The organism is Bradyrhizobium sp. USDA 10063, from assembly GCF_054063735.1.
Map to the genome: position 1 here is coordinate 7,504,066 of NZ_JBSSGP010000002.1, position 57,671 is coordinate 7,561,736.

The 57,671-nt window shown below is 62.8% G+C and carries 42 protein-coding genes and 1 pseudogene (2 of these 43 only partly in view); 20 read left to right on the forward strand and 23 right to left on the reverse strand.

Annotated features, from left to right (window positions below; all coding sequences use genetic code 11):
* The 3 genes in view from ACVJGD_RS37335 to ACVJGD_RS37345 are tightly spaced (at most 21 nt apart) and all read right to left on the reverse strand, a layout consistent with a single transcriptional unit that may run on beyond the window.
* Positions 1-49, reverse strand: the beginning of a protein-coding gene (locus ACVJGD_RS37335; RefSeq protein WP_456638883.1) for a polysaccharide deacetylase family protein. Its footprint begins 845 nt before the window's first position; only the first 49 of its 894 coding nucleotides appear in the window; its start codon is at positions 47-49; the stop codon falls past the left edge of the window.
* A gap of 2 nt (positions 50-51) precedes the next feature.
* Positions 52-759, reverse strand: a complete 708-nt coding sequence (locus ACVJGD_RS37340) for a fumarylacetoacetate hydrolase family protein (RefSeq protein WP_456638884.1) — start codon at positions 757-759, stop codon at positions 52-54.
* Between the two features lie 21 nt (positions 760-780).
* The gene (locus tag ACVJGD_RS37345; protein WP_456638885.1) at positions 781-1,434 is read right to left on the reverse strand and encodes a cysteine hydrolase family protein; all 654 of its coding nucleotides are present in this window, start codon (positions 1,432-1,434) and stop codon (positions 781-783) included.
* 285 nt (positions 1,435-1,719) lie between these two features.
* On the opposite strand from ACVJGD_RS37345, the gene ACVJGD_RS37350 reads away from it, so the two are divergent.
* The 6 genes and pseudogenes from ACVJGD_RS37350 (at position 1,720) to ACVJGD_RS37375 (ending at position 16,994) form a co-directional block, all read left to right on the forward strand.
* Positions 1,720-2,448 carry a GntR family transcriptional regulator gene (locus tag ACVJGD_RS37350; RefSeq protein WP_456638886.1) on the forward strand — a complete coding sequence of 243 codons (729 nt, stop codon included), beginning with the start codon at positions 1,720-1,722 and terminating at the stop codon, positions 2,446-2,448.
* 214 nt (positions 2,449-2,662) lie between these two features.
* Positions 2,663-3,415 carry a secretin and TonB N-terminal domain-containing protein gene (locus tag ACVJGD_RS37355; protein ID WP_456638887.1) on the forward strand — a complete coding sequence of 251 codons (753 nt, stop codon included), beginning with the start codon at positions 2,663-2,665 and terminating at the stop codon, positions 3,413-3,415.
* A 298-nt stretch (positions 3,416-3,713) separates the two neighbouring features.
* Entirely contained in the window at positions 3,714-4,319 is a 606-nt protein-coding gene (locus ACVJGD_RS37360) for an RNA polymerase sigma factor (protein WP_456638888.1), read from the forward strand.
* 20 nt (positions 4,320-4,339) lie between these two features.
* Positions 4,340-4,492: pseudogene (locus ACVJGD_RS37365) on the forward strand (FecR/PupR family sigma factor regulator); the annotation flags it as partial.
* A gap of 18 nt (positions 4,493-4,510) precedes the next feature.
* Positions 4,511-5,314 carry a FecR family protein gene (locus tag ACVJGD_RS37370; RefSeq protein WP_456640496.1) on the forward strand — a complete coding sequence of 268 codons (804 nt, stop codon included), beginning with the start codon at positions 4,511-4,513 and terminating at the stop codon, positions 5,312-5,314.
* A 181-nt stretch (positions 5,315-5,495) separates the two neighbouring features.
* Positions 5,496-16,994, forward strand: coding sequence for a filamentous haemagglutinin family protein (locus ACVJGD_RS37375; RefSeq protein ID WP_456638889.1), 11,499 nt, complete (start codon positions 5,496-5,498; stop codon positions 16,992-16,994).
* Between the two features lie 195 nt (positions 16,995-17,189).
* Here ACVJGD_RS37375 and ACVJGD_RS37380 read toward each other — a convergent pair whose 3' ends face one another.
* From ACVJGD_RS37380 to ACVJGD_RS37400, 5 genes are all read right to left on the reverse strand, one after another.
* Complete coding sequence (locus tag ACVJGD_RS37380) at positions 17,190-18,383, reverse strand: ABC transporter substrate-binding protein (protein WP_456638890.1); 1,194 nt, start codon at positions 18,381-18,383, stop codon at positions 17,190-17,192.
* A 118-nt stretch (positions 18,384-18,501) separates the two neighbouring features.
* The gene (locus ACVJGD_RS37385) at positions 18,502-19,344 is read right to left on the reverse strand and encodes a carbohydrate ABC transporter permease (RefSeq protein WP_456638891.1); all 843 of its coding nucleotides are present in this window, start codon (positions 19,342-19,344) and stop codon (positions 18,502-18,504) included.
* Positions 19,341-20,270 (reverse strand): carbohydrate ABC transporter permease, encoded by a 930-nt coding sequence (locus tag ACVJGD_RS37390; protein ID WP_456638892.1) that lies wholly within the window; start codon positions 20,268-20,270, stop codon positions 19,341-19,343. Before ACVJGD_RS37390 ends, ACVJGD_RS37385 begins: the two co-directional genes overlap by 4 nt.
* Positions 20,261-21,382, reverse strand: coding sequence for an ABC transporter ATP-binding protein (locus ACVJGD_RS37395; protein WP_456638893.1), 1,122 nt, complete (start codon positions 21,380-21,382; stop codon positions 20,261-20,263). The genes ACVJGD_RS37390 and ACVJGD_RS37395 overlap by 10 nt, the downstream gene beginning before the upstream one ends.
* Positions 21,375-22,649 carry an alkaline phosphatase family protein gene (locus tag ACVJGD_RS37400; RefSeq protein ID WP_456638894.1) on the reverse strand — a complete coding sequence of 425 codons (1,275 nt, stop codon included), beginning with the start codon at positions 22,647-22,649 and terminating at the stop codon, positions 21,375-21,377. Before ACVJGD_RS37400 ends, ACVJGD_RS37395 begins: the two co-directional genes overlap by 8 nt.
* A gap of 300 nt (positions 22,650-22,949) precedes the next feature.
* On the opposite strand from ACVJGD_RS37400, the gene ACVJGD_RS37405 reads away from it, so the two are divergent.
* The gene (locus ACVJGD_RS37405) at positions 22,950-23,912 is read left to right on the forward strand and encodes a sugar-binding transcriptional regulator (protein ID WP_456638895.1); all 963 of its coding nucleotides are present in this window, start codon (positions 22,950-22,952) and stop codon (positions 23,910-23,912) included.
* A gap of 788 nt (positions 23,913-24,700) precedes the next feature.
* Positions 24,701-25,783, forward strand: a complete 1,083-nt coding sequence (locus ACVJGD_RS37410) for a SphA family protein (protein WP_456638896.1) — start codon at positions 24,701-24,703, stop codon at positions 25,781-25,783.
* Positions 25,784-25,848: 65 nt separating this feature from the next.
* On the opposite strand, the gene ACVJGD_RS37415 is transcribed toward ACVJGD_RS37410, so the two are convergent.
* On the reverse strand, positions 25,849-28,233 hold the full coding sequence (locus tag ACVJGD_RS37415; protein ID WP_456638897.1) for a tetratricopeptide repeat protein: 2,385 nt from the start codon (positions 28,231-28,233) through the stop codon (positions 25,849-25,851).
* Between the two features lie 390 nt (positions 28,234-28,623).
* Here ACVJGD_RS37415 and ACVJGD_RS37420 point away from each other — a divergent pair, with 390 nt between their 5' ends.
* Positions 28,624-28,851, forward strand: coding sequence for a hypothetical protein (locus ACVJGD_RS37420; protein ID WP_456638898.1), 228 nt, complete (start codon positions 28,624-28,626; stop codon positions 28,849-28,851).
* A gap of 24 nt (positions 28,852-28,875) precedes the next feature.
* Here ACVJGD_RS37420 and ACVJGD_RS37425 read toward each other — a convergent pair whose 3' ends face one another.
* The 4 genes from ACVJGD_RS37425 to ACVJGD_RS37440 all read right to left on the reverse strand — a co-directional run bounded on the left by ACVJGD_RS37425 (position 28,876) and on the right by ACVJGD_RS37440 (position 33,524).
* Positions 28,876-29,433 (reverse strand): hypothetical protein, encoded by a 558-nt coding sequence (locus ACVJGD_RS37425; protein ID WP_456638899.1) that lies wholly within the window; start codon positions 29,431-29,433, stop codon positions 28,876-28,878.
* Between the two features lie 51 nt (positions 29,434-29,484).
* Positions 29,485-30,543, reverse strand: coding sequence for an HAD family hydrolase (locus ACVJGD_RS37430; RefSeq protein ID WP_456638900.1), 1,059 nt, complete (start codon positions 30,541-30,543; stop codon positions 29,485-29,487).
* A gap of 146 nt (positions 30,544-30,689) precedes the next feature.
* Positions 30,690-32,399: an arylsulfatase gene (locus tag ACVJGD_RS37435; RefSeq protein ID WP_456640497.1), complete on the reverse strand. Its 1,710-nt coding sequence runs from the start codon at positions 32,397-32,399 to the stop codon at positions 30,690-30,692.
* Positions 32,400-32,576: 177 nt separating this feature from the next.
* A complete protein-coding gene (locus tag ACVJGD_RS37440; protein ID WP_456638901.1) occupies positions 32,577-33,524 on the reverse strand; it encodes an AraC family transcriptional regulator in 948 nt (315 codons plus the stop codon).
* 706 nt (positions 33,525-34,230) lie between these two features.
* Between ACVJGD_RS37440 and ACVJGD_RS37445 the strand changes: the two genes are divergently transcribed.
* The gene (locus ACVJGD_RS37445) at positions 34,231-34,893 is read left to right on the forward strand and encodes a S1 family peptidase (protein ID WP_456638902.1); all 663 of its coding nucleotides are present in this window, start codon (positions 34,231-34,233) and stop codon (positions 34,891-34,893) included.
* Here ACVJGD_RS37445 and ACVJGD_RS37450 read toward each other — a convergent pair.
* From ACVJGD_RS37450 to ACVJGD_RS37470, 5 genes are all read right to left on the reverse strand, one after another.
* The gene (locus ACVJGD_RS37450) at positions 34,862-35,854 is read right to left on the reverse strand and encodes a helix-turn-helix domain-containing protein (protein ID WP_456638903.1); all 993 of its coding nucleotides are present in this window, start codon (positions 35,852-35,854) and stop codon (positions 34,862-34,864) included. The genes ACVJGD_RS37445 and ACVJGD_RS37450 overlap by 32 nt on opposite strands.
* Before the next feature lie 25 nt (positions 35,855-35,879).
* Positions 35,880-36,887, reverse strand: a complete 1,008-nt coding sequence (locus ACVJGD_RS37455) for a helix-turn-helix domain-containing protein (protein ID WP_456638904.1) — start codon at positions 36,885-36,887, stop codon at positions 35,880-35,882.
* A 341-nt stretch (positions 36,888-37,228) separates the two neighbouring features.
* Positions 37,229-39,937, reverse strand: coding sequence for a cache domain-containing protein (locus ACVJGD_RS37460; protein WP_456638905.1), 2,709 nt, complete (start codon positions 39,935-39,937; stop codon positions 37,229-37,231).
* A 268-nt stretch (positions 39,938-40,205) separates the two neighbouring features.
* Positions 40,206-40,514: a hypothetical protein gene (locus tag ACVJGD_RS37465; RefSeq protein WP_456638906.1), complete on the reverse strand. Its 309-nt coding sequence runs from the start codon at positions 40,512-40,514 to the stop codon at positions 40,206-40,208.
* A gap of 296 nt (positions 40,515-40,810) precedes the next feature.
* Positions 40,811-42,289, reverse strand: a complete 1,479-nt coding sequence (locus ACVJGD_RS37470; protein ID WP_456640498.1) for an AMP nucleosidase — start codon at positions 42,287-42,289, stop codon at positions 40,811-40,813.
* A 253-nt stretch (positions 42,290-42,542) separates the two neighbouring features.
* On the opposite strand from ACVJGD_RS37470, the gene ACVJGD_RS37475 reads away from it, so the two are divergent.
* Positions 42,543-44,105, forward strand: a complete 1,563-nt coding sequence (locus ACVJGD_RS37475) for a class I adenylate-forming enzyme family protein (RefSeq protein ID WP_456638907.1) — start codon at positions 42,543-42,545, stop codon at positions 44,103-44,105.
* 89 nt (positions 44,106-44,194) lie between these two features.
* Here the strand turns inward: ACVJGD_RS37475 and ACVJGD_RS37480 are convergent, their stop codons facing one another.
* Both ACVJGD_RS37480 and ACVJGD_RS37485 read right to left on the reverse strand, forming a co-directional pair.
* Entirely contained in the window at positions 44,195-44,455 is a 261-nt protein-coding gene (locus ACVJGD_RS37480; RefSeq protein WP_456638908.1) for a hypothetical protein, read from the reverse strand.
* Complete coding sequence (locus ACVJGD_RS37485; protein WP_456640499.1) at positions 44,452-44,838, reverse strand: BlaI/MecI/CopY family transcriptional regulator; 387 nt, start codon at positions 44,836-44,838, stop codon at positions 44,452-44,454. Before ACVJGD_RS37485 ends, ACVJGD_RS37480 begins: the two co-directional genes overlap by 4 nt.
* A gap of 144 nt (positions 44,839-44,982) precedes the next feature.
* On the opposite strand from ACVJGD_RS37485, the gene ACVJGD_RS37490 reads away from it, so the two are divergent.
* Entirely contained in the window at positions 44,983-45,420 is a 438-nt protein-coding gene (locus ACVJGD_RS37490) for an acyl-CoA thioesterase (RefSeq protein WP_456638909.1), read from the forward strand.
* A 355-nt stretch (positions 45,421-45,775) separates the two neighbouring features.
* Complete coding sequence (locus tag ACVJGD_RS37495) at positions 45,776-46,135, forward strand: hypothetical protein (protein WP_456638910.1); 360 nt, start codon at positions 45,776-45,778, stop codon at positions 46,133-46,135.
* 113 nt (positions 46,136-46,248) lie between these two features.
* Here the strand turns inward: ACVJGD_RS37495 and ACVJGD_RS37500 are convergent, their stop codons facing one another.
* Positions 46,249-46,461, reverse strand: coding sequence for a hypothetical protein (locus ACVJGD_RS37500; RefSeq protein ID WP_456638911.1), 213 nt, complete (start codon positions 46,459-46,461; stop codon positions 46,249-46,251).
* A 367-nt stretch (positions 46,462-46,828) separates the two neighbouring features.
* Here ACVJGD_RS37500 and glsA point away from each other — a divergent pair, with 367 nt between their 5' ends.
* The 6 genes from glsA to ACVJGD_RS37530 all read left to right on the forward strand — a co-directional run bounded on the left by glsA (position 46,829) and on the right by ACVJGD_RS37530 (position 53,811).
* Entirely contained in the window at positions 46,829-47,821 is a 993-nt protein-coding gene (glsA, locus tag ACVJGD_RS37505; RefSeq protein ID WP_456638912.1) for a glutaminase A, read from the forward strand.
* 73 nt (positions 47,822-47,894) lie between these two features.
* Positions 47,895-49,547, forward strand: coding sequence for an MFS transporter (locus tag ACVJGD_RS37510; RefSeq protein WP_456638913.1), 1,653 nt, complete (start codon positions 47,895-47,897; stop codon positions 49,545-49,547).
* Positions 49,548-49,589: 42 nt separating this feature from the next.
* The gene (locus tag ACVJGD_RS37515; RefSeq protein ID WP_456638914.1) at positions 49,590-50,153 is read left to right on the forward strand and encodes an HdeD family acid-resistance protein; all 564 of its coding nucleotides are present in this window, start codon (positions 49,590-49,592) and stop codon (positions 50,151-50,153) included.
* Between the two features lie 184 nt (positions 50,154-50,337).
* On the forward strand, positions 50,338-51,648 hold the full coding sequence (locus ACVJGD_RS37520) for an amidohydrolase family protein (RefSeq protein WP_456638915.1): 1,311 nt from the start codon (positions 50,338-50,340) through the stop codon (positions 51,646-51,648).
* A gap of 282 nt (positions 51,649-51,930) precedes the next feature.
* Positions 51,931-52,947, forward strand: a complete 1,017-nt coding sequence (locus tag ACVJGD_RS37525; RefSeq protein WP_456638916.1) for a peptidylprolyl isomerase — start codon at positions 51,931-51,933, stop codon at positions 52,945-52,947.
* A 66-nt stretch (positions 52,948-53,013) separates the two neighbouring features.
* Entirely contained in the window at positions 53,014-53,811 is a 798-nt protein-coding gene (locus ACVJGD_RS37530) for a lytic transglycosylase domain-containing protein (protein WP_456638917.1), read from the forward strand.
* 17 nt (positions 53,812-53,828) lie between these two features.
* Here the strand turns inward: ACVJGD_RS37530 and ACVJGD_RS37535 are convergent, their stop codons facing one another.
* Together ACVJGD_RS37535 and ACVJGD_RS37540 are read right to left on the reverse strand one after the other, a co-directional pair.
* Entirely contained in the window at positions 53,829-55,076 is a 1,248-nt protein-coding gene (locus ACVJGD_RS37535) for a multidrug effflux MFS transporter (protein ID WP_456638918.1), read from the reverse strand.
* A 286-nt stretch (positions 55,077-55,362) separates the two neighbouring features.
* On the reverse strand, positions 55,363-57,099 hold the full coding sequence (locus ACVJGD_RS37540) for an ABC transporter permease (RefSeq protein WP_456638919.1): 1,737 nt from the start codon (positions 57,097-57,099) through the stop codon (positions 55,363-55,365).
* Between the two features lie 336 nt (positions 57,100-57,435).
* Here ACVJGD_RS37540 and ACVJGD_RS37545 point away from each other — a divergent pair, with 336 nt between their 5' ends.
* Positions 57,436-57,671 carry the 5' portion of a helix-turn-helix domain-containing protein gene (locus tag ACVJGD_RS37545; RefSeq protein ID WP_456638920.1) on the forward strand. Its footprint extends 688 nt past the window's final position, so the window shows 236 of its 924 coding nt (coding positions 1-236); the start codon lies at positions 57,436-57,438; its stop codon lies beyond the right edge, outside the window.

Below are 57,671 nucleotides of genomic sequence, written 5' to 3' on the forward strand. Positions count from 1 at the left end.
TGGGCCGTTCGGAGATGGCGGAATAGGTGAGCCGCTCGGTGGGCAACATGGTCAGTTCTCCCGCTGGCCGATGGTGATGAGGATCTCGCCGACACCCTCGATCGCGCCGCGGATGCGGTCGCCGGGGAATACCGGGCCGACGCCGGCCGGCGTTCCCGTCATGATGAGATCGCCGGGGGCAAGCCGATAGGATGTCGAGAGATTGGCGATGATTTCGGGCACATTCCAGATCATCTGGGCCAGGTCGCCGCGCTGGCGCTGGGTCGAGCCGACATGCAGCGTGATCGCTCCGCGCGCGGGATGGCCGATCTCGGCGGCGCGACGGATCAGGCCGCAGGGCGCCGAGGCATCGAAGGCTTTGCCGCGCTCCCAGGGCAGCATTTTTGCCCGCATGTCGCGCTGCCGGTCGCGCCGCGTCAGGTCGATCCCGACGGCATAGCCAAACACGCTGTCGAGCGCGTTGGCGGGAGCCAGGTTGCGCCCTCCGGCGCCGAGTGCGACCACCAGTTCGACCTCGAACTGGAAATCCTCGGTGTCGGGCGGGTAGGGGATCGCCGCGCCGTTCTCGACCACGGCGTCCGATGGCTTCTGGAAAAAGAACGGCGGATCGCGCTCGTCGCCTTCTTTCATCTCGCGGATATGATCGAGGTAGTTGCGTCCGACGCAATAGATCCGTCGCACCGCAAAGCGATCGTCGGTACCGGCGATCGGCAGGGTGGTGGGACAGAGTGTCGGGATCGGGAGAGCGAAGGAGGCCAAGGCAGAATTTCCGTACCGAGTTCAGGCTGCGGTTTTGTTCGGCTGAACGAAGGCACCGAGCTTCCGGATCTCATCGGTCGTGAGGACGAAGCCGAAGGCGGTGCGGATGCAGAGCAGTCCGGCCTCGTGCAGGGCTGGGCCGTCCATTGTCTCCACGCAGTCGCTGACCACGATCACGGCGTAGTCGCGCACATTGGCTGCGGTCGTTGTCGCCAGCACGCAGGAATTGGTGTTCACGCCGGTGATCAGAAGGGTGTTGATGCCGTGGGCGCGCAGCGTGAAGTCGAGGTCGGTGCCGAGGAAACAGTCATATCGCTTCTTGGTGTCGACGACGAGGTCGCGCTCGGAATCGTAAAGCTCCGGGATGATCGCGACACCCGGCATGCCCGACAGATTGTGGCGCAGCACGTTCTTGCGTGTCGCGCTGGGATCCTCCGCGCGTGTGCGCCAGAACGGATTTGAGGCGATCTCCGGCACGTCGCGATATTGCGTCAGCAGGTGGATGACGGGGATGCCGACGCTTCGGCACCAATCGAACAGCTTTCTGTTGGCGGCGATCACCTGCCTGGCGACTTCGGGCGATGTCGGCATGGTCGCGACGTCCATGTCGAGATGACCGCGGTGCAGGTCGATGGCGATCACGGCAGCTTTCGGTCCGTCAACACCGAGGTTCATAGGGCACTCCCTGGAGCAATTGACACCATCGGGTGCCGCCGCATCGGCCACGGCTGAGCGCCCATCATGTCCTGGCGCAAGGGTGCAATACAAAAGCTGGCGCCGTCAAAGAAAATGTATACATTTTTGATGATGGATTGGGCAGGCAGTGGATAATTCATGGCCTTAGTGCCTATAGTGTTGGCTAAATTTGGCTATTCTTGCTCAGCCCGATTTTTTCGCTTGGCTAAGCGAGCCGAATAGATGAGAGATATTGTATACAAATTGACTGGAACCCCGATCGCCATGAGCCGCCAACAAGCCGAGGAGTCATCATCAACGCGCTACGAAGCCGTCGTTGAGAAATTGCGCGCTGCCGTGCTCGCCGGCGAATTCTCAGCCGGCGAGCGTCTGCATGAGATGCGTCTCACCGACCGCCTCGGGGTCTCGCGTACCCCGGTGCGGGCGGCGCTGCAGAAGCTCGCTTCGGAGGGATTGCTCGATTACACGCCGAACCGCGGCTACACGATGCGCGAGTTCAGCGTCGGTGAGGTCGTCAGCGCCTATGAGGTGCGCGCGGTGCTCGAGGGGCTGGCGGCGAGGCTGACGGCAGAACGTGGCCTCAGCGAAGACGATCGGGCGGTGATGGTGCAAGCGCTGCACGACGGCGACGAGCTGCTGCGGCGCTGGCAGTTCTCGGACGAGCACCGTTCGGCCTATGGCGGCATGAATGCCCGCTTTCACGAGACCATTCATGCAGCGGCCGGATCCCGTATGCTCACCGATATGGTTTTCCTGTGTCAACAGGTGCCGGTGTCGTCGCCCCGCAATGTCGTCGCGTTCGAGGAGAAGGATGTCCGGCGCCGGCATGACGACCACCATCGCATCTTCGAAGCGATCATCGGGCGAGAGCCATGGCGCGCGGAGGTTCTGATGCGCGACCATGTGACGAGCGTGAAGTCGTCGCTGGTGCGTTCGCTTTCTTCGCCCGATGCCATGCGGCGATCATTGGATCGCGCGCAGGCGCGATCATGATCAGACACTGCCGCCGCTGCTCTTGGCGTGAGGTTGATTCGATCGATTATCGGGCGCTAACCGAACAGAAGATCTTGTCGACCACGGGCTTGCTGCGATTAGCTGTGACCGCGTCGACCGGCGCAGGTGAGAGTATTTTCTGTCGTCAATCCAACATGCGGATGAGTGATTATTTGTCAGCGCGCTCTGTTTCGTCGGCGAGCTCTCGGGAATTATGACGACAAACGCTATCCACCTCCGAACATGCACCGAGCACGGGCAGGCAACAGATTCTCATGCACGCAAGTGGAAGAGGTTAGCTCGATCCTTGTTGGCCCTTGGTCTCGCCAGGATTCTTCTGCCGCTAGTGCTGGCGTGCGGCACGTTCCCCGCGCTCGCCCAGAGCCAGGGTGGGCCTGCGCCGGCGAGCCGCGAAATAGTTTTTGACATTCCCTCGCAAGATCTTCCGGCGGCGTTGAGCGCTTACGCTGTGAAAAGCGGAACTCAGGTGCTTTACGAGGCGTCTCTTGCGGCGGGCCGAACCTCAATGGCAATCGAAGGCAAATTCACGCCAGAAGCAGCATTGCAGGCTCTCCTGGCGGGAACGGGTCTTGTTGGTCGTCGAACGGATGTGGATGCGATTACGATCACTCCCGAGCCTCGTCTTGCCAAGCTCCCCACCGTCGCGCCGGATGCACGATTTCTTGGCGTGTTGCAGGGTGGCATTCTCGATGCTCTTTGCCAAAATGCTGAGACCCGACCGGGCGACTATCGAATGGCGCTGCAGCTCTGGATCACAACCGTCGGCGCGCTTCAACGCGTCTCCTTGCTGAGCTCCACAGGGGATAGGCGGCGTGATTCGGCTCTGATTGAGAAACTGCGCGGCTTGTCGATACGCGCGCTCCCCCCGCCGGGGTTGACCCAGCCGATCACGCTGGTGATCGAGCCCCGCTCGCCTCTGCAGGGTCCTGAATGCGGCGGCCGTTAGGGGCGCGGGATTTCGAGCATGATCCGGAAAAGTGGAGGCCGGTTTTCCCTCGCGACAAACGCGAAGCGTTTGCGCGGAGATCATGCTCCAACAAAGAGATGAGATCATGACGGCTGGGCTGCGGATGCTGCAATGTCGGTTGTAGTTTGTTTGTTACATTGACTTGTTACCGAACTCACTTGTGCTCTACGGAAAGACGTCCGGTTTCAAGCCGGGTGCTTGAGTCCGTGGTGGTTTCGAATATCGGCCGACCTCGGATTGGGTCTTGCCAAGTGCGTTCCTGAGATTCGGTCGGTCAATGGCAACAACAACCTGGGCGGCATTACGGGATCTGCTTGCCGATCGATATGATGAGCTTAGGGCGCGCCTGGCGCGACGGCTTGGCTCCGAGGAGCTCGCCAGTGAAAGCCTGAATGAGGCCTGGCTGCGGCTCCATCGTCAGGATGATGCTGGCGCGATGCAGAGTCCCATTGGTTATGTGCTGCGCATGGCAGTCAATATCGCGACCGATCATCGCCGCGCGGAGAGCAGGCGTGCACGCCGATCAGAAGTGCGGGCTGCGCTTGAAATTCCCGACACGGCGCCGGACCCAGCGCGTGAGGTCGAAGGGCGGCTTCAATTGGAAGCGCTGCAGCAGGCGATCGAAACCCTGCCGGAACGCTCTCGCGAAATCCTGATCGCGGCGCGACTTCATGGCTTGCCGCAGCAGGACATCGCCGATCGCTTCGGTATCACCACACGCATGGTCAGGATGGAGTTGAGACGCGCGCTCGACCATTGTGAAGCCTGTCTTGAAAAGAAGAAGGCGAATTATTTCCTGTCGGGCTCGTCTCAGTCGTCTAAGGATGAAACACAATGCTTGCCGCCCGTGCCGCCACGCTCAAAGCGGGATGACACGGCATGAATGGACAACCTACGATGACGATGGACGATCCATCTGGCCCAGACGATGCGCTACGGCGCCAGGCCAAGGATTGGGTCGTGCATGTCGCTACCGGTGAGGCGACGCAGGCCGATTTGAGAGCGCTCGAACGGTGGCGCGAGCAAAGTCCACGCCATGACGAGGCTTATGTGCAAGCCTGTCAATTGTGGGCCATGCTCGGGACGCCGCTGCACGCCGCGGCCCGTTCCAGAGGGCGAACGACAGCCTCGCCGATTCCTGTCCTGAACCGACCGGTTGGACGCCGGGTGCTTCTGGGCGGAACGCTCGCCGCGTCGGCGGCCGTCGCCGCCGGCATGATGGTTGTTCGCCCGCCGCTCGAATTGTGGCCTTCGTTCAGCGAGTACGCAGCGGACTACCGCACCGGCGTGGGCGAACAGCGCAGTATCGCGCTGACCGATCGCACCTCAATTGATATGAACACGCGCACGAGCCTCAACATTCGTGAGATCACGGGTGCGGACAGTATCGAACTTATCGCAGGCGAGGCCGCGATTTCGACCGGGCCGCGAGCGGTCATCGTGCAGGCGGCCGCAGGCAGGATCACGGCCGCCAATGCGACATTCACCGTGAGATGCGATGATCCTGAGGTGCGGGTGGCATGCCTTACCGGCCTAATTGAGGTTAGCCATCAGGGGCGTGTGGCAACCGTTCGGCCGCGCGAGCAGGTCGCCTATGCCGCTGGTGATCTCGGTCAGGTCACGGCGGTCAACCCTGAAATCGTTGCGGGATGGCGCGATGGGGTTCTGGTCTTCCAGGACGAGCCATTGGTTCGCGTGATTGAGGAGGTCAATCGCTATCGCGCCGGCCGGATCGTCCTGATGAATGCGGGACTCGGACAACGTAGAATCACGGCGCGCTTCAAGATCGCGCGGCTGGACGCGGTGCTGACCCAGTTCCAGGAAGTGTTCGGCGCGAAAGTCACGTCGCTCGGCGGCGGCTTCGTCCTGCTGACCTGACGAGAAGGCGCCGAGCCTGTCGATCAGACGCGAAATATCCGGAGCACTCGCGCGCGGAAAATTTTTATCGATTTCATTTCCTCTCGGGGAGGCAGGAATCGTCCTTAGGCGGTCGGGATATCCGACGACCGGGCGGCGCCGGAGGGATGCCGCTCGATCCAGTTTCATAGAGAGCCTGCATATGCCCCGCCGCGCCGCCATTGCCCACTCGATCCCGATCCACCGAAACGTCCGCTATGCCACTTTGTTCGCGGGCGTCAGCGTGGTGGCGCTTTTCATAGCGAACCCCGAGGTTGTGGCGCGCCCGCTGGGTAGCTCGGCACCGTCGCCCTCCGCTGCGGCCGTAGCATCGGCACAAACGGCCGCGCAGGACGCAGCAAAAGCAGCGCGACAGGCGCAGGATTCACTGACGCGTGCAACGCAAGCGATCCAGGCCATGCAGGCGGCGCAGACCGCTGCGCGCAGCGCGGCCCAGCAGGCCTCGGGCAGCATCCCCGATGGACTGACGGCGGGCGGGCTGCAGGTCGCGCCGGGCGCCGTGCCCGGCTCCAGTCTGTGGCAGGGCGCACAATTGCCGACGCAAGCCCAGGTGAATGGCCGCACCCAGGTCGATATCCGGCAGACCCAGCAGAAGGCGCTCCTCAATTGGCAGACCTTCAATGTCGGTCGGGAGACCACGGTCAATTTCGATCAGCAGGGCAATGCGTCGTGGGTCACGCTCAACCGCGTGCTTGATCCCACGGCAAGCCCCTCGCGCATCGCGGGCCAGATCAAGGCCGATGGGCAGGTCTACATCATCAATCGCAACGGCATCATCTTCACCGGCACGAGCCAGGTGAATGTCGCGAGCCTGACGGCCAGCGCGCTCGACACGCCGGATGCGAAATTCCTGAGCGGCATCGTGACGCCACGCTGGGAGATCGAGGCGAGCTTCGCCGCAGCTCCGGGCGTCACGGCAGGCGCGGTCAAGGTGGAGGCTGGTGCGCGCATCGAGGCGGGCACCCAGGGGCAAGTGCTGCTGCTCGGCGGCACGGTCGAGAACGCCGGCACGATCCGTACGCCGGACGGCCAGACGCTCTTGGCCGCGGGCGATGCCGTGCATCTCAAGGCCAGCACCGATGCCGCGCTGCGCGGCTATCTCGTCGAGGTGGATGGCGAGGGCGCTGCGGTCAATCGCGGCGACATCCTCGCCGAGCATGGCAATGTGACGCTTGCCGCCAAGGATGTCTTCGCCGGCGGCCGGCTCGGCGCCACAACCAGCGTGTTGGCGAACGGCTCGATCACCCTGCAGGCGCGCTCCGACACCGCTTACGATCCGGTGGCTCCCGGCAACCCGGAACCGCGCCGGCCGTTCCAGCACAGCGGCACGCTGACGATCGGCGAGGGCGCCCTGATCGATGTCATGCCGGATCTCGCCGATGCGACCACGGTGGCCGGGCGCTCGCTGCTCAACCCGTCGACAGTGTCGCTCTATGGCAACCTCATCGACATCCAGAGCGGCGCCACGGTGCTCGCCTCCGGCGGCGAAGTCAGTGCTACCGCGCGAGAGAATCCGAACGATGTCGTGCTCGCCAACAGGCCGGACCGGAGCCGGATCTATATCGACGCCGAGGCCGTGATCGACGTCTCGGGCACGCGCGGCGTCATGATCCCGGTCGAGCGCAATTTCATCGAGGTGGAGCTGCGTGGCCACGAGCTGCGCGACAATCCGCTGCTGCGCCACTCGCCGCTGTACGGTCAGAAGGTCTGGATCGACGTCCGCAAGACCGGCCGCTTCAGCGATCCGCTGATGCAGGACGTCGAGTGGTTCGCCGGCGAGCCGGGGGTCTGGTACGGCTCGCCGCTGTTCGACGCCTCCGGCTATATCGGCCTGGTGCGCCGTGGCATTGGCGAGCTGACCTCGCGCGGTGGCGCCATCACCCTGGCGGGCCACGGCGACATCGTGGTGCGGGACGGCGCCACCCTTAACGTCAGTGGCGGCACGCTGGATTACAGCGCGGGATACGGGCGGGTCTCCAGCCTGCTGTCGAACGGCCGGCGCGTCAGCATCGGCGATGCGCAATGGGGGCAGACCTATGATGGCCTGGCCGGCCAGTTCATTCGCGACCATGCGCGCTGGAATGCGCGCGAGATCTGGACCTCGCCGCTGCTGTCGGGAGGACATTGGGAGACCGCCGCGACCGAGGGGCAGGCGGCCGGCACGGTCAGTCTGAACGCCCCGCGGGTGGTGCTCGACGGCATGGTCGCCGCCTATGTCGACCCCGGCACACGGCCCAAGGCCGGCGAACCGGCGCCGGTCGGCGGCAAGCTTGTGCTCGGCGACGCAGGCGCCGTTGAGGACAATAATCGACTTACCAATTACCGCCTGGCCGGTGCGATCCTGCAGAACGAGATCGCGAGGCTGACAGAAGGCTTCAACGTCGGCACGGAGCTTGCGGACGATTTCGTGACCACCGTGTCGGCGGATCGTCTCAAGGAGGGCGGCGTCGGTCGGCTTGAGGTCTACGCCAACGACAAGGTGACGGTGGCGGCCGATACCGACATCGAGCTCAGAGATGGCGGCGGTGTGAAAGTCACCGCTGGCGCCATCGACGTGAATGGCCGCATCGCGATAGCCGGCGGCAGCATCACGCTTGCCACCGCCTACACCTACACCTCGCTTGGCGCGGCGGATCAGCAGACCATCCGGTTGAGCCGCGAGGCTATTCTCGACACGGCGGGACGCTGGACCAACGACTTCCGCTTGCCTTTCGCGACTGCCGCAGCCCGCAACGGCGGCAGCATTTCGCTTGTTGCCGGCGAACCGGAAGAGACCGGTGTGCGCACCGTGCAGGGATCGATAGAGCTCGAAACCGGCAGCGTGATCGACGTCTCCGGCGGCGGCTATCTCGACGCGAAGGGCAAGCTCACCCTCGGCGATGGCGGCACGATCACCATTGCCACCGACAGGCTGACATTCGGCGCCGAGCTGCGCGGCCACGCGCTGGCGACGGAGACCATCGCAGGCCGGGGCGGCACCTTAAGCGTCACCTCCAACGACATCTACATCAGCAATGCACCGCTGTTGCCCGATGGCACGCTGGGCGCGGGCATGTCTGCGCCGAAGGAACTGCGGCTGAGATCCGATGTCGCATTCAGGGCCGGTTCGCGCGTTCCATTGCCGTTCGCATACACGGCATCGCTCGCATCATCGGGAGAAACGGTCCTTGCGCTTGCCTATCCGAGATTATCGGATGCCGAACCGCTGCTGGTGCATGCGGATTGGAAGGTGCCGAATGGCGTGTCCTATGTGAGGGCAGGCGGCCAGTATTTCTATAGTGGCAGTACGGTTCCAGCCGGGACACGGCTCACGTACTGGGCCTATTCCATTCCAGCAGGATTTGTCGTTGCGGCCGATGCCTTTCCTAATGGCATTCCGCTGACATCGCCGGTCTTGCTGCAGGCGCTTCCCGGCAGTGTTGCGCCCAACGACGTGGTCGTATCGGCCGGAACGATCGTTCCCAAAGGAACGGTCTTCGAACAGGCCATAGCCGTCATGCCGCCCGTGAACCTGGCGCCGAACTTCTTCGCGGAGGGCGGGTTTACGCGGTACGCGCTCAATGGCCTGACGCAACTGACGATCGAGGCCGGCACGAGTCTTGCGCCGGTCGCATCGACGCGGCTGATCACTGGCGACCCGCGCTCGTTCGCCATGTCCACGGCGCTCGCCGATCTTGGCCACATCGTCGTTCAGCCGGCGGAGGTCAGACACGCCGTCAGCCTCGATCTCGAAGCCAGCCAGGCGCTTCTTACGGTCGGCCTTTATGCAATCACCAAAACGGGCGCGATCGGTACGCTCCTGATGGGCACCGACAGCGAGATCGCGGTCGATGCCGGCGGCTCGGTATCGCTCAGCGCCGCTGGCCGCGTCGAGGTCGGCGGCACGATCATCGCGCCTGGCGGCACGATTCGTCTCGCCATATCCGAGACCGCGGCCGCTGCCCCCGGCCTAGTGTTCGCGCCCGACCGCGCGGTGTGGCTGACCTCCGACGCGCGTCTGCTGGCGCAAGGCACGACGGCGTTGAACCCGAATGCCTTCGGCCTGCGTACCGGCGCGGTGCTCGACGGCGGCTCCGTCGTGCTCGACGCGTCATGGAACGGCTATGTGGTGACCGAGGCTGGCTCGCTGATCGACGTGTCGGGCGCATCCGGGGTTCTCGACCTTCCAGTGACATCAGGAGCCGGCGTCAACCTCCTTCGCACGGCGCGCTTCGGCACGACGCCGACTGCGGTCTGGAGCAATGCGGGCAGCATCACGATCTCTGCCCATGATGGCGGCTATCTGGAAGGCTCGTATCGCGCGGAGCGGTCGCATTCGCTTGCCGCCGGCGGTTCGATCTCGGTTGTCAGCAATTTCAAGAATCCCGCTGGTCCGGCTGACTCGCTGTCGACTGAAATCGTCCTGCGGCAGTCCGGAACGCGGCTGCCGGCCAATCTAGCGCCGGGCGCCGTGCCTGGTACATCGCTTGCCAAGCTCTATGTCGCGGCCGATGCGCTCAGTGAAGCAGACTTCGATCGCATCACCGTGTCCGCGGACGCTGCCATCAACTTCGATGGAGATGTGACACTCGGCGCGCGGCGTGCGCTGACGATCGACTCGCGCATCATGCGCGCGGTTGCCACCGCTGAGGCTCCGGAGCCGGTTGTGCGGCTGAGCGCACCCTATCTCACCGTCGGCAATCTGGGGATCAGCCGCCAGGGCAACATGGCGGCAGCGTCGGGCGGCACCGGCGCGTTCGAGCTGTCAGGCGCTTTGATTGATCTTGCCGGCAATCTGCATCTGCAGGGCTTCGGCAGAGCAAGCGTTCAAAGCAGCGGCGATCTGCGTCTCGCGGGCGTCGCGACATACCAGGCACCGCTCTTCGACGAGAACGGCCAGCCGGTCATGGTCGAAGTCAGCGGACGGCTCCAACAGGCCACCGGAACACTTCCCACCGGTGCGCTGCGCATCGTCGGTGAGCTCGATCTTTCGGCCACGCAAATCTATCCCACGATGGCGGCGCGATATGCGCTTGAAGCAAGCGGACCGGACGGATCGATTCGCTTCAGCCGCGCCAACGCGGCCGCCGAGCCTGCGCTGCCGTTCTCGGCCGGTGGCGTGCTGACGGTCAAGGCGGCCCAGATCGAACAGGCGGGCGTACTGCGTGCGCCGTTCGGCCAGATCACGCTCGACGCCGGCGCGGCAGGCACCGTGACGCTCGCGGCGGGCAGCGTCACTTCGGTCTCCGGCGATGGCTTGCTGCTGCCTTACGGCATCGTCGAGAACGGCGAGACCTGGAAGTTTTTCGCGGGACAGGGGCTGCCTTTCCAGCTGAGCGACAATTCGATCGTCGCGCCGCCGGCCAAGCGGCTGACGCTGAGCGGCGCCAAGGTTGATTTTGCCGCGGGCGCACAGATCGATGTTTCTGGTGGCGGCGATCTCGTCGGTACCGAGTTCATTCCGGGCAACGGTGGCTCGCACAACATCCTGGAAAGCCTCCCGGGTGCGCCGGTCTTCGCGGTGTTGCCGGGCTATCGCGGCGTCGCTGCGCCGGTTGACCCGGACGCGGGACGAAACGTACCGCTCGCGGCTGGCGATAGCGTCTGGCTTGCCGGTGTGCCGGGCCTTGCTGATGGCTATTACACGCTGCTGCCGGGCGCCTATGCCATGCTCCCCGGTGCCTTCCGCGTCACCCTTCAGAACACGACGAGCGATGTGCGCCTCGGCGCTTACGCCATGCCTGACGGTTCCTACCTCGCCGGCGGCTATCGTGCCGGCGATGGAGGTGCAACCCGCGATGCGCGTACCTCGCTCTTCCGTGTGATGCCGGGCGAGACCGTGCGGAGCTACAGTCAATACGTCGAACACAGGGCGACCACGTTCTTTGCCGCTGCGGCCGCGAAGGTGGGCGGGCTGGCGCCGCGGCTGCCGACCGATGCCGGGCATGTGGTGTTCAACGCGTCGTCGTCGCTGGTGCTCGACGGCACGGCGCGCTTCGACGCCGCGACGGGTGGGCGCGGTGGCCTTGCCGATATCGTCGCTCAATCGATTGCAGTCGTGCGGGCCGGGCAAGGTCCAGTGGACGGGTATGCGCTGACGATCGATGGTACCTCGCTCTCGCGTCTCGGTGCCGACAGCCTCTTGCTCGGCGGCACACGGCTCACGCAGACCAGCAAGACCACCATCGATGCGCGCTCCGGACGCGTGTTGATCGCCAACGACGACGCTTCGGCGATCGTCGGGCCGGAGGTGCTGGTCGTCGCCAGGGGAAGCGTCGGCGATCCGGCCGGCGGCGAGATCGTGGTGGCTTCGGGCGCCGTTATTCGCGCCGAGGGTGCGGTTACCGGCGATGCTTCGGACCGGATCGTCATCGGCATGCAGCCGACAGCGGGCGGGCCGACTGGCAGCGGCGATGGTGCGGCGCTCATCGTCTCTAACGCGCCAGGCACCCGGCTCGATCGTGCCGACCGGCTCGCCGGCGCTGATGGCATCGAGCCGGGACGGGTGACGGTCGGCGATGGCGCGGTGCTCGAAGCCGGCAGCACGCTCGTGATCGATGCGACCGCCGATACCGTGATCGGTGCGGGCGCTCGTCTGGATACGCCGTCGCTCGAGATCGCCTCGAGCCGGATCGGTTTCGGCGCCGTACCGGTCGGCACTGGCGGCCTCGTCCTCGACAATGCGGCGCTTTCTCGTCTTGGCGACGCCAGGCGTCTCATCCTGCGCAGTTACAGCACCATCAACTTCCATGGCGCACCGACGGTCGGCAGGACCGACGGCGCTGGCCGACCATTGCTCGGCGATCTCGTGCTCGATGGCGTGCTGATGCATCGCGGGACCGGCAATGCGACCGTGCAGGCGAAACTTCTGACGCTACGCAACAGCAACGGCATCGTCGTCGGCGACGATCCGTCGGCAAGCGGCGAGTTGACCATCAGGGGCGGCTCGATTGTCGTCGACCACGGCGCAAACCACATTCGTGGCTTCAGCACGGTCACCTTCGCCGCCAAACGCGATCTGACCTTCGCCGGCACGGGCGAACTGACGGTCGGAACTGCCGGCGCCGCGAGCAACGTGGTGCTCGCCGTCGGATGGATCAAGGGCAGCAGCGGCGCCACCCAGCGCCTGACCGCGACGGGTGACCTCTCCATGTTCGCGAGTGCAGGGACGGTGGTGCCGAACAGCGGCGACTTCGGCGCCTCGCTGACGCTCGCCGGACGCAATCTCGATATCGGAGGCGTTGTCGATCTGCCGTCTGGCGAGCTCACGCTCGATGCGACGAACTCGCTGATCATCGGCGGCACCGCGCGCCTGGTGACGGCGGGTCGTGCCAGCACCTTCTTTGATCAGACGCGCGTGGTTCCCGCCGGCGATGTGACGTTGGTCGCCCGCACCGGCAATATTGACGTGCATGCCGGTGCCATGATCGACCTTTCCGCTGGTGTCGCCGGCGGCGAGGCGGGCACGCTCGGCGTGCAGGTACCGAGCGGCGTCCTGAACCTGGCCGGCAGCATCGCCGGTGGCAGCTTCGCGCTTGATGCAAGTACCGTCCCGAACTTTGGCGCGCTCAACGCCACGCTTAATACCGGCGGCTTTGCCGACAGCCGCACATTCCGTGTCCGATCGGGCGACCTCATGCTCGATGGCACAACACGCAGCGGTGCTCTCAGCGTCACGGCCGACGCCGGCAGCATCATCATCGCACCGGGCACAGTGATCGATGCGAGCGGCGCAAAGGGCGGCATCGTCCGGCTCGTCGCAGCGCAAAGCCTGGTGATGCGTGAAGGCGCAACTATCATCGCCCGCGGCAGCGAGGGACGCGGGGGCCGTGTCGACTTCGTCGCTGGCTCCGGCACGCTGGCGCTGAATGCCGGGGGGATCATCGACGTCACCGGAGCGACGCGGGAGGGCCGCATTCATCTGCGCGCCGGGCGCGACAGCGCGACTTCCGGCTTCCGTCTGGCCGAAGCGTCTGCGACCTTCATCGGCGCCGAGCGCGTCGATGCCGAGGCGGTTTGGACCTATGACGGCGTGAGTCGGCTCGACGCAGCGAGGCTCAACGCCGCGCTCGCCGACGCCGAGGCTTTCATGGGTGCCGAGAAGAGCGCCATCCTGGCCCGTCTCGGCCGCAGCGGCGACAGCGGCTTCCATCTTGTCTCCGGAATCGAGATGCGTTCCTCGGGCGACATGACAGTTGCCGAGGATCTCGACCTTGCAGGCAAGCGCCCGGGTGGCGAGGTGGGCGCACTGACGCTGCGCGCTGCCGGTGACCTTAAGATTGACAAGACCATCAACGACGGCTTCGATGGCTTCGGCTGGGTGCCCGGCGGCGTTATCAACGGGGTGGTTTCGGACTATCAGCCGACTATCCGCGGCACGCTCAGGGCGGACGACAGCTGGTCCTATCGGCTTGTTGGCGGCGCCGATACCAGTTCGGCCGATCCCTTGGCCTTGCGATCGTCGTTCGACCTGCCGGCCAATTCCGGCAACGTGGTGCTCGCGACCGACGTGATCATCCGCACCGGCACCGGCGACATCGATATCGCCGCAGGTCGAGACATCGTCTTCACCTCCGGCAAGAAGATGCTGATCTACAACGGGACGGATACCTCAAGGAGCATCGAGCTCGACAAAGCCATTGATTTCGTCACCGGCCGGCTCCGACCCGAATATACCGGCTGGAAGGTTCTCGGCAATTTCACCGACTATAATCGCCCCGCCGCCGTGATTTACACCGCCGGCAGGGTCGCTGGCCCAGGTGCGGTTTATTTCTCGACCGACACGCTCGCGTCCGGGAAGCAAAATTATAAGCCGCTGGTGACCTACGCAGAGGGGGGTGGCGACGCGCGCCTGACCGCTGGCGAAGACGTCGCGGGCGTCTCGCGTGTCGTCACCTGGCAGTGTAACGGCCGCAATGGCGCGTGCTCGTCAGTCGGACGCGCGACCGGAAGCCAGTTCATCGCCGATTGGCTGATGCGCCAAGGGCAGATGGCCGCGGATGGGGTGAATTTCGCCGTAGCCGGTTCGGGGGCGTCGCGGCCGGGCCAGGTCCTCAATACGGCCTGGGCGGTCGACTACGGCAAGTTCAAGCAGGGCGTCGGCGCATTGGGCGGTGGCGACCTCAGCGTGACAGCCGGTGGCCGCATGGACAACATGACGCTCGCCGTGCCGCACAGCGGCTGGCTCGCAGCCGGCAATGGGGCGACGCTGGCGCCCGCCACAACGCCCATCAATGCAACCCTGCTCACCTACGGCGGCGGCGATCTCAACGTCAGCACCGGCAGCGACGTCACCGCCGGCATCTTCTATGTCGGCCGTGGCGTCGGGACGCTCGATGTCGGAGGCGCAATGGGATCGGTCACCCTGCCGAGCGGCGCGCATTTCGACAATGTGCTGGCGCTGGCCGACGCCAAGATTGCGATCACGGCCCGCGGCGACATCAATATCGGCGCCGTCTTCAACCCGACGCTGCTCGGCACGACGAACGGTGCGAGCTCAAGTTATGATCTGCCGGAAGGTATCTATTTTTCGACCTACACCGAGAGAAGCGCGGTCGCGATCACGTCCAATGCCGGCAATATCCGCCTGTCGACCATGCAGGAGATGGATGCCAACATGAAGGATACGCTGGTCGGGCTGGGCGATCCGAGCCAGGGCAGAAAGGATCCCGCGAATACCGCCAATCACAAGCTTTATTGGGGCCTTGCCTTCACCCTCTATCCCGGCACGCTCGATGCGATCGCCTTCGACGGCAGCATCTCGGTGGGCGCGCCGTGGGACTACGGACTGACGCAGGTCGAAGGCGGCGGTCTGACCCTGATGCCGACGCGCAACGGTAACCTCACGCTGCTCGCGGCCGAGACCGTCGACCTGCAACGCGTGAAAAACAACTTCAGTGTTTCCGACGCCGATCCCAATCTTGTCGCAAACCCGTTCAGGCCAGGCTCGATCTTCTATCGCGACGTGCTGTTCTACACGACGCAACTGCTGAATCCGCGCCAGGGGATCCCCGGATCCGACCTTTCGCTGACGCATGACCGCAATCTCTTCCGTGCCGATGACACGGACCCTGTTCGCATCTATGCCCGCGACGGCAGCATCCTGTTCGGGCCGACCTTCTTTTCGGCGAAACCGGCCTCGATCCAGGCCGGACTCGACATCGTCGATCTGAGCTTCGTCGGCCAGAACCTGCGGTCCGATCAGGTGACGACGATCAGGGCTGGCCGCGACATCGGTCGCCGTGCCGAGGTCACCACCGGCGGAGTCCTGGTCGATGCGACCGCAGGTCACAATGCAGGCACCATGATCAAGCTTGGCGGACCGGGCTTGCTCGACGTCATCGCGGGACGCGATCTCAACCTGTTCTCGGCCGACGGCATAGAAACGGTCGGCAACCAGCTCAATCCACATCTGCCGGCCGATCAAGGCGCAAGTGTTGTGCTGACCATCGGCGCGGGCCAGCAAGGACCGGACTACAAGGCGTTCGCGGCCGCCTATCTGGATCCGGCGTCCCGCGGAGTCCCTGTGCGCCATTACGCCGATAGACTGGTCGCGTACATGCGCGACGAGTCCGGCCATGCCGATCTCACCGAGGCGGATGCCTGGACAGCCTTCCAGGCTTTGCCGGAAAGCCGACGCAGCGCTTTCATCCGCACCATGTTCTATGAGGAGCTCGCCACCGTCGGCGCGGAGGGCGCCATCTCGAAAAACTATAACGCCGGCTACGATGCGATCGCTGCCATGTTCCCGGCTGCCAAAGGCAGCTATGCCGGCGACCTGTCGATGATCTACAGCCAGGTGAAGACCATGCAGGGCGGCGGCATCGACATTCTTGCGCCGGGTGGGCGCATCGATGCCGGACAGGCGGTGCCGTCGCGACAGAGCCTGCTCGACGGGTTGGGCAGGGTGATCCAGCCGAAGACGCCCGATCGGCTCGGCATCACCAGTGTGCGCGGCGGTGACATCAGGATCTTCCTCGAAGGCAGCATGACGGTGAACTCGTCGCGCGTCTTCACGCTCGGCGGCGGCGATATCCTGATCTGGTCGTCGAACGGCGATATCGATGCCGGCAAGGGCGCCAAGACGGCGCTGCTCGCGCCGCCGCCACGCATCATCTTCGATCCCGCAAGCGGAACCTTCAGGACCGAATTCACGGGCGAAGCCACCGGCAGCGGCATCGGCACGCTGATCACAAGCGCCGCTCAGGAGCGGGGCGACGTCAGTCTGGTCGCCCCGCGCGGCCGGGTGGATGCAGGCGATGCCGGCATTCGCGTCTCGGGCAATCTCGTGATTGCGGCGCTCGAAATCCGTGGCACCGACAACATCCAGGTGAGCGGCACGTCGATCGGGGTGCCGACCAACACGACCGACACCGGTGCGCTGACGGCAGCTTCCAACACGGCGGCGGCAACGCAACAATCCGGTTTGCCGGCGCAAGCCGCGAACTCGGACCAGTCCTCGATCATCGTCGTCGAGTTTCTCGGCTTTGGGGGCGGTACCGGAGAAACCCCGGACAACGTCGAAGAAGACCGGAGGAGAAGCCAGAGTCAGAGAAGTTACGATCCGACCAGTTCGGTGCAGTATGTCGGGGTCGGCCAACTCACCAGCGAGCAATTGCGAAAGCTTACGCCGGACGAACAGCGTAAGCTGGCCGTGCAATGAGTCTCTCGCCTCGGACGGCCACGACCGGCGAATGTCCGGTATCGGTGGTTGCGCCTCCGCGATTTGCCGGGCACATTTAGATCATGATCCGATTGGACGGGATCGGATCATGATCTGATCTCTTTGTTTGAGCATGATCTCCGCGCAAACGCTTCGCGTTAGGGAAAACCGGTTTCCACTTTTCCGGATCATGCTCTAGCTCTTACCATCGCATTTGGGCATGAAGCCATTCACATCCCGCACCAGATCAGGCATCACCTCCTCGGCGGAACGTTTGCCCGTCACCAGGCTTTCGGTGTGGTTCTTGATCACCTCGATGATCTTCAGGGAGTTTTCACCCGGAAATGATGTCCAATCCGTCAGCACCGGTAATTGTTGAATGCTGGTCATGTGGTTGGGGTTCTTGGCATAGAACGGGCCGAGGAGATCGGGCGACTTCACGGCGATCTCGTTGCCGGGCATGTAACCGGTATAGTTCACCATGAGCGTCTGACCGATCGGGCCGGTGACGAACTTCACATACTCCCACGCTGCTTTCTGCCGCTCCGCATCTTTGGCGAAGACCATGGCGACATTGCCGCCCGCCGGCAGCTTGCCCTCCGGTGCTGACAACGGAAACGCGACAGTCCTGAAAGCAAAGCGGTTGCCGATCTGGCGGTCCGCCGCAGCCACATAGGACGTGGAGTCGACGAGGATGGCGACGCTGCCGGCCACGAATGACTGACGCGCCTGGCTGATACCGAAGTTGGGCATTCCTGACTTGCCAAAAGACTCCAAGGTCTTCAGCGCCCACATGCCGGCATCGTCACCGAACGCTATTGTGCAGCCGTCGGCCTTCAGCATGTGCCCAGCGCGGCTGGTGACGAGTGACTGCAGCAGCCAGTTTCCGGTTTGGTCCCATTGGTAGTAAAATCCGGTCACGCCAGCTCCCGCACTTGCCTGAATTTTCTGACCTGCGGCGATGAGTTCGGGCCAGACCTTGGGCAGGGCAGCCGGATCGAGACCGGCCTTCTTCACGAGGTCGGCGTTCACATAGAGCACCGGCGTTGAGACCGCGAAAGGCAGACCGTAGAGCTTGCCTTTCCATTGGCCGAGCGCTGCGAGCGTGGCGTAGTAGCCAAGTTTGTCGAAGCCACCATCCGACGCGACGAAGGCATCAAGCGGTACGCCGAGGCCGCGATCAACGAACAAGCCGATCTGGTTGATGCCGTTGAATGCGACATCCGGCAGGCGGCCGGTGATCTGGTCGCGCAGGATCTGCTGTGCTGCCTCTTCGTATCCGGCCGCCGGATTGCGAAACTTCACCTTGATGTCGGGATGGGTCTCGGTGAAGCGCTTGGCCAGCTCCTGCTGAAGAGCATTGAAGGTCCCCGGCGTGGTGTAGAGCACGTCGAGCGTCACCTCCGCATGGGCGGGGGCGACCGCCAGCGCGGTCAGGAATGCGGCGCCCGCGACCCTCAAGACGGAACGTGCCAGCAATCTGTCGAGCATGATAATCTCCCTTTGGTCACTTCATGGCAGTGGTTGTCAGCCCGTCGATGAAGCGGCGCTGGGCGAAGAGGAAAGCGAGCAGCAGTGGGGCGACGATGATCGTGGCGCCAGCCATGAGCGGGCCGAGGAATTGGCCGGCCTCGTCATCGCGGAACAGGAGGATGCCGAGCGCTGGTGTCGAGATCTCCTCGCTTCGCACGGCAATCAGCGGCCAGAACAAGTCGTTCCAGTGGGCGACCACCGAGAAGATGCCGAATGCGGCGAGCGCGGGGGCACTCATGGGGATCATCATGCGCCAGATGATCTCGAACTCACCGAGCCCATCGAGCCGGGCGGCGTGGATGATTTCGTCGGGGATGGATCGGAAGAACTGGCGCAGCAGGAAGATGCCGAAGGCCGAGATGATCCAGGGAAGAATGAGAGCCGCGTAGGTGTCGAGCAGCCCGAAGACGTAGAGCAGGACAAAATGAGGAATGGCCAGTGCCTGCGGTGGCACGAGAAGGGCCACCAGCACCGCGGAAAACAAAGTGTCACGCCCACGGAAGCGCAGCTTGGCGAGCGCGTAGGCGCATGGCACGCAGATCACGAGCTGCAGCGTGAAGATGACCCCGCAGACGAAGACGCCATTGAGCAGGAAGCGGCGCATCGGCGCCGCGGTCAGCGCAACGCGATAGTTCTCGACGCCGTGGAAGGTTTTTGGCCAGAGATGGAAGTCGGGTTGAAAAATCTCGTCCGGTGGCTTCAACGACAGGCTGACCATCCACACGAAAGGAAGCAATGCAAATGCCGCGGAAGCGACGAGCAGAGCGTGGCGTGCGATGCGTCCTGCGAGCCGGTAGCGAGGGCGATGCGCGTTCATGAATAGTGCACCCGGCGTTCGATGAGCCGCGCCTGGGCGAGCGTGAGAGCGACCACGATCGCAAGGTAGACCACCGTGAGGGCTGCGCCGTAGCCGGTGCGCAGATAGTCGAAGCTCTCGGAATAGAGCCGGTTCAGCAGGACCTCGGAGGCGTAGTTCGGGCCGCCCTGGGTGAGCACGCGCACACTGTCGAACACCTCGAAGGCGCGGCTTGCGGTGAGGATGACGACGAACATGGTGACCGGCCCCAACATGGGGAGAGTCACGATCCGCAGCCGGTCAAAGGGGCCATCCGCGCCGTCGATCGCGGCCGCATCGTAGAGCTGCTGGGGCACTGCTTTCAGGCCTGAGACAAAGAGCACCATGGCGAAGCCAAAGCCCTGCCAAATGCCGATAAGGGCCAGGGCGAGGAGTGCCGTGTGCTCGTCCCGCAGCCAATTGATTCCGGTCACGCCGAACGTGGCGAGCGCCCGGTTGACCAGGCCGATGCTGGGATGAAGCATGGTGCCCCACACCACGGCCATGGCCGACATGGTGGACATGACCGGCAGGAAGTGCACCGCGCGATAGAAGCTGCGCAAGCCGGCGCTAGCCTCGATGAGCAGAGCGACGACAAGACCAAGCCCCACCGTCCCCGGCACCACGATCGCCACATAGACGCAGGTGTTGATCAGGGCCTTCCAGAACGGCGGGTCCGCCCACAACGCAGCAAAATTCCTGGTACCGATGAAATGGAAGGTGGTGGCGCCCAATTGCCAGTCGGTGAACGAGAACAGGATCACCGCCGCGGCTGGGCCAAAGAGCAGGCAGATGAGCAGGATCAAGGCCGGGGAAACGGCGAGCCAGCCGACAGCGGCCTCGGTCGCCTGATGCCGATGACGGGCGACCGGACGGCTGCGGCACTGGATCGAGGCCGTCACGTCCATGCCGGCACCCGCTCGACATTGCTGCAGCGTCTGCCGCTGTCGTCGAACTGCATCAGCCGCGCGGCATCGACCTTGAGCGCCACCGCGCTGCCCAGGGACAAGCGCGGTTCGTCGGGGGCAGTGCGGATCACCACGGTTTCGGGGCCGCCAAGGAGCGCCACATGCACGAAGATGTCGGAGCCGAGATTTTCAAGATTCGTCACCGTGCCACCGGGCAGCCCATCGGTTGGGGTGGTCAGGACCGCCGCTTCGGGACGAAATGCGAGGTGTTTCGTCTGCGGCGCAAGTGCTGCCGATAGGTTCGGTCGGTCATCCGCCCAATGATCGCGAACGACCACGTTGATCTTGGGGCTGCCGATCATCTCGGCCACTCTGAGATCCCGCGGGTCGCGATAGAGCTCTTCCGGAGGGCCGACCTGGAGCAGTTCGCCGCCCATCATCACGGCCACGCGGTCCGCCATCGTCATGGCCTCCGACTGGTCGTGCGTGACATAGACGAAGGTCACGCCGAGCCGGCGGTGGAGCGCGGTGATTTCTGTCCGCATCTGCACTCGGAGCCTGGCGTCGAGATTGGACAGCGGCTCATCCATCAGAAAAACGGTGGGGTGCCGCACCATGGCGCGGCCGAGGGCGACGCGCTGGCGTTGCCCGCCGGAAAGCTGGCCGGGCTTGCGGTGAAGCAGATGGGCCACGTCGAGCATGGCGGCGGTCCGCTCCACCTCCGTGTGGATGCTCCTTTCGATGCCGGTGCGTCCCGGCAGGAGCCGCCCCAGGAACGGCAGGCGCTGTGCGAAGGAGAGCCGCCGCGTGCGCAAGGGCAGGGCGATGTTGTCGAATACAGTGAGGTGGGGATACAGGGCGTAGGATTGAAACACCATGGCGACATCCCGGTCCTTTGGACGGGCTCCATCCACGGACCGGCCGCCGACGCTCACTTCGCCCGCATCCTGGTCCTCAAGCCCCGCGATGATGCGCAGCATGGTGGACTTGCCGCAGCCGGACGGCCCCACCAGGGTCAGGAATTCACCGTCCCGGATCTTCAGGGAGACTCCCTTGAGGACCGACACCTCCCCGTAGCGCTTCTCGATGCCGCGCAGCTCGATCTCAGCCACGGCCGCCTCGCTGCAGCGCATTGCCATCCATGCCGGAGCCGCGCAGCCCCAGATGAGCAAGGACGGTGGGTGCGATATCGATGACCGAGGCTGCTTCGGAGCGCACCGCTCCGGCCAAGAAGCCCGGACCCGAGATCATCAGGAAGGGGGACTGCTCGGCCGTGCCGAGCCCACCGTGCTGACCCGCGCCGATGATGTCTTCCTTGCCTTCCGAACGCTTCGCGGCGAAGCTTGTCCCGACAACACCGAAAGCGTTGGGAGCTTCGGTCGCGCGCATGGCGACGGCGCAGGCGAGTCCGTTGTCGACGGACTGGCCAACACGGTGCAGCTCGGCCTTGCGCAGGACGGTGCCAGCCCAGTCCTGGCCGGACAGGAAGCTCGCGATCCCCGCCTCGCGCTCAGCGGCGCGCGGGTGAAGATAGATCAGTGCCGAAGTGCCGTTGGAGGCCACCACCACGTCGTCGGAATCGAGACTTTCCTTGAGGCCCGCGGCGACCAGCTCCGCCTCGATGTGGACGACGCCGCTTACTGTCTGATGACCATGGTCGGATCCAAGCAGAAAGAGCACATCCTCGCCGTGCGGCAATCGCGCCACGGCGTCCATGACGTGCTTTGCGTTACGGTCGGCTTCCTTGAGAATGGCCAAATGTTCGGGAGAGCCCAGCGGCAGCGCGTGCTGAGACGAGTCGGGTTCGCCGAGCCACATCAAGGCGAGGGCGGGAGGACTCGGGGCCAGTACGGCCTCCGCAATGAAGCGCTCGGTCATGGCCCGATCGCCAGCCGCGTCCAGCGTCACGCGAAGCTGCTCGGCCTCGGATAACGCGATGCGGTCTCGGCCGAACGAGCCGGCGCGATGATAGATGCGTCCGTGGCCGTCGGGATCGTGCGCATAAGCCGCACCAGGCGACACGTTGCTGAAGATCACCGCGCCACCGTGGTCACGCAGACGTTCGGCCAGCGTCGGAGCGGCGAGGCTGCGTCCGCTGACACGCCGCTTGTGCTGGAGAAAATCCGGCCGGCCGGCATCGTGGCGCACGAGGTGGCCGTCCTCGACGAGAGCCATGGTGTTGCCCTGGAGTCCGTGGCGTGCGGGCAGGCAGCCGGTGGCGAGACTTGCCGAAACGACACGCGTGCACGACGGAAAGACCGTGCCGTAAGCCGAGAACTGTTCGGCGCGCGCGGCGAAGGCGGAGAGATGTGGCGTCGTCTCGGGGCCGACGAGGTCCCGGCGCAGGCCGTCAAGGATGACAAGGATTGCGCGGCGCATGTTCACGCCTCGATGTCGTTGAGCGGGACGGGGAAGATGTCGTCGTTGCGCGGCGGGGCGCCGGTGCGACCAGCTTTCAGCCGCCCTGGCCACCCGCAGAACTCTCCGTTCACGTCCGAAGAGACGGCGATAGGCGCCCGTTCACCACTTTGCATGTCGTTCCACCGTTCGAGCTCATGGGAGAGCTGTGCACTTTGGTCGAGCTTCTATCGAGGACTGAAGACACTTTTGTGACTTGCTCGGCACATTTGTTCCAGCGCATGAATTGCGATATGGATCGGTGCAGCAGGGAGGCCGGATGTGCTGGACCAAGCAAACAAGGACGAGAACGAGCGCGCGGATTCTGCGCTCATGGCACGAATCTGCTGGCACTATTTCAAGGAGGGGCAAACCCAGGATGCGATTGCCCAGCACCTCCAGATCACGCGCAAGCGCGTCAACCGTATCCTTGCCGAGGCTCGCGACACCGGCTTCGTGCAGATCACCATCAACAGTGCGGTCAGCGCGTTCGGCGCGCTGGAAAGCGGCGTAGCGGAGAGATTTGGCCTGCGCCGGGCGATCGTGGTGCCATCGCCCATCGACGGTGGGGACGCTCGGCCCATCGTGGGCGCGGCCGCCGGCCACTATGTCTCGGAGCACTTGCCGGCGCCCGGCACGCTCGGCATCAACTGGGGCGGCACCATCAACGCAGCGGCACAGAATTTGCGGCGCCGGACCGGCGGTGGTAACCGCGTCGTACTCTTATGCGGCGGCCTCGCCGAGAGCACCCGCATCAACCCCTACGATAACGCTGCGATGATGGCACGGGCGCTGGACGCGGTGTGCTATTACGTTACTGCGCCGATGTTCGCCGACACCGCCGCGCTAAAGAACGCACTTGTCAGTAGCGAGCCTGTGCGCTCGGTGCTGGCGATGGTGCGCCATCTCAACATGGCGCTGCTCGCGGCCGTCGATTTGTCCGAGACGTCGAAAGCGCTGGAATATGGTCTTATCGATCGGAAGGTCTGGCGATCACTTCTGAAGGCGGGCGCAGTAGGCGACATCTGCGGGCACTATCTCGATCCGGAAGGCCGATTGATTGCTCACGATCTGGCCGCGCGCGTCGTCAATCCGCCGCTCAAAGAGCTCCTCAAGATCCCTCAGATCGTGCTTGCGGCCGGTGGCCTGCAGAAGCTGGCCATCATCCGCGCCGGCATCCGTGCCGGACTCTGCCACGTCCTCATTACTGATGAGCAGGTCGCTCGTGCGCTGCTGGAAACATGAATGCTGGCTTCCGATTGAGCGCGCGACTTGTCGCGTCCTCCGCACTCGTCGTGGCGAGCAGTTGAGGTGTGACTCCGACTAGTCTTTCACGACCACCAAGATGCAGTCGTGTTCTGCGAGCCAGGATCACTTCCAATTCGACATTTGAAGGCACGTCAGGAGACTGACATAACTGGGCGTGCCGCCGATGCTCTCCTGCGATGCGCAACTCGTCCGCATCGCCGGAGGAAATGTCGACCATTGGCTCTGCAACTGCTGGCGCGCGTTCTGCTCATCGCGCACGCAGCTCTTATACTGCTGGCCGCTATCTCGTCCGAATGCGGCGGCTAAATCGAGTCTACACGTCTGGGCTACATCGAAGTTGGGCGGGCGATCGGCCGCTAGCATGACGAGCTGCGATGTAAGCGCGATAATCGGTGATGAGAGCGGCATCCTGGCCTCCTCAAATGAGCAATCAAATGATGTGGCCTGAGCTGCGCCCGTGCCGAGCCGTGTTCGCTCATAGCCATCACGACGTCGCAGGCCAATGGATCCAACGCATGAAAGCCACTGCGTTGGATTTTGCGAGAATCGATCTATGCGGCTATGCGAAATCGGCAAAACCGCAGATGTAGCTTCGGGAAATTGTGGCATGGAAAGCACAGTCTCTCGCTAAGGATGCACAGATACGGAAAGTGCCCATCACGTGTAGACGCGCCGTGGTAGTATCTCCTCATCACCCGGCCCCTCGCACGCCGGATCGTTCTTCGGCTGTGACGAGAGCCGTGGAAGAGAGGGGGATTTGGCAGATGAAGGGCAGGAAATCGGTATCGACGACCGGTCTTGTCTGGCGATTCGGCGCTGCAGCAATTGCGGCCTTACTCGTGCTCCCCGACCAGGCAGCACACGCCGATGAAGGGGGCATCAGCTTTTGGATACCGGGGTTCTTTGGCAGCCTTGCGGCTACCCCCCAACAGCCGGGTTGGTCGATAACTTCGATTTACTATCGCACCCAGGTTTCCGCCAGCGGAGACGTGGCGCGGGCACGGGAAATCACGATCGGTCGCATACCCGCAAATCTGACGGCCAGCTTGGACGCCAGGGTCAATGCAACCGCCAATCTGGGCATCCTGGCCCCTACTTACGTTTTTGAGACACCTGTGCTGGGTGCGCAGGCCTCCGCCACCCTGTTAGGACTTTACGGCAACAACTCGACATCACTGGCGGGACAGCTCACAGGAACGCTGACGACGCCAGGCGGCGTGTTTCCGTTCTCGCGGTTCGATAGCATCGATAGCTCGCTCACCGCATTTGGCGATCTGATCCCGATTTTCCAGTTGAAGTGGAACGCCGGCGTTCACAACTACATGGCCTACATCACCGGGGACGTCCCGGTCGGGGCCTACGAGTCATCCCGCCTTGCAAATCTGGGGCTCGGGCACTGGGCGATCGACGCCGGCGGCGGCTACACCTATTTCGATCCAAAGACCGGGCATGAAGCTTCGGCGGTGCTCGGATTCACCTACAACTTCATAAACCCTGCTACCCAATATCAGAGTGGCGTCGACATGCACCTCGACTGGGGCGTGTCGCAATTCCTGACCAAGCAGTGGCAGGTCGGCCTCGTGGGTTACCTCTACCAGCAACTCGGCTGCGACAGCGGCTCCGGCGATCGCGTCGGCTGCTTCCAGTCGCGGGTGGTCGGCGTCGGACCGCAGGTCGGCTACATTTTCCCGGTCGGAGACATGCAGGGATATCTGAACCTGAAAGCCTATGGCGAATTTGCCAACGAAAATCGGCCGGCGGGCTGGAACCTCTGGCTGACCTTCAACCTCTCCCCGGCAGCGCCAACGCCGCCTACGTCCCCAAGGCCGATAGTCAGGAAATACTAACGCCGGTCCCCGCCCTTCGCCGGCGCGCCGTCAGCCAGCGATCGCCACGGTCTTCGTCAGCGACGTCACTTCAGACGCGCGCGAAGATCGTCGGTAAGGCGGGTCAATTCACGGTCGTTCGGGAAGAGGCGAGAGAGACGCTCGGCATATTCGAGGGCGGCAGCAATGTTGCCGGAATCGCGGCTGAACGAAACGAGGGCAGACAGGGACTCGCGATCGTCCGGATGCCGGGCCAGATTCGCCTTCAAGACTTCAATCGATTCACCGATGCGGCCCGACGAGTGCAGCGCCACCGCGTAGACATAGGCGTAGCGCGACCGGTCAGGCTCGAGCTCGCTGGCTGCGCGGAATTCGTTGAGCGCATCGTCCGGCCGCTTCTGTCGCGTCAAACTGAGGCCGAGGGCATGGTGGAGACCGGCGTCCTGGCTTGACGACGCAATCGCCGTTCTCAGAACGCTTTCCCCGTCGCCATCCCGGCCAAGCTGCCGATAAAGGTCGGCGAGATTGATCGCCGCAGGGGCAAATTGCGGGCTGAGCCGCAGGGCTGTCTTGTATTCATCCTCTGCATCGGCTGTCAGCCCGCGCCGCGCATAGAAGTTTCCAAGGGTCGAGCGGGCTTCGGGTCGGTCTGCGTTGAGACGTTGCGCCGCAATGAACTCGGCAGCGGCACGTTCGAAGGCTGCTCGGTCGGCCTGGGGCTGGGCCGCGGCCGGAACGGCGGCCAAGATCGACACCGCCCTGACACGAACGCCGCGGCTTGGATCGGAAAGGAGCGGCGAGACCAGCGGCCAGATCCGGTCGCCTGGAAGACCGTCGAGCATGTCAAGCGCTGCGACCCGCACCATCGGATCGGGGTCGGCCAATCCCTTGCGCGCGAGTTCGATATTCGCGGGTGCGACCCGCGAATGAAGGTCCCTAAGAGCGCTCGCGCGCGCGATTGACGGCGCGGTGGGACTGGCCGCCACAACTGCCAGCAGCATGGCAGCGTCGGCGCGGCCGCTCCAGGAGGCCTGGAATGCCTCGGCGTAATTCTGGAAACCTTTTCGGTCTGGCCCGTGCCAGCGCTCGATCGCATCGGCCGCCCATTGCGCGGATTTGTCGGCATGACAATTGTTGCAGGCATTGGGGGTGCCGAGCTTCACAGAGAGATCTGGCCTCGGAATTCGAAGGCTGTGGTCGTGCCGCTTGTCGACCACCATGTAGGTGCTGACGGGCATGTGGCATGACGCGCAGGTCACGGCCGGCGTTACGCCTTCGTGGCGATTGTGTGAGGCAACTTCATATTCGTCGGAAGCATGGCACTGCAGGCACACGCCATCGCCTGGAACGCGGAGCTTGGCGGCATGGGGTTCGTGGCAATCGCTGCAGGTGACGCCGGCCGCGAACATCTTGCTCTGCTTGAACGGACCGTAGTTGTAGACCTCGTCGTGCATCTGGCCGTCCGCGTGATACAGGCCGGGAGCAAGGAGGGAGACGGCGTGCGTGTCGGACAATGGTTGTCCTGGTACCCAGTCCTCGGAAAATTCACCGCGCCGGGCGTGGCACAGACCGCAGGTCTCGACCTCCCTGCGTGTCACCGCGGGGGCGACGCTACGTTGCGGATCGCCGGTCTTCGGATCGGGGTGCCACGTGACGCCGTCGCGCTCGTTCAAGAAGACGGCTAGTCCTTTGCGCGGGTCATCATCTTTTCGAAACCAGCTCCGCTGGCTGTGCGCCCAATTGACGTGGCGGGAGCCCTTGCCGTGGCACGCCTCGCAGCCGACGCTGATTTCCGTCCATGTCGTGCGGAAGCGGTCATCAGTCGCGTCGTAGTTCTTCTGCACACCGGTTGAGTGGCACTCCGCGCACATGAAATTCCAGTTCTGATTGAGCTTGGTCCAGTGCAGCACGTCGTCATGCTTGATCTCATCATTGGGATAGAGATGAAACCAGCGTTGCCCGCCCTTGTCCTTTGGCCGGCTATCCCATGCGATTGAAAGCGCCTGCAGGCGGCCGTCGGGGAATTCGATCAGATATTGCTGGAGCGGATCAACGCCGAAGGTGTATTTGACCTCGAAGTTCGCAAGCTTGCCGTCTGGACCGTCGGTCTCGACGAAGAATTTGTTCTCCTTTTTGAAGAACCGCGAATGGACCCCGAAATAGTCGGAACTGGCATCATCGAAATTGCCGAGCACGGAAGCCGCCGTGGCGTGCTGCATGGCGTGCTTGTGCTGGGATTGCTTCCACAACGCAGTTTCGGCCTGGTGGCATCCGGCGCAGGCTTCGCTCCCAACAAAGACGGCGGCAGGGGCCGCCTCGCTTGAACGAAAAACTGCAGGCAGAACGACTCTGCCGTCGATGGCAAACCCGAGTACAGAGCCGCCCAATGCGAGGGCTGCTATCGCGACCAACGTGGCGGCGCGCGTCGGTGGCCTCTGGTTCTTATCTGCTCCGTTCTCGCTGCGCGCCACGAATTGCTACCCGCTGGAGGTTAAGGACCAGTTCCAGCAAATCCTCTAGTGCTGTCTCACGCTATGCAGATTCGGCAAAATGCTTGTCGCGGCGCTGCCGGCCCAGGAGCATGATCCGGAAAAGTGGAAACCGGTTTTCCGAAAAGATCATGCTCAAACAAAGAGATGAGATCATGATCCGATTCCGTCTGATCGGATCATGATCTAATGGCACGGCAGAAGATCGGGATGACGAAGGAATTGCCGATCGGCGGAAAGCCGGCCAATCCTTGATTGGCTCCGAAAGGGCAATATCGAGCAGGCACACCGGGTGTTACCATGCCCGCCTGCGAGTAAGTAGGCGCGGCGCCTCACTGCTCTCAATTGCGGTGTGAAATCGGGAGATCGTCAATGTCTCACAGATCCAGGATCGTCTTGACCACGTTGCTGTGTTTGCTGAGCGCGCTGAACGCGGTCGGGCTGGCGGTCAATTTGTCGGGGTCCGCCACGGCGGCCGTCCGCGGCATGAGCTACCAGAATTTGATGCGCGACCCCGATTTTTCGCGGGCGGTCAAGACGATCGCCGAGCAATGCAGCGTGAACGTCGAACTCGCCAAGCTGAAGTGTCTGGAAGGATGATGTCGACGTCTTGTCTAACGCCGGCTACTTGCCTGCGGCACGCGTCAGGATGGTTGCCATCAATTGAGCCGTCGTCTGGCTGGAGACAGCGGCCTGCCGCGTCAGCTCCCGATAGACGTCGGGAGGCAGAGGTACATTGGCGATGATCAGCGTTCCCGGCGGCATCATGTTCGCCGCGATCTGCCGTTCCAAGGTGCTTTCGAACTGGCGCATGCGGCCCCATTTCTCGGTGGCTGTGAGCGCGGACTTGCGGGCCACGACACGACAATAGGCAGCGATCAGGACGTTCTGCACATCGGACCAGGTGATATTGGGGCTAGCGATTTGCAGCCTGTTGATCGCCTCGTTGATCTCGTTGGCGAGATCGACGCGGTTGTCGGTCGCAAATAGCCCGCCCCCGGAAGCATCGCCGATGAGATCGGGAACCGACCGCGAGCCGATTTCCGGACAATCGAGCGTATCGGCGCCGTAGCTTCGCCCGGTCGAGCAACAGAGGAGCATGAACAGCGCCAGCAAAAATCCGACGCGCCAGTACGTCAATAATGCCGCAGTGGGTAACCAAGGATTTGCGATCGACGCCACGGTCGCCTCCTATTTGCAGGAACGATGTCGAGCCGCGCGGCAGAATTGGTGCTACTGCTCGAATGGAAACACTCGCTTCCAATCGTTCTTGATGCTGATCACCGTCCAGCCGTCCTTCTTGGCCTCGTCATAGAGGGCGGGAGTGAAAGTGCCGACCTTGGTGTCCGGTAGACTTTGGGCCGGTCCATAGGCGTATTCGCGGGCCGCATCGTCATGCAGCACCAGCATCTTGAGCCGCGCGCCGGCACCCGCACCGGTCCACTCCAGCATCTCGCGATCGCCGGTCGAGTTGCCGAATGCGGCATACGGCCGGCGGCCGATCATGAGGTGAATCCCCTCTGGCTTTCCGGCGTCGTTGTCGTTCAGGATCAGCTTCGGCTCCTTGGTCAGAAACGGCTTGCCGTCCTTGCCGTAGCCGTATTTCGTTCCGCCTGCGGTGCCGACTACCTGCTCGGGCGGGATGCCATAGACCTGCTGGGCGTAGGCGCGCACGAAGTCCTGCCCTCCACCGGTGACGATGAAGGTCTTGAAGCCGTTGTCGCGCAGGAATTGCAGGACTTCGAGCATTGGCTGATAAACCAGCTCAGTATAGGGGCGCTTCCAGCGTGGATGCCGTGCGGTTCCGATCCACTTCCTGGCTTCGGCGTTGAACTCCTCCACCGACATGCCGGTCAGCGTCGCAGCCAGGATTTCCTCCAGGTCCCGCAAGGAGAGCTTGGCGATTGCCTCGCGGTCACCCGACAGCACGGTCTTGAACGGCGCGACGTTTTTGAGTTCCGGCTTTTTTTCGACCACCGCCGGGACACGCTCCAGACAGTAGAGCACTTGCGTATACATCGGATGCTCGACCCACAGCGTCCCGTCCTGGTCAAAGACGGCAATTCGTTCCTCTGTTGGCACATGGTTCGGGCTTGCAGTGTCGGTGGTGACACGCACGAAGTCGAGGATTGCCTGTTTCGCGGCCCCCTCGTTCCATGAAGGCAATGGATTCCCCGACGTTGGTTGCGCCAATGCCGGGACCGTCAGGAGCGGATTGGATAAGGCGAGCAACAGCGTCAAGATCGAAAGTAGAACGCGACGGTTCGTCGGATAGTGCAAGAGACTACGCATGGTGGCCTCCTAGTTCCTCGAGGGCGGGAGCCGCAGCTTCTCCATCGCTTGTTCGACCGAGAAGCTGCCGGGCCGCTGACGCGGCGAGTGTCAGTACGGACGCCCCATGGGGCGCCCGCCGGTTCACATCACGCTCATTCACACAGCTAGTCGCTCGCCGCGCGGGAATTGGCCTTCTTGACCTCCTCCAGGACCTGACTGAGGTTGTAGCTCTCCGGGGCCTGCAGCGGCGGGAACTTCTCGTAGGTCAGGAGATGCTTCAGCCATAGCTGCTGACCGATCGGCAGCATGTTCCAGTCGTACTGGAAGGCGGTCGCCGGGCCGCCGAGCGCGCCACCCAGGCTCATCGCCGACTTCTGGTCGATGCCGACAGCCTGCTCGAAGGGATCACGCTTGATGTTCTGGACAAGAGTAAAGTGGAACGGGACCAGCGGCATGATCCAGCCGGCCGGACCTGGCTGCGACATGGTGTAATACATCTTCCAGTTCTTGTAGCGCACTGCCGACGGCGTCGAGCCCGAGAAATAGAAGAAGTAGTCCCGCGCCGACTTGTCGGATTTGCCTTCGAGGTACTCGCGCTGGTCGACGCCATCGAGGGTCGTCTTGACGATGCCGGGGTATTTCCCTGCCTCGATCTGCTCCTTCAGTTCGTCACCCTTGGGCCCGCCCGCGATGTCGACCAGGGTGGGCACCCAGTCAAGCGCGGCGAACAACTGGTTCTTCACCGTGCCCGGTTTGATGACGCCCGGCCATTTGATCACCATCGGTGCGCGGTAGCCGCCTTCCCAGGCCTCGCCCTTCTGCCCCTTGAAAGGAGTCACGCCACCGTCCGGGAAGGAGATGGCCTCGGCTCCGTTGTCGGTCGTGAACACAACGATCGTATTGTCAGCCTGGCCCATGTCGTCCAGCTTCTTGAGGACGAGCCCGATGTTGTCGTCCATCTGCTTCATGCCGGCTTCGTTGACGCCCCAGTCCTTGCCGCCGCGCTCGCCGACCATGGCCTCGTACTTCGGCGGCAGCACCGTCACGACGTGCATGCGCGCCGGGTTGTACCAGACGAAGAACGGCTTGCCGGTCTTCTTTGGATCGTTGCGGTCGAGGAAGCCGATGACCTTTTCCGAGATCTCCTCGTCCACCGTCTTCGACCGTTCCAGGGTCAACGGGCCCTCGTCGCTGCACATCTGGTTCTTGCCGGTGCCGTCCGAGGACTTGCACGAGAGGATGTTGCGCGGGGGCGTTAGACAGATCGTCGTCTTGGGATCCACCGAGCCGGGCACTTCCGGGACGCCGGGGATCGGCGTGTTCTTGCACGGAGGCGCAACGGTCTGCTGCAGCGGGGTCTTGTTGATGTCGGGGAAGCTCACGCCCTGCATCGCGTCGAGGTGATAGAGATAGCCCCAGTATTCCTGGAAACCGTGTGCCGTCGGCAGCGAGTCGGTATGGTCGCCGAGATGGTTCTTGCCGAACTCGCCGGTGTTGTAGCCGAGGTCGAGCAGGAATTTGGCGATGGCCGGGGTGCCGGGCCGCAGGTAGGACGGGCTGCCGGGGAGCTGCGGCGGGATCATGCCGGTGCGGAGCGGATACATGCCGGTGAAGAAGGCGTTACGCCCGGACGTGCAGCTCTGCATGGCGACGTAGTCTATGAAGATCGCGCCTTCGTTGCCGATGCGATCGATGTTCGGCGTTTCGCCGACCATCAGGCCGCGGTGGTAGATGCTTGGCTGCATCCAGCCGATGTCGTCGCCCATGATGAAGAGGATGTTGGGCTTCTGTCCCTGCTGGGCGGAGGCAGGAATGCTCGCCATCGTCGTGCCGATACACAGCACCACAAGAGCGCCCCAGATTGTTCTGAACATGCTCATGGTTGCCTTTCCTCGATGTCGGCTGCCGAAAGCCAGGGCCGCAGCCTTCGCCCAACTCCACCCGCAACCGACTTTGCCTTTGACGCACGATCAGATTTCGGCAATCGGTCGGACGCCTCGCGGACGGGAGTTTGGCGAAATGCCCCGGATGCGCTATGCGACTTCGGCAGATTATGTTTGCGGATTGCGTTGCAGCGTGACGGAAGGTGATTCGCCAAAGGCGGTGCGATACGCGACTGCAAATCGCCCGAGTTCAAGGAATTGATGATTTCGAGCGACCTCCGCGACGCTCGTTATCGTGGGGTCGGCACGTCGCAGGGCGCAACGCGCCTTGTTCAATCGTCTCAACAGAAAATATCGCCTGGGGCTTACGCCGAGGAATTTGGTGCAACAGAACCGAAGGCTACGCTCCGGCACGCCGATCTCTGCACAAAGCGCGGGCATGTTTGATTTTGAGTCGACGTGTTCGCTCAGTGTTTCTTCGAAGCGAACCATGATAGCGGCGTGACGGTGCCTGGTCCTGGAATTGTCGTCCGTCTCGCTGGCGGCCAGACAATTGACGATCGCGTGAAGCATCTCCTGCTCCAGCGCTCTTGCAACTTCGGGCCGTTCGATCAATTTGCGTTTGGCTTCCGCAAGATGGCAAGCTTGCCTGAAGAGACGCCTGAATCTTGATCCCTCCGCGCGCGCGGGGCGGAGGATTCTGCTTGCATGCGGCGGCGTGATCACCTGGCCGGTCAATGCCGTACCGCAACTCGCGAATGACTCGGACGATAGCGATATCAAACCCCATTGGCATGCATCGCTGGATCGTTGATGCGTGCGCTGGCCATGACCGTGCAAAATCATGTCGCCGTTTCGCAAAGCAAATCCATCGGATACCAGAGAGGCCTTACCTACCGGAAACGACAGGAACATCTGCTCGGGGGGCAGCGAGACATAGGCAATGCGCGGGAGGTTTTCGCAACACAGATAGATTTCCAGATCCTTCAGTTTCAACCGAGTCAGCCGCGCCTTGAAATCTCCGGCGCCCGTTACAGTGAGATTGATGCGTGCATCGCCGAATCCGGCTGCATAGCCGTCAGGATCGCTAAACGTAACTGTAGCGTTTTCTGCCATATGCCCCGTCCCCGTCGGACCGGCGGACAGTTCCAAAGCTGTTGAAGCTATTGGTCTTGCCGGGAGGCAGCATTAAGTAGCTGACCGCTTTCGGCTATGCGGGTTCGGAACTTCGAAGTTGAATTGCGAGGTCCGACGGGTATGCAGTTCCGGCAAGTCGGCAGGCAATCTTAGGCCGATCCATAGAAAGGCCGCCTGAGGGTGGTCTCCAGACGATGACCGAGTATTTATGGCGCGATGCCTGCCTTACGACAGCAAGGACGATCTTGTCGGCGACAGTAGGATTAAAGTCCAAGGCACGACTGCTTCATTGGCCGGTGCGGCGCAGAGAATGAGGAGCCGGAATGAACTGAGCGCTTCCCGGACGACTGGACTAGCCCGGCGGCATTGGCCGCCTGAAGCGGTTGGCACGCTCGACCCCCACGTCCAATTTCCTGACCTTGTTCCCTGGCGCGAACGCCTGTGATAAAATCGTGACAGCGCGCGCAAAAAAATTCCGAGCTCCGGAAATGCTTCCGGATAAGCCGATCCGTCCTATTGCCCTGTCGCAGGGCTCGCCTTTCCCTGTGGAAAGGCAAGGGACGGCGTTGCGATGCTTGGACGTACAGGTTGTCGGCTGCTTGTGCTTTTCGTTGCTCTTGCGAGCACTCGGGCCAGTGCAGCATGTGTCGATCCCGCGCAGCTTGCGCACTCAACCGTCGGCATCATGCGGCATTTCGATGAGGGCGAGCGCGGTGCGCATCCAGGCTTGATAGGCATCCGCGGCACTGGTTGGTTTCTGTCCTCGACGACGATCGTCACCGCCGAGCACGTCACGGCAGCGATGAAGCTCTCCACGGAGGGGTGGAAGCCGCTCGAGATCATGGACGGAGATCGCAGCCAGTTCATCGGTGCGCGCATCCAGCGCTTGGCGGGGGGGCCAGTAGAGAAACTGGCCGTCATCGAACTGCAACGCGCCGCCTCCGACGTGCAGAGCGTCGCGATCCGGAAGGAACCGCTTGTGCCGGAAGAGCAGGTCATGACGCTTGCTTATCCGGCCGGCCGTCCTCATCTCGTGCGAGGACGGTTCGTCCGACTCGGAGAGAGCGGGAAGCTTGCCGGCATGGCCCTGCTGGAAATGTACGAAGGCGAGAACCGCCTTGTCGTCGATCACGGTGCCTCGGGAGCACCTGTGATCGATTGCGACGGCCGCATCGCGGCGGTCGTCACCAACGTGCTCACCCAGACTTTCGTGTGGGCGTCGCATCAAATACGGATCCCGACGGCATGGGGGATGCCTAACGTCGTTTCTGTGCCGGTCCAGGCGTTGGAAGATGCGACGCTAGTCGCTCCGACGCTTATTGGCCTGCAAGGGAGAACGGACGATTGAGGCCGATCGCGGTCCGCTCAGCGGGCCGCCGCAATGTCTCCGATGGCGATTCCCCGAACAGTGCGCGGTAGGCGACTGCAAAGCGTCCGAGTTCCCAAAAGCCGTGATCGGTTACAATGTGGGTGACGGTTGAGGTGGATGCATCCGCACGGAGCAGCGCCCGACGCACCAGATGCATTCGGCGCAGGGCGAGATAACGGATCGGCCCCATGCCCAGATGCTCTTCGCAGGCGGCACGAAGCGTTCGTTCCGCAGCTCCGACGGCCGCGCAAATTTCGGTGAGATAGAGCGGACGGTCGGGATTTGCGGCCAAGAAACTCTCAAATCCCGCGATGATTGCATGATGGTGGCGGTTGCCGGTGGTGGTCTCTACGCCGGCGCCTTCGGCCAGGCAGCGGACCATGACATGGACAAGCTCGTTCTCCAGCGCCCGAAGCACCTCCGGCAGTTGAAGTAGTTCGGGTGTATCGTGCGCGAGTCGTCCGACCATCTTGTGCAGTTTCAATAGCCGCGACGTCAATGCAGGAGGCGGGTGAAGGATACGCTGGCTCAGCCTGTTCGGAAGCTCACGGCCGATGAGGACTTCCATCGCCGTATCCAGCTCATCGGTCGGCAAGGACATCGCTCCCAAATGATAGCCGGCGCCGGATCGCTGGTGTGCGACTTCAAACTGGTTGACGATGATATCGCCGGGCAAAACGTTCAGGCCACAGTGCTGGAGCGGCGATGAATTGGATTCGGTAAGAAATGCGATTGACCGCCGGTCGGGTTTGGATGCGATGGTGCTGACTTGCGGCAAGCGTACGTCGAAACGCTGCATCCAGAGCCGGTTCATGCCGATCTGCGTGATCTCGGCCCGAAACTCTCCCCTCATCGTCGGGAGGATTTCAACATCGGCACCTTGAACTGCTCCCTGGCAGGGAAACGGGTCGGAAAATTTCAGAACTTTGGCCCAGGGCATTTCCGGCAAGCCCTCTGTGTCTGGCTCAAGCGGCCTGCAGGTCCGCGGCTGGGAACGATGACGGGTGATTGAAACGAACTTCCGCCGACTCCGCCGGGCGCCGCAGCGTACACGACGGAGACTCTCCGAACAGCAAGCGATAGGCGACCGAAAAGCGTCCGAGTTCCCAGAAGCCGTGGTCTGTAGCAATCTGCGTGACGTTCGCCTTGGACGGCTCCGAACACTGGAGCGCCCGCCGTACGAGGTACATTCGGCGCAAGGTGAGATAACGGATTGGTCCCATGCCCAGATGCTCTTCGCAGGAGGCACGAAGCGTTCGCTCGGCGACGCCGATCGCCGCGCAGATTTCGGTGAGATAGAGCGGCCGGTCGGGATTCGCTTCCAGAAACTCCTCGAACCGCGCGACAATGGTGTCGTGACGGCGGCTGCCGGCGGACGGCTCCACGGCAGCGCCTTCGGCGAGGCACCTGACCATGATACGGATGAGCTCATTCTCCAATGCCCGAAGCACTTGCGGCAACCCAAGGATATCCGGGTTGTCATGAGCAAGCCGCCCGACGCTTTTGTGCAAGTTCAGCAGTCGAAACGTCAGTGCAGGATGCGGACGAATAATTTGCCCTCGGGGTATTTTCAGAAACTTACGTCCGATAATTGTCTCGGCAGCAGCATCCAGATCATCAATCGGAAGCGACATCGTGCCATAGTGAAGGTTAGCGTCGGATCGTTGATGTACGACGTCGAACCTGTTCACGACGATGTCGCCGGGCAAAACCTCCAGGCCACAGTGCAGGAATGGTGACAAGTTGGCTTCGGTAAGAAATCCAATCGAGATACGGCCGGGCTTGACCGCGACAGTATTGACCTGCGGGAGCGATACACCAAACCGATGCACCAAGAGCCTGTTCATGCCGATCTGTGTGACCTCGGCGTGAAAACGTCCCTTCGTCGTCGGTATCAGTTCGAGATGTGCAGACCGAATAGCCGCCTGGCATGCCGACGGATCGGCAAAATTGAATACTCTACTCCACGCCACTTCTGTTCTCCCCGAAACAGACCTTGTTGCCGAACAACTCGTGCTGCAGTGACGGGCATCAGGAGGACTTGGTTTCGGATCGCAAGAGCGGAGCGATGTGATCGCGTCGACCCGAAATGAGAGTTGTATTTCGGCTCCGTTGTTATCTGTGAGGGACGTGCGCCGTTTTGACATAAATCAATGCGCCGATTCTGACATAGCCAGCGATGCTGCGTTGCAACATCGCTATGTCCGCCGAACATATTCCTGACAGGTCCGGCGTGGAGCAGGGCGCGTTAATCAGCGGCACTGACGCGCCGTTGAAAACGAAAAGGCAGCCAAGGAAAGCGGAGGCTCAGCATTCATGCGTCGTGCAGCATCGAGTGCAGACGCCGGGCAAGCTCCGCCAGGCGGAAGGGCTTTTCGACAATTGGAAACTCCCCGACGGCATTGTGTCGTTCCAACACATCCGCTGCATAGCCGGAGGCGAGAAGGATCTTGATATCCTTGCTTAGCTTCCTCGCTTCGCGAGCAAGTTCAACTCCGCTCATTCCGTTTGGCATCACGATATCACTCAGCAGGAGCTCAAAATCCTGACCGCTCTGAAGTATCCGAAGCGCGTCCATGCCGTTGCGAGCACAGGAAATGCGATAGCCGCACGTGGCCAGCATCGCTGACGTGGCCTCCAGCAGATCCTCGTTGTCTTCAACGATTAGAATTCGCTCCGTGCCGGTCGGTATGGCCTGGGGGTGAGTGCACTCCGGATCAGCTTCGCGCGCTTGCGCAGCCCTGGGGAGGTACAGGTCGATCGTAGTTCCGGCTCCGGGCGCGCTGTTGATGACAATATGACCGCCAGACTGTCGAACAAAGCCGTAGACCATGCTGAGTCCGAGTCCCGTACCCTTCCCGACATCCTTGGTGGTGAAGAATGGTTCAAAAACGCGATCGCGCACTTCCGGGCTCATTCCGCAGCCGGTGTCGGCGACGGACAGCCTCACATACGATCCGGGCGGACAGCCGGACATTGAGCTCTTGTCCTGGACTATGTTCAGGGTCTCGATCTGGAGTACACCGCCATCGGGCATGGCATCGCGCGCATTCAGCGCCAGGTTGAGAAGGGCCGTCTCCAGTAGCGACGGATCGACGCGACACATCCACAATCCATCATCTAGCTGCAGTTCGACTTCGCATCCATCCCCGACGGCCTGGCGGATGAGCCCCTGGAATTCGGACAGGAGCTGGTTGGCGTTGACCAATTCCGGCTTCAATGCCTGCCCGCGGGAAAAGGCGAGAAGTTGCGTCGTAAGCTTCGTTCCCCGATATACCGAACGCCGCGCCGCCGCGGCGTACCGCCGGACCTTATTGATGTCTGCGGTATCCTCGATGAGTTCGAGGTTCGCAGAGATCACCGTGAGCAGGTTGTTGAAGTCGTGTGCAACGCCGCCGGTGAGCTGACCGACGGCCTCCATCTTCTGGCTCTGATGGAGTTGCTCCTCCATCAGGCGGCGCGCCTCCAAGGCCTGCTTGTGATCGGTGCTATCTCGGAGGAAGATCGCAACGCCGTGGCTCGAGGGAAAGGCACTGATGGCGTACCAGGCCTTGGTCCGCGGGCAGAACATTTCGAGATAGGTCGGTCGCTGCTCTGACGTTGCCTCCCGAATTTTCTTCAAGGCTCCCAGATCGGCGGCGAGCGGAAAGGCTTCTGAAAGGCCCATGCCGATGATGTCCCGGCCGTGGGCGACACTTGCCGAGGCCGGTCCGTTGAGATAGCTGACGCGCCAGTCCCGATCGATGATGAGCACGCTGTCGGTGGTGCTCTCGAAGATCATCGTGATGCGAGCGGCGGCTTCCTCGGCTCTCTCCTTTGCCTCGGACAGTTCGTGCTCGCGGCGTTCGAGCGCATCGGCCATGGTGTTGAACGCTTCGGCGACCCGCACGATTTCGGACGTTCCCTGGATGTTTACGCGTCGTGCAAGTTCGCCAAGTCGCCATTGATTCGCGGCGTCGGCCAGTTCCCCAAGCGGGCGATGAATAAACCGCCGAGCACCCAACGATGTCAGGCTCAACACCAGCGCTGTGCTCAGCACGATCAGGAAGACGCCGCGCTGTGTGCCGTGTTGGATCTCGGTGAACGCCCGGGCTTTGTCGAGGCCAAAGGCGATAACAAGTCCTCCATCTTGCAGGACCGAATAGCCGACGATCCGCTCCACGCCATCGAGGTCGACGATGTCGGCAGTGCTCCGATGGTCGGGCTTTCGATCGTTACTCCCGGGCATCCTCCGGCTGACGAAGCGGGCGTTATCGGGATAACGGGCCAGGTACGTGCCGTTGCGGTCCATAATCGCAAGGGAGGCCCCTGACGGCACATCCTGCTGGGCGATGGAGTCGGCGAGCCAATCCAAGCCGAGAGCGGCTATGACGACGCCGCCAAGCCGGGCATCGTCGCCATAGAAGGGTAACGCGAAATGCAGGACGTTGCGGCCGGTCTGCCGACCGATTGCGAACTCTCCGACCGTGAATTTGCCGGTTTTCAAGACGTCGGCGAAGTAGGACCTTCCAGCCGCGGTCGATCGCTTGTAATCGTTGTTCGTGTCACAGAAGGCGTCGCCATTGGTGTCGACCACGATGAAGCTGATGAACCCCGGATATCGCCGCTTGATCCTGGCCAGATAAGCATTGCATCCTTCCGTGTTCTTCGCCTTGATCGCCGGAAGCTCCGATAGCGCGATCAGGGCCTGATGCATTCCCATGACGATCTGCCGCTGTTCCGCCGCGGCAAGCTCCGCCAGGTTGAGTGCCTGGTTTTGCACTTCGACTTGGCGGGAGCGGCGCAGTTGGAATTCATTGTATGCTTGAATCGCAATAGCTGGGATCAGCGCGATAGCCACGAGTACGAATAGGCGCGATAAAAGGGTCACTTCTTTGCTTACCTTCTGCCGCGATCCTGCGACGCCTGTCGAGCCGGTGGCGCTTTGACGTCGATCGCTGGCGAAATGCCGTCTACGATGCGCAGGACAACCATCCTGATCGCGACGTTGGTCATAACGTTGTGAAAGTGTCGATTCAGACAAATCCTTCGGTCTCCGTTGCACGGGACGACGTTCAATCCACGTGTTGGCGCGATGCAAGGGTGCGGCCAGACGCGGCCTGTACTGTCTTCAAATGTTGGCGAGCTCTGCTACCGGATCATGACGCGACCGGACTGAGCAGTTACAGCCGTAACGAATGGAAGGGGCGGTTGCGCCGGCAACGTTGGATTTTGGTCCTCGATCTTTGGCCGTCGCAATCTAGGTGAGGACGCAATTGTTCTGCAGGTGTCGACGCCCGTAGCGCATGTGGTCAATTCCCGCAGCCCTGCCTGATCTGCGAATGAAATTGGCGGTGCTTGAACGCCGTCAGCGCGACCACGGCCGCACAGCACAGCGCGTTGAATCCGTTGATCAAGCCCAGGGTAATGTCGCCAAGATTGGAGAAGGAGTAGACGGCCGTCGATCCATTCGCAGCAGTCCAGAGAAACCAGGTCGAATAGGAGATGGCTGAGGCACCATTGGCATCCTGCGCGATCTTGTAGATCTGCGGCAGATAGGAAACGACCCGCAAACCGTTGAAGATCGTGAACAGGTCGTACGCAATATCCGAGAACGTCATTCCTGCACCCGGTTCTTGTCCGATCTCAATTAGAGCTCAGTCGTGAGGCGCTCCGTCGGCTTTGCGATGCGCCGCTCGTTCATCCATGTGGTTTCGTGGAATGTCGGCTAACACTGCTACCGGATCATGACCCGCGCGGACTGAGCGGCTACATCGGTAACCAAAGCGCGGTCTGGCGCGCCCTAACGAATTGCAGGTATACCTGCCGTCAGATGGCGTCGTCATCGCGCTCCACGCCAGTGGCGAGCCGAGGATCCTGTGCGGAATGTGGGCCTCCGCGCATGGCGGCAGGCCCGCTACTGAAACGCGACCTCGGCGAAACTCCGGAGCTTGCGCGAATGCAGGCGCTCCAATTGCTGCTCACGCAGTCGCTCGAGTGCCTTCAGGCCGATCTCAAGATGCTGGCCGACACGCTGCCGATAGAAGTCGCTCGCCATGCCCGCGAGTTTGATCTCGCCATGCAGAGGCTTGTCCGAGACGCACAGCAGCGTGCCGTAGGGAACACGGAAACGAAAGCCGTTGGCGGCGATCGCGGCCGACTCCATGTCGAGCGCGATCGCGCGCGATTGCGACAAGCGTCGAATGACCGAGGGGTCGCCGATCTCCCAGTTGCGGTTGTCCACGCTTGCGACCGTTCCCGTGCGCATCAACCGTTTCAGCTCGAACCCTTCGAGCCCGGTCACTTCGCCCACCGCTTCTTCGAGCGCGACCTGCATCTCGGCCAGCGCCGGGATCGGCACCCAAAGCGGCAGCTCATAGTCGAGCACATGATCCTCGCGCACGTAGCCATGCGCGAGCACGTAGTCTCCTAGCCGCTGCGTATTCCTGAGACCGGCGCAGTGGCCGAGCATCAGCCAGGCATGCGGCCGCAGCACCGCAACGTGGTCGGTGATGTTTCGTGCATTGGATGGACCAGTCCCGATGTTGATCAGGGTAATGCCCCGATAGCGCGCCTCGACCGAATGAAAGGCCGGCATTTGCGGCATGCGTTCCGGAGGGATGCCGGTGGTGCCGCCGCCAAGTCGCGCATTGCGCGTGATCACGTTCCCGGGGCCGACGAAGGCGTCCGGGCCGATTTCGCCCGCTGCCAGACGCTTCTCGCTCAACTCGGCGAACGCATCGATGTAGAACTGGTAGTTGGTGAAGATCACGAAGTTCTGGAAGTGCTCCGGATCGGTGCCGGTGTAGTGATAAAGCCGGCGCAACGAATAATCGACACGCGCCGCACGGAACAAGGACAGCGGTTCGGGCGCGCCGGGCGCAAGCTCGAGCGTGCCATTGGCGATCGCGTCGTCCATGGAGGCCAGATCCGGCACATCGAAGAAATCGCGCAGCGATCGCATGACGTTCGATTTGTCGCCGGGAGAAAGCGCGGCTTCGATATTGATGTCCCGACGATAGGCGAAATGAATCGGTATCGGCTCGTTCGACTCGCCGACTTCCACCGGTACGCCGTGGTTGTCGATCAATCGTCCGATCTGCTCGGTGAGGTAGGTGCGGAACAGGTCCGGTCTCGTCACCGTGGTTTCATACACGCCGGGCCTCGCGACGAAGCCGTAAGCGAGGCGCGAATCGACCCGCACATGGGTCGAGGTTGCAATGCGCACGAACGGATAGTTGGCGCGCACGCGCGCCGTGAGCGGCCCGCCATCGGCGTAAGCCTCGAAGTGACCCCGCAGGAAGGCGGTGTTGCGCTCGTATATCTCTTCCAGCCGGGCAACCACTGCAGCAGCGTCAGTGAACGCTTCGGTCGCAATCCGCGGCGGGGTCAGCATGGTGAGGGCGGAGCACATTGTCGTTACTATGGCAGATTCTTGGGAGCATGAAAGGGGGATCGCTGGCGTGCGTGCGAGCGCCTCGGCCGCTCGCCTTGCCTGCGATCGCGAAGAACTCACGTGCAATTGAGTGTCCTGCCGGCCTATTCCGCCAATTGCTTACAATCGAAACCATTTTCGCCGGCGCCTGAAACAGTGCGGTAGCGCGGCCCGCACAATTTCCCTGCTTCACTCACTATAGGGAGAGCCGCCGATGAAACCAACGCCAATCGAAGGTCTAAGGGAACAGGCGAAGGTCCGGCAGAAAAGCGCGGCCTTCGTGTTTCACGAGAACGTGTGGACCTACGAGCGTGTTCTGGCCGAGGCCGAACGTCTGGCGCGAGGAATGGTCGCTCACGGCGTGAAGCCGGGCGATCGCGTGGCCGTGCACATGATGAATCGCCCCGAATTCATCGTGGCCTATTATGCCTGCTTTCTTGCAGGCGCGATGGTCGCTCCCTTGCGGACCGCCTTCAAACAGGCCGAGCTCGCGCCTCTTTTGCAGCGGTTGAGGCCGGCGCTCTATATCGGCGAAACCGGACTCTACGGCAACGTGGCTGCGATCGACCGCTCGATCCTGCCGCGCGAGAGGCGCTTTCTGGTCGAGACGGACTCCGGGGTGAATGAAGGATTGCCGTTGCAGCAATTGGTCGATGACGGCAGCCGCGCCGACCTGCCGCTCTCGCCCGCGGCGGATCAGCCTGCGGTGCTCATCACCACATCCGGCACGACCGGCGAACCCAAGCTCGTCGTTCATACCGCGTCCACCCTGGCCGAAACGGCAGACCTGCTGATCAACAATTGGGGAGTGTCCGGCCACGACTGCATCGCCATGCCCCTGCCTCTCGCACATATGAGCGGGCTCGCCTGCTTTCTCACCTGTATCCAGGCCGGCATCCCCTTCGTGCTGATCGAGAGCTTCGACGCCGACACCATCCTCGATACGGTCGAGCGGCATCGCTGCACCCTGCAGGTCGGTTTCCCAGCACAATACGCCGCATTGCTCGATCGCCAGCGCGCGCAGCCGCGCGACCTGACGTCACTGCGGTTTTGTCTGACCGGGGCCGATGCCTGCCCGGTCGAGCTGCAGCGGCAGGTCACGGCCACCTTCGGCGCTCCGCTCTATAACGTGTGGGGCGCCACGGAGGTTTGCGGCAATCTCGGCTGCGGTCTGCGGCCCGGTCCCGTGATAAGGATCACGCGGCCGGCCGAGGTCCGGCTGGTCGACGACAATGGCAAGGATGTCGCCGATGGTGAGCTTGGCGAGCTCCTCGTCAGCGGTCCGAATCTGTTCGTCGGCTACTGGAACGATCTGAGGGCGACGACGGAAGCCCTGAAGGACGGCTGGTATCGCACCGGCGACCTGGTGCGGCGAGAGGCGCAGGACGAACTCCTGTTCGTCGCGCGCAAGAAGGACATCATCATCCGTGGCGGGACCAACATCTCGCCGGTCGAGGTCGAGCAGGCGGTCGCCGCCCATCCTTCCGTCGAGGAAGCGGCCGTGGTCGGTGTGCCCGACGCCGTGCTCGGACAGCGCGTGATCGGTTTCGTCGCACTCAAGAAGGGCAAGGGCGAGCAAGTCGTTCCCGGAATCCTCAGCGAGGTGGCGACACGGCTTGCCGCCTACAAGGTGCCCGAGCATCTCATCGTGCTCGACGCATTGCCGCGCAACGCGCTGAGCAAGGTCGACCGGACGAGGTTGCAAGCGATGGCGATCGAGGGCAACAATGTGTCCCGCTCCCGGGCAGACGAACAACCATCGCGGCGCGCGAGCTAGGCTGGCGCGCATTCCGGAATAAGGACGAGATCGTTGGCGGGTCAGCGAAGGCTAGCCCGTCAACACCATTTTGATGGCGTATTAGGTCGCTATGGTCCGCTCTGGAACAGAGCTCCCGCGATCTTTCCGTCGGATGCCAGCGTAATCCTCCAGATCGACAAGCCGTTCGTAAATCTGGCTTCGTACACATCCCAGCCGCTGCCACCTACTCCTCTGAAGGAGATCGATTGCAATTGTCCCAATCGTTCCAGACCGCGCTGCAACGTGGGCAGTTGCTGACGGGTTGCGGCGGCTAATTCCGGCGTCATGGCGTCGTAGTTCGGCTGCGCCGCCTGAAGGGCCTCGATCATGCGGCGTCGCGCCGCCTCTTTGCCTGTCCAATCTTCTTCGATAACTGCTCGAGCTGCTTCTTGTTCAGCATCTTGGCGTCGACGATGCCGACGAGCACATCTTCGATTGAGCCATTGCAGAACCAGTCCGCGATGCGCCGCACCGCCTTGGCCGCCACCTTCCGGCGATCCTGGGCGGGACGAAACAGAAACGTTCGCCCCTCGACGTCGTGCGTGACGAAGCCCTTCTCCTCCAGCCTGCGCAGCACCGTGCGGACGGTCGATTCCTTTAACGATCGATCCAGCCGCTCCCGCACCGATTCCGCGGTGATCGGCGCATGAGCCCAGACGAGCTGCATGACCTCTCGTTCGAGTTCGCCGAGTTCCGGCAGATCATCATCCATCTCATTGTGACCCATGGTAACGTTACACCGTGTAACATATAGCGGCCGAACGGTCAATGATCATGCCGAACGGTTCGCGGGCAGCCCACTTCCGCGGCGATCGTGATATCAGAGGATGGACGACACGTCGTGGAAGGAGAAAGCATGCGCCGGGATTTCTGGTTCCACCATCCGTTTCGGGTGCGCTATTCCGAGGTTGATGCGCAGGCCGTGGTGTTCAACGCGCACTACCTGACTTATTTCGACACGGCGATCACCGAGTATTTTCGCGCGCTCGGCTATGACTATCTCGGCGAGGTCGCGAGGACCGGCGTCGATTTTCACCTTGTGAGGTCGGTCGTCGAGTACAAGGCGCCGATCCGTTTCGACGAGGAGATCGATGTCTGCGTGCGGGTCGCAAGGATCGGCCGATCCTCGATCACGCTTGCGCTCGCAATTTTCGCCAGAGGCAGCGACGATCTCCGCTCCACCGGTGAGATCGTGTGGGTGTGCACGGACCAGCGAACCCATAGCCCGGTCGCCGTGGCGGAGCCCTTGCGGGCGCTGATTGCAAGCCGCGAGAAGGCCCTTGCCCAGGCGTGATCTGCGGGAGGCCGGCTGACGCGCGCCAGTGGCACGATGCTTCGCCAGGCCTGCTCGCCGGACTGTCGTTTGGCGGGACCAACCTGCCGGCATCGGCGCCGTCGCCGCCGGTCCCGTTGATCTATGACGTGATCGCAGCGGGTGCGGCGGTCGCGGCCTATGGTACCTTTTTCTCCATGCCATGGCGAATTTTAATTGCATTCCTGCGTAAGGCACACGCTTTTGCAATCAGCGTGCACTATAGTCAGCGCGCACCATATTCAAGGGTGCCGCTATCGTAACTATCGGGCAGGTGATTGGAATGCGCCTCTTATTGCTTATCAATTTGACGGCTTTTGCCATGGCGGGAGCCGCCATGGCTCAGGACCCGCCGCTCTCCCTTCCGCCCGTAAGCATCGATCCGCAGCGGAACGAGCTGCCGCCGGCTCTCGGCATCGGGCAGCAGGGCTCAGGCAACAACAGCGTCGCCGGCGGCAATGCCGGCAATGGCAATCGCGGCTATGACGATCTCAACCGGCGCTTGAGGGGCGAGGTCGACCGTGTCAATCCTCCGATCACGAATCAGCCGCCGATCGACGCGCGATCGCCGGACATCCGTGTCGGCGTCATCAACATACCGGCGGTTCAGCAGCAGTACGGGCAGAATTTCGGCGTCTCCGCCCGGCCGTACCGGCCGCCGCCGCTGGTATATTCCGCGCCTTTGGGACGACATTAAACGTTCAAGAAGCGGGCGCCTGGTCGCCACGGGTTGCTGACCTGCCGCTCAGGCTCGATCGAAGACGTCTGCGCCGCCGTTTCGTCGCGATGCCGAGGCTCCGGCAAGCCCAGCTATCCGAGCGGGCTTCCCTGATTTCGTCTTATGATCTTGAGCGTGAGCAGAACGGCGCCAAGCACAAGAAACGCAACGCCGATAATCGTTGTGCTGGTCGATTCGAACGTCACGCCAACTGCCGTCAGCAGGCATCCGATAATAATCGACAGCAATCCACCAAGCTTCTTCACCAGCAGGAAGTGTCCGTCGCTCGTACTTGTTGCCACCATGATCAGCCTCGCTGTTCAGATGATGCCCCGCCTTCTCCAATTCTCGTCGCGTCGGTTTTTTCTCAGGTAAGCGGCAGGCTCACATGAGCAGAACGCAATCGTACACGCGGGCGGCAACGTTGCAAATTTCCGGTCGTTCGGATTCGGCAGTCGATGGCTGCTGTTTGATTCAATTGCGTGCGATGACGATTGCGACAGCCTGCCTTACCTAACGAGTGTTGGAACCTGACGCGGTCGCAAGAAGAGAACTCGATGGCAGCCGCACATTTGCTGATCTCTCAGCAAATTGTTGCAACGGTTGCAGATTGACTCGCTCTAAACGTAGGCGTTAGATCAACAACATAGCCCCGTTCGGCGGAGTGGTGCGATGGCGTCACCATCGGCGATAGATGAACGGCCGTACGTTTCGACCGGTCATCTACCTAATCCCGAGACGGTGCAGTCGCTGGTGGAAGACGCGCACCGGCGCCTCAAATCGAACGCTGATGGCGAGAATTCGCAGGTCTACCCGGCACTCGCCCGAGTGCCGAGCGGGCTGTTCGGCGTTTGTGTCGTCGGAACCGACGGGCACGTCTATGGCGCGGGAGACATAGACTACGAATTCTCCATCATGAGCGTCTCGAAGCCATTCGTGTTTGCGCTGATCTGCGAGACGATCGGCCCGGAAGAGGCGCGCACAAAGCTCGGCGCCAACGCCACCGGACTTCCATTCAACTCGCTCGCTGCGATCGAGCATGGAAGCGGGCGCACCAATCCGATGGTGAATGCGGGCGCGATCGCGACGACGAGCCTCGCGCCGGGAGCGTCCGCCGAGGCGCAGTGGGCGTTCATCCACGACGGGCTGTCGCGCTTTGCTGGCCGCAAGCTTCCACTCAACGAAGAGGTCTACGCCTCGGCTTCGCAGACCAATTTTCGCAATCGCAGCATCGCGCGGCTGCTGGAAAGCTACGACCGGATCTATTGCGACGCCAAAGAGGCAACCGATCTCTACACGCGGCAGTGCTCGCTGAATGTGACCGCAAGAGACCTCGCCGTGATGGGCGCAACGCTGGCGGACGGCGGGGTGAACCCCATCACCAAGCAACGCGTGGTCGACGCCGCGGTTTGCCACTACGCGCTGGCGGTGATGATCACGGCCGGATTGTACGAGACGTCAGGCGACTGGCTTTACGACATCGGCCTGCCGGGAAAGAGCGGGATCGGCGGCGGCATTGTCGCGGTCTCTCCCGGAAAAGGTGGCTTCGGCACTTTCGCTCCGCCGCTTGATACGGCCGGCAATAGCGTGAGGGGACAACTCGCCGCAAAATTCCTGTCGCAGCGATTGGGCATGGATCTGTTCGTGTCGCAACCGGAAGACTGACGAATGTTGACGGGATCGGGCGGTCCCGTTCACCCGGCCGATCATCAAACGCCCGAGCGAATCGGAGGATGCCATGGCGACGCAGACGATCTCAATCGGCGGCATCCACGAGGAGGAACGCGCATCATGGATTCCCATGATCGCAATCGCGCTCGGCCAGATGATCATGTCGTTCAACGTCGCCTCACTGCCGGTGGCGATGGGGGGAATGGTCAAGAGCTTCGGCGTTCCTCCGACCACGGTCGCGACCGGCATCGTGGCTTACTCCATGCTCGTCGCCGGCTTCGTCATGCTGGGCGCCAAGCTCGCGCAGCGGTACGGCGCGCTACAGGTTTTCCGCGCAGCCGTCGTGCTGTTCTTCATATCCCAGGTCATGATGACGTTCAGCCCCACGGCGGTCGTGATGATCACGGCGCAGGCGCTCTGCGGCGCCGCCGGCGCGGTGATCGTGCCTTCGCTGGTCGCCCTCATTGCCGAGAACTACACCGGACGCCAGCAGGCAACCGCGGTTGGTGCGCTCGGCTCTGCGCGCGCGGCGGCCGGCGTGCTCGCGTTCGTCATTGGCGGCATACTTGGCACCTATATCGGCTGGCGGCCGGTGTTCGGAATTCTCATCGCCGTTTCCGCCATCGTCTTCCTGCTGAGCTTCCGTCTCAAGCGCGACCACGGCCGGCCGAACGTAGAGATCGATCTGGTGGGCGTCGTTCTGGCGGCGACCGCGATCATTCTGATCAGCTTTGGCTTCAACAACCTGAACAGGTGGGGGCTCGTGCTCGCGAGCCCAAACGCGCCGTTCAGCCTTCTCGGCCTGTCGCCCGCGCCGATCCTGATCGTGGCGGGCATCGTGTTTGGCCAGGCATTCCTGATGTGGACACACAAGCGCCAGGAGGCAGGTAAGACTCCTCTCCTGGCGCTTCAGGTGATCGATTCACCTGAGGAGCGAGCGGCCGTCTACGCGATGTTCTCCGTCGTCGCGCTGGAGGCGGCGCTCAACTTCTCCGTCCCGCTCTACATTCAGATCGTGCAGGGTCGCAGCCCGATCGCCACTGCGGTGGCGATGATGCCGTTCAACCTTACGGTATTCTTCGCCGCGATGCTGATCGTGCGCGTCTACGACAGGCTGACGCCGCGGCAGATCGGGCGATCCGGCTTCGTCCTTTGCACGGTCGCGCTGTTGTGGCTCGCTTTTGTGGTGCGTAACGACTGGAGCGAGGTGCCGGTGCTGTTCGGGCTTATCCTCTTTGGTGTCGGGCAGGGTGCGCTCGTCACGCTGCTGTTCAATGTGCTGGTCACGGCTTCGCCCAAGGAACTCGCAGGGGATGTCGGATCGCTGCGCGGCACCACCAACAATCTCGCTGCCGCTGTCGGAACGGCAGTCGCGGGTGCGCTCCTTGTCGGTCTCCTGAGTTCGATCGCGCTGACCAACATCGCCGCGAGCCCCAAGCTCACACCCGAACTTCAAGCGCAGGTCGATCTCGATAACATCAATTTCATCAGCAATGACCGGTTGCAGACTGTACTTGCCGATACCACCGCGTCCCCGACGCAGGTCGCGGAGGCGGTGCGCGTCAACACGGAGGCGCGTCTGCGCGCTCTCAAGATCGGCCTCCTGATCATGGCGGGTTTGGCACTTCTGTCGATCATTCCGGCCGGGCGGCTGCCGAACTATCGACCGGGAGAGATTCCGAGCGACGAGACGGCGGGCGAACGCGGACGATCGACCTGATGCGCAACGGATTCGACTGCTCGTGAAATCAAGGAGAATGACATGACCACCTACGACAACGGTTCTGCAATGCGTCTCACCAGGTTGCCGACGCCGCCTCTGTGGATATGCATCCTGCTCGGCATCGTGATGATCGTCGCCGGCCTCTTGGTTCTGGGCGATGTCGTATTGTTCACCGTGATCAGCACCATCTTCATCGGCTGGATGGCTATTTTTGCCGGTGGATTCGAAATCGTTCACGCCTTCTGGACCAAGGGGTGGGGAGGGTTCGTGTGGCAGTTGCTGCTCGGCGCGCTCTACCTCGCATTCGGCATCGTGCTGGTGACCCAGCCGGTGACGAGCGCGCTGATCCTGACCTATGTCCTCGGTCTTCTGCTTCTGATCTCCGGGATCGTCCGGATCCTGGTCGGCATCAGCCACTGGCAGCAGCTCGGCTGGATCATGCTGGTGTCCGGGCTGTTCGGCGTCTTGGCGGGTCTGATCATCCTGACGGGATTTCCAGCCACCGGGCTATGGGTGCTCGGATTGCTGCTCGGCATCGATCTCCTGTCTCACGGTATCGGATGGCTGACCCTGGCCTGGCTGCCGGCGGCCAGAACGGGCTAGCGGCCTCGCTCGATAAGAATCTGCAGCACGCTCGCTAACCGCCCGCGATCACGTCGGGTGTTCCCTCCCGCACAAGATGAATGCGAAACCTTGCGCCATGCGCGATTGGTGGAGATGACATATGTCAGGTTTGAGGAAGCCAGGTCGAACTTTCAGGCTTGCTGTGCTCCTGGCTTCAATTGGAATGAGCCTGGCGGCCTTGCCGGCTGTGCAGGCTCAACAGGCGTCCGCTGTGCTGTTCCAGAATGTGCGCATCTTTGACGGAAAGAACGCCGCGCTCTCCATCCCGTCCAACGTCCTGGTCCGGAACAACAGGATCGAAAAGATTGCGGTGGCCGCGATCAAAGCGGACGCTCAGGTGATCGACGGCGGCGAGCGCGTGCTGATGCCCGGGCTGATCGACGCGCATTGGCATGCGATGCTGGTGCGCCCAACGCCGGCGGCCACCCTGGTGGATGACGTCGGCTACAACAATCTTCTTGCGGCTGCGGAAGCGACCGCCACGCTTATGCGGGGCTTCACCACCGTCCGCGACATGGGCGGGCCGAGCTTTGGGCTCAAGCGCGCCATTGACGAGGATCTCGTCGCCGGCCCGCGCATCTACCCGTCCGGCGCCGTGATCACCATCACCGGCGGCCATGGCGACTTCCGGCATCTTACCGATCTGCCAAGAACGATCGGCGGCATGCTCAGCCGCATGGAAAGAATTGGCGGCAGCATGGTTGCGGACAGTCCGGATGAGGTTCGTGTGCGCGCCCGCGAGCAGCTCATGCAAGGGGCCTCGCAGGTCAAGCTCACGGCGGGCGGCGGCGTCGCTTCGCCGTTCAGCCCGCTCGATGTGTCCACGTTCACGGAGCCCGAGCTGCGTGCCGCGGTCGAAGCTGCCGAGAACTGGGGCACCTATGTCGCCGTGCACGCCTATACGCCGGTTTCGATCCAGCGCTCGATCGCGGCCGGAGCAAAGTGCGTAGAACACGGCCACCTGATGGACGAGGCGACGGCGCGTCTCATGGCCGAGAAAGGAATCTGGCTGAGCACGCAACCCTTCCTCGATCTGGCGGGCGCAAGCGCCCTGGGGCCGTCGGAGCAGGCGAAGATGCAGCAAGTGGTTGCCGGCACGGACAGAGTCTATGCCCTGGCAAAGAAGTACGGGATCAAGACAGCCTTCGGCACCGACATCCTGTTCTCGCAGGCGCTGGCGGAGCGGCAAGGCGCCATGCTGGCCGATCTCACGCGCTGGTATACGCCGGCCGAAGCGCTAACGATGGCGACATCGACAAATGCCGAACTGCTCAGCCTGTCCGGACCCCGAAATCCATATCCCGGCAAGCTGGGCGTGGTGGAGGAGGGCGCGCTGGCCGACCTCCTCTTGGTCGACGGCAATCCGCTCGACAACATCAGACTCGTGGCAGATCCGGCCAAGAATTTCCTGGTCATCATGAAAGCTGGGAAGGTCTACAAGAACCTTCTCGCCCAGGAACCTTCTCGCCGGTGACATAGGCGACACACGTCGAAAGCGTGCGTACAGAGGTACCGGGAGCCGGTCGTTGGTCGCGAACGGATGGGCTGTTATGAAACTGTGACATTTGGTGATGTAGTAGTGGCCGATGAACCGCTGCTCGGACTCCGTCGCGTCGATATCCAGAATCTGCTCGGGATTACGACGACCGGATCCTGAACCAGAAGATCGAACTCTGAGGTCCTTATGATTGTCCGTCGTTCTGCGTTTGAAGGCCCAACACCGCGATACCGTCGCGATCGTGTCGGCCGTCACTTCGTGGCTTTGGCAATCATCGGGCTGGCCGGAGGATTTGAACCCGCTTTTGCGCAGAACCCGCCGCCGGCGGCACCGCAGCGGGTGGTGAAGCCGAAGCCGCCCGCCCCAGCGCCTGTTGCGGCGGCCCAGCCGGCCGCCCCGACGCCACATGCGGAGGCGGCGGCGTCGGGCGGCGAGCCGGTCGCGCGGGTTGGCGGACGTGACGTCTCCTCGTCGGAAATCCGCAGCTTCCTGGCCGCTGTCGGGCCCGATCAGCGCGCCGCGCTCGCCCGTGATCCCGCGCTTCTGAACCAGACGCTCCGCGCGATGTTTGCGAGGCAGCTCATCCTCAAGGAAGCCGCGGACAAGAAGTGGCAGGAGCAACCGGCCATCGTCGCTCAGCTCGCCAAGCTGCGCGAGGAGGCCATCGTCGAGACCTATCTGCAGTCGGTGTCGGTGCCGCCGGAGAATTATCCGGATGAGGCGGAAATCCAGAAGACCTATGACGCCAACAAGGGGTCGCTGATCATGCCGCGCCGCTTTCATCTCGCCCAGATCTATGTCGCGTTGGCGGAAGGAGCCGACAGCGCGACCGAAGAGAAGGCCAAGGCGAAACTCGCGGACATCCAGGCCAAGCTGAAACAGCCGAAGGCGGACTTCGCCCAGATCGCCAAGGACACCACCGACCAGCGCGAACTCACGGACAAGGGCGGCGATCTCGGCTGGCTGCCCGAACCGCAGCTCGTTCCCGAGATCAAGAGCCGCGTGATGGGAATGGCCGTCAATACCGTGAGCGAGCCGATCAAGCTTGCCGACGGATATCACATCGTCAAGCTGATCGAGACCAAGCCGTCCGAGACCATGCCGCTTGCCGACGTGCGGGACACGCTGGTCCAGCGCCTGCGGGCCCAGCGCGCCGAGCTCAATCGCCGCGCCTATCTTGCGCGCGTGCTCGAGCAGAATCCCCCCGCGGTCAACGAAATCGCACTGTCGCGCATAGCCGGTGAATTGACGCAGTCGGCGGGGACTGCCCGCTAGCGCATGATCCGAGAAGCGGGGCGGGGCGTGCGGGGGCACCGGAGGACGAGACTGTTACGCGGATGGTTGCTTGCGCTGGCGACCGGGGTCAGCCTGCTGCTGACAAACGCTTTCGCACTGGCCGACACCTCACCCGCGGCGCCGGGGGAATCTCCTGGTGCTGAGTCGGCAAGCGAGCCAGCAAAGGACGCTGCGCCGGCCAAGGAGGCTGCGCCGGCTGAAGCACCGGCGGCCATCGAACGGCGATGGCGCGAGAATGCCAGGATCGGGTTGCCGCCGGCGCGAGGAGTTGCGACCTCGAGCTTGCAGCCTCGCTCCCGCTATCGCGATCTGATCGAGAAGGAAACCGCCGGCACCGGCCTTGCGCCCGAGATCGCGGAAGCCGTGATGGGCGTGGAGAGCGGCTACAATGCGGGCGCGATCGGCGGCGTCGGCGAAATCGGATTGATGCAGGTGCTGCCCTCGACCGCGCGGATGCTCGGCTTCACCGGCACCAATGCCGAACTCGCCGTGCCCGAGACCAACATCCGCTATGGCGTGACCTATCTCGCCCAGGCATGGCGGCTGGCCCGCGGCGATCTCTGCACCGCCGTGATGAAATACCGCGCCGGCCACGGCGAGACGCGCTTCTCACATCTGTCGGTGAGCTATTGCCTTGCGGTGCGCTCGCGGCTGACGGCGCGCGGCTTCCAGGTCACCGGCACCGTTCCCGTCGCCACCTTCGGCGAGCCGGCCCGTGGCGGCGGTGGTGGCGGCGGATGCAAGCGCAGATGCATGGCCGGCCTCAGCGGCCCCAATGTCGATTACGCCAAGCTGAACGCCCGCCTGAGCGCGCTCGTAGTCCAGGTGCGCGGCGGACGATAAGTCGCCCGCTCTGCAGGTTATCTCGTCGCGTGGTGCGGCTTGAACAGCCGGCCCCTTTCCGTCGCCAGCACCACCGCGAGCGACGCCAGCGCGCAGAGGAAGAAGCCGGTCGAGAACGGCAGCAGCGTGCCGTCGTAGTCCTGCCCGATCACCATGCCGATGCCGATGGCGAGCAGCGTGGTGATTGATCCGTACAGCGACGAGGCGGTTCCGGCGATATGGCCCTGCGGCTCCATCGCCAGCGCAGTGAAGTTGGCAATCATCAGCCCGAAGGTGAACATCATCAATGCCGCCAGCGCCATCATCAGCGACAGCGGCAGCATCTGCAGCTTCGCCGCCACCAGCATCGTGGCGGCAACGAGGACGAAGCCGACCAGCGCGCCGTGCGAGATCACGCGCATGCCAAGCCGCCCGACAAAGCGGGAGTTGAGGAAGCCCGCGATCGCGATGCCCGCGGCGATCGAAGCGAACGCCAGCGGAAAGTAATGTCCGAGCCGGTAGATGTCGGTGAAGAGCTGCTGCGAGGTGAAGACGAAGGCGAACAGCGCGCCCTGCACGCCGCCGGCCGCAAGCGCATAGCCCAGCGTCTGGCGGTTGGTGAGCGTCTGCCGGAAGGCGCCGAGCACATCGCGGATCGCCAGCGATTTTCGCGACTCTGCCGGTAGCGTTTCCGGCATGCGCAACGCACTCCATATCAGCGCGATCACGCCGTACAGCATCAAGGCAACGAAAATGCCGCGCCACTGCGTTAGCAGCAGCACCGCCTGGCCCAGCGATGGCGCGACCACGGGCACCGCGATGAAGACCATCATCGCGAGCGACATCACGCTCGCCATGCGCCTCCCGGCGTAGCAGTCGCGCACGATCGAGGTGGCGATGACGCGCGTCGCCGACGTGCCGAGGCCCTGCAGCGCGCGCGCCAGCAGCAGCGTCTCGAAGGATGACGCCGCGATCGCAAGCAGGCTCGCGATACCATAGACGGCCATGCCGCCGAGCAGCACCGGGCGGCGGCCGAAACGGTCGGACAAAGGACCCATCACGAACTGTCCGACGCCGAAGCCGATCAGGAAGGTCGACAGCACCATCTGCGGATGGTTGGCGTCGGCAATCTGGAATGCGGCGCCGATGCTGGGCAGCGCCGGCAGCATCATGTCCATGGCCAGCGGGTTCAGCGCCATGATCGATGCGATCGCAACCACGAATTCAGGGAAGCCCATCGGGCGGTGGCCTGACGATACCCAGGCCTCGGCATTAATTTCAGACACCTAGCATCCTCTTGCGGAGGCGCAATCTAGTGACCGTGCTGCGACGCACAATCCCGCGTTTTGGAATAGGGGGCCGGCAGTTCCGGACTGGTTAGGCAACGCGACGCACTTTTGGGCAGTCGTGGTGAACTCACTTCACCTCTCCCGCTTGCGGGAGAGGTCGCTGCGCCTTGGCGCAGCGGGTGAGGGCTCTTTCCACACGGGGAGTGTCGATCGCGGAGACACCCTCACCCCGACCCTCTCCCGCAAGCGGGAGAGGGAGCGCAGCATCCATTGCGGACGCAACTCAGCCGAGACGAAGACGACGCTCGCCAAAGGCGTAGAGCTGCCGCCAGAGCAGGCGATTGAACAGCGTCACCATCACGCACATGACGGCAATGCCGAGCACGACCTTCGGAAAATCGCCGGCTTCGGTTGCTCGCGCGATATAGGAGCCGAGGCCGATGGCGGTCAGGTGGGTGTCGCCCCAGCTTGCGACTTCAGCCACGATCGACGCGTTCCACGACCCGCCCGATGCGGTGATCGCTCCCGTGACGTAGTAGGGAAAGATGCCGGGCAGGATCACCTTCACCCACCAGCGCCATCCCTTCAGGTGGAAGCTGCCGGCGGCTTCCCGCAAATCGCTCGGGAAGGCGGCGGCGCCTGCGATCACGTTGAACAGGATGTACCACTGGGTGCCGAGGATCATCAGCGGGCTGAGCCAGATGTTCGGGTTCAATCCGAAATGCACGATGAGCACGACGAACACCGGAAAGGCGAGGTTGGCCGGGAACGCCGCCAGGAACTGCGCCAGCGGCTGGATCCGCTCGGCGAGTTTCGGCCGCAAGCCGATCCAGACGCCGATCGGCACCCATATGATCGTTGCCAGCGCAATCAGCACGATCACGCGCGCGAGCGTGACGAATCCATATCCGATTGCGGTGGTCACGTCTGACCAGCCGAGCGTGGCAGAGAGATATTGATAGATTTTCCAGGCGGCGTAGCTCGTCACGGCGGCGACCACCGCCACCCAGATGCCGTCGATGAGGCGCGAGGGTTGGCTGCTGTTAGCTCGCGGCCGCAGCACCGCGGGCAGGCTGATGCGCAAGGTCGAAATGGCCTTGTTCGCGGCGCCAAGCGGATAGGTCAACGCCCGTAGCGCGCGCGTGCGCCGGAAGAGATCGAGCATCCAGGATGTCGGCGGTTCGCCGGAGGCGGTCTGCTCAAAGCGGAATTTGTCGGCCCAGGCGACGATCGGCCGGAACAGCAACTGGTCGTAGGCGATGATGACGAGCAGCATGGTCATCAGCGCATAGACGATCGCCGGCAGGTTCTGCTGCTGAATGGCCAGCGCGACATAGGAGCCGACGCCGGGCAGGGTGACGGTCGTGTTGCCCACCGTGATCGCTTCGGATGCCACCACGAAGAACCAGCCGCCGGACATCGACATCATCGCGTTCCAGATCAGGCCCGGCATCGCGAAGGGCACATCCAGCCGCCAGAACCGCTGCCAGCCGGACAGGTGAAAGCTTTGCGTCGCTTCCTCGAGATCCTTCGGCACGCTGCGCAGCGACTGGTACATGCTGAAGGTCATGTTCCAGGCCTGGCTGGTGAAGATCGCGAACACGCAGGCGAGTTCGGCGCCCAGCACCTGCCCCGGAAACAGGTTCATGAAGAACACGACCGTGAAGGTCAGGAAGCCGAGGATCGGCACCGACTGCAGGATGTCGAGCAGCGGGATCAGCACGATCTCGGCGCGCCGGCTCTTGGCGGCGAGCGTGGCATAGATGAAGGTGAAGACGGTCGAGCAGACGATCGCCAGCAGCATCCGCATCGTGGTCCGCAGCGCGTAGAGCGGAAGATTGCGCGGATCGAGTGACACCGGCGTATGCGTCAGCTCCGACAGCGGCTCAATCGTCTGCCGGCCGCCATAGACGATCAGCACGAGCGTGCCGATCAAGAGCAGCAGCGCCACAAGATCCCACGCATTGGGCCGGAGCGAGTTCTGGCCGAGCACGGCGGTGCGAATATCACGAAACGTCATGAGCCAACCTCTGGTCAGAACCCGGCGCGCCGGCCCGAGAGGATCAAGACCGGACCGAGATCGGCGTTATAGACAGGGTTCACGACGAACCGATAGTCTAGGCGGTAGCAAGCGTCTCGAAGGGCGAGGCCATCGGCGGGGGCCTCATCCTTCTCCCGGCAATGCGCAGCGAAACCCATCATTCGCGCCGCTTGCTTCATCGCGATGGATTTCGCCGCGCTCCAGCCATGCTGCCGACTGCGGCGCCGCACTTTGAAAGCGTTCTAATTGCCATGGCAACCATTGAGAGGCAGATAGACTCTTTAAAGGTTCGCTGGCCGGCTCCAGGCAAAGGACGTGACGCACATCTATCATCGCATCTTCGATCAGTTCCGCGTCCTCGATTCCGAGGGTATATCAAGAGAAGATGATTTCGCGGAGGCCGCGCGATGGCTCGAATCTCCCGGCTGCTTGTTCCAGCGAAACAATTTCATCCTCGATCGCATGATACGCGCGGAAGGCGTGATCAAGGCCGGCCTGTTCGTCACCATCGTATTGAAGGGCTCGGGACAGGGAGGTCCGCATCGAGATAC

Excerpts from the sequence above, each read along its gene's own strand:
- ACVJGD_RS37345 (WP_456638885.1), bottom strand. The coding sequence starts at position 1,434 with ATGAACCTCGGTGTTGACGGACCGAAAGCTGCCGTGATCGCCATCGAC.
- ACVJGD_RS37350 (WP_456638886.1), top strand. The coding sequence starts at position 1,720 with ATGAGCCGCCAACAAGCCGAGGAGTCATCATCAACGCGCTACGAAGCC.
- ACVJGD_RS37355 (WP_456638887.1), top strand. The coding sequence starts at position 2,663 with ATGACGACAAACGCTATCCACCTCCGAACATGCACCGAGCACGGGCAG.
- ACVJGD_RS37360 (WP_456638888.1), top strand. The coding sequence starts at position 3,714 with ATGGCAACAACAACCTGGGCGGCATTACGGGATCTGCTTGCCGATCGA.
- ACVJGD_RS37370 (WP_456640496.1), top strand. The coding sequence starts at position 4,511 with ATGCTCGGGACGCCGCTGCACGCCGCGGCCCGTTCCAGAGGGCGAACG.
- ACVJGD_RS37375 (WP_456638889.1), top strand. The coding sequence starts at position 5,496 with ATGCCCCGCCGCGCCGCCATTGCCCACTCGATCCCGATCCACCGAAAC.
- ACVJGD_RS37385 (WP_456638891.1), bottom strand. The coding sequence starts at position 19,344 with ATGAACGCGCATCGCCCTCGCTACCGGCTCGCAGGACGCATCGCACGC.
- ACVJGD_RS37390 (WP_456638892.1), bottom strand. The coding sequence starts at position 20,270 with ATGGACGTGACGGCCTCGATCCAGTGCCGCAGCCGTCCGGTCGCCCGT.
- ACVJGD_RS37400 (WP_456638894.1), bottom strand. The coding sequence starts at position 22,649 with ATGCGCCGCGCAATCCTTGTCATCCTTGACGGCCTGCGCCGGGACCTC.
- ACVJGD_RS37410 (WP_456638896.1), top strand. The coding sequence starts at position 24,701 with ATGAAGGGCAGGAAATCGGTATCGACGACCGGTCTTGTCTGGCGATTC.
- ACVJGD_RS37420 (WP_456638898.1), top strand. The coding sequence starts at position 28,624 with ATGTCTCACAGATCCAGGATCGTCTTGACCACGTTGCTGTGTTTGCTG.
- ACVJGD_RS37430 (WP_456638900.1), bottom strand. The coding sequence starts at position 30,543 with ATGCGTAGTCTCTTGCACTATCCGACGAACCGTCGCGTTCTACTTTCG.
- ACVJGD_RS37435 (WP_456640497.1), bottom strand. The coding sequence starts at position 32,399 with ATGTTCAGAACAATCTGGGGCGCTCTTGTGGTGCTGTGTATCGGCACG.
- ACVJGD_RS37440 (WP_456638901.1), bottom strand. The coding sequence starts at position 33,524 with ATGGCAGAAAACGCTACAGTTACGTTTAGCGATCCTGACGGCTATGCA.
- ACVJGD_RS37445 (WP_456638902.1), top strand. The coding sequence starts at position 34,231 with ATGCGGCATTTCGATGAGGGCGAGCGCGGTGCGCATCCAGGCTTGATA.
- ACVJGD_RS37450 (WP_456638903.1), bottom strand. The coding sequence starts at position 35,854 with ATGCCCTGGGCCAAAGTTCTGAAATTTTCCGACCCGTTTCCCTGCCAG.
- ACVJGD_RS37465 (WP_456638906.1), bottom strand. The coding sequence starts at position 40,514 with ATGACGTTCTCGGATATTGCGTACGACCTGTTCACGATCTTCAACGGT.
- ACVJGD_RS37470 (WP_456640498.1), bottom strand. The coding sequence starts at position 42,289 with ATGCTGACCCCGCCGCGGATTGCGACCGAAGCGTTCACTGACGCTGCT.
- ACVJGD_RS37475 (WP_456638907.1), top strand. The coding sequence starts at position 42,543 with ATGAAACCAACGCCAATCGAAGGTCTAAGGGAACAGGCGAAGGTCCGG.
- ACVJGD_RS37480 (WP_456638908.1), bottom strand. The coding sequence starts at position 44,455 with ATGATCGAGGCCCTTCAGGCGGCGCAGCCGAACTACGACGCCATGACG.
- ACVJGD_RS37485 (WP_456640499.1), bottom strand. The coding sequence starts at position 44,838 with ATGGATGATGATCTGCCGGAACTCGGCGAACTCGAACGAGAGGTCATG.
- ACVJGD_RS37490 (WP_456638909.1), top strand. The coding sequence starts at position 44,983 with ATGCGCCGGGATTTCTGGTTCCACCATCCGTTTCGGGTGCGCTATTCC.
- ACVJGD_RS37495 (WP_456638910.1), top strand. The coding sequence starts at position 45,776 with ATGGCTCAGGACCCGCCGCTCTCCCTTCCGCCCGTAAGCATCGATCCG.
- ACVJGD_RS37500 (WP_456638911.1), bottom strand. The coding sequence starts at position 46,461 with ATGGTGGCAACAAGTACGAGCGACGGACACTTCCTGCTGGTGAAGAAG.
- glsA (WP_456638912.1), top strand. The coding sequence starts at position 46,829 with ATGGCGTCACCATCGGCGATAGATGAACGGCCGTACGTTTCGACCGGT.
- ACVJGD_RS37510 (WP_456638913.1), top strand. The coding sequence starts at position 47,895 with ATGGCGACGCAGACGATCTCAATCGGCGGCATCCACGAGGAGGAACGC.
- ACVJGD_RS37515 (WP_456638914.1), top strand. The coding sequence starts at position 49,590 with ATGACCACCTACGACAACGGTTCTGCAATGCGTCTCACCAGGTTGCCG.
- ACVJGD_RS37520 (WP_456638915.1), top strand. The coding sequence starts at position 50,338 with ATGAGCCTGGCGGCCTTGCCGGCTGTGCAGGCTCAACAGGCGTCCGCT.
- ACVJGD_RS37540 (WP_456638919.1), bottom strand. The coding sequence starts at position 57,099 with ATGACGTTTCGTGATATTCGCACCGCCGTGCTCGGCCAGAACTCGCTC.